51 protein-coding genes (1 of these 51 only partly in view) are annotated in these 57671 nt (G+C 43.9%); 31 read left to right on the forward strand and 20 right to left on the reverse strand.

What is annotated here, in order from left to right; all coding sequences use genetic code 11:
• Nucleotides 1-367 precede the first annotated feature (367 nt).
• The 4 genes from M9194_RS09595 to M9194_RS09610 all read left to right on the forward strand — a co-directional run bounded on the left by M9194_RS09595 (nt 368) and on the right by M9194_RS09610 (nt 4221).
• Nucleotides 368-2341, forward strand: coding sequence for a replication initiator protein RctB domain-containing protein (locus tag M9194_RS09595; protein WP_250612413.1), 1974 nt, complete (start codon nt 368-370; stop codon nt 2339-2341).
• A gap of 553 nt (nt 2342-2894) precedes the next feature.
• Nucleotides 2895-3098 (forward strand): PA3496 family putative envelope integrity protein, encoded by a 204-nt coding sequence (locus M9194_RS09600; RefSeq protein WP_250612414.1) that lies wholly within the window; start codon nt 2895-2897, stop codon nt 3096-3098.
• Nucleotides 3099-3224: 126 nt separating this feature from the next.
• Nucleotides 3225-3431, forward strand: a complete 207-nt coding sequence (locus tag M9194_RS09605; RefSeq protein WP_250612415.1) for a DUF3283 family protein — start codon at nt 3225-3227, stop codon at nt 3429-3431.
• 73 nt (nt 3432-3504) lie between these two features.
• Complete coding sequence (locus M9194_RS09610; RefSeq protein ID WP_250612416.1) at nt 3505-4221, forward strand: YebC/PmpR family DNA-binding transcriptional regulator; 717 nt, start codon at nt 3505-3507, stop codon at nt 4219-4221.
• A 93-nt stretch (nt 4222-4314) separates the two neighbouring features.
• Here M9194_RS09610 and malT read toward each other — a convergent pair whose 3' ends face one another.
• Nucleotides 4315-7023, reverse strand: a complete 2709-nt coding sequence (gene malT / locus M9194_RS09615) for an HTH-type transcriptional regulator MalT (protein WP_250612417.1) — start codon at nt 7021-7023, stop codon at nt 4315-4317.
• Nucleotides 7024-7405: 382 nt separating this feature from the next.
• On the opposite strand from malT, the gene M9194_RS09620 reads away from it, so the two are divergent.
• From M9194_RS09620 to M9194_RS09640, 5 genes are all read left to right on the forward strand, one after another.
• Nucleotides 7406-9859: a glycogen/starch/alpha-glucan phosphorylase gene (locus tag M9194_RS09620; RefSeq protein WP_250612418.1), complete on the forward strand. Its 2454-nt coding sequence runs from the start codon at nt 7406-7408 to the stop codon at nt 9857-9859.
• 83 nt (nt 9860-9942) lie between these two features.
• Nucleotides 9943-12123 (forward strand): 4-alpha-glucanotransferase, encoded by a 2181-nt coding sequence (gene malQ, locus M9194_RS09625; RefSeq protein WP_250612419.1) that lies wholly within the window; start codon nt 9943-9945, stop codon nt 12121-12123.
• A gap of 138 nt (nt 12124-12261) precedes the next feature.
• Nucleotides 12262-14442 (forward strand): 1,4-alpha-glucan branching protein GlgB, encoded by a 2181-nt coding sequence (gene glgB / locus M9194_RS09630; RefSeq protein WP_250612420.1) that lies wholly within the window; start codon nt 12262-12264, stop codon nt 14440-14442.
• A gap of 163 nt (nt 14443-14605) precedes the next feature.
• Nucleotides 14606-14983, forward strand: a complete 378-nt coding sequence (locus M9194_RS09635; RefSeq protein ID WP_250612421.1) for an MAPEG family protein — start codon at nt 14606-14608, stop codon at nt 14981-14983.
• 13 nt (nt 14984-14996) lie between these two features.
• On the forward strand, nt 14997-15521 hold the full coding sequence (locus tag M9194_RS09640) for a DNA mismatch repair protein (RefSeq protein ID WP_250612422.1): 525 nt from the start codon (nt 14997-14999) through the stop codon (nt 15519-15521).
• Here the strand turns inward: M9194_RS09640 and M9194_RS09645 are convergent.
• Nucleotides 15492-16394, reverse strand: a complete 903-nt coding sequence (locus M9194_RS09645; protein ID WP_250612423.1) for a LysR family transcriptional regulator — start codon at nt 16392-16394, stop codon at nt 15492-15494. The two genes, M9194_RS09640 and M9194_RS09645, sit on opposite strands and share 30 nt — an antisense overlap.
• 157 nt (nt 16395-16551) lie before the next feature.
• Between M9194_RS09645 and M9194_RS09650 the strand changes: the two genes are divergently transcribed.
• The gene (locus M9194_RS09650; RefSeq protein ID WP_431769400.1) at nt 16552-17055 is read left to right on the forward strand and encodes a lactoylglutathione lyase family protein; all 504 of its coding nucleotides are present in this window, start codon (nt 16552-16554) and stop codon (nt 17053-17055) included.
• Between the two features lie 53 nt (nt 17056-17108).
• On the opposite strand, the gene M9194_RS09655 is transcribed toward M9194_RS09650, so the two are convergent.
• Nucleotides 17109-18062: an AEC family transporter gene (locus M9194_RS09655; RefSeq protein WP_250612425.1), complete on the reverse strand. Its 954-nt coding sequence runs from the start codon at nt 18060-18062 to the stop codon at nt 17109-17111.
• A gap of 314 nt (nt 18063-18376) precedes the next feature.
• Between M9194_RS09655 and M9194_RS09660 the strand changes: the two genes are divergently transcribed.
• Nucleotides 18377-19765: an SLC13 family permease gene (locus tag M9194_RS09660; RefSeq protein ID WP_250612426.1), complete on the forward strand. Its 1389-nt coding sequence runs from the start codon at nt 18377-18379 to the stop codon at nt 19763-19765.
• A 66-nt stretch (nt 19766-19831) separates the two neighbouring features.
• Here the strand turns inward: M9194_RS09660 and M9194_RS09665 are convergent, their stop codons facing one another.
• The 3 genes from M9194_RS09665 to M9194_RS09675 all read right to left on the reverse strand — a co-directional run bounded on the left by M9194_RS09665 (nt 19832) and on the right by M9194_RS09675 (nt 23426).
• Complete coding sequence (locus M9194_RS09665; RefSeq protein WP_250612427.1) at nt 19832-20473, reverse strand: DUF2057 family protein; 642 nt, start codon at nt 20471-20473, stop codon at nt 19832-19834.
• A 127-nt stretch (nt 20474-20600) separates the two neighbouring features.
• Nucleotides 20601-21488: an AEC family transporter gene (locus tag M9194_RS09670; RefSeq protein ID WP_250612428.1), complete on the reverse strand. Its 888-nt coding sequence runs from the start codon at nt 21486-21488 to the stop codon at nt 20601-20603.
• A gap of 396 nt (nt 21489-21884) precedes the next feature.
• Nucleotides 21885-23426, reverse strand: a complete 1542-nt coding sequence (locus M9194_RS09675) for a methyl-accepting chemotaxis protein (RefSeq protein WP_250612429.1) — start codon at nt 23424-23426, stop codon at nt 21885-21887.
• Between the two features lie 160 nt (nt 23427-23586).
• Between M9194_RS09675 and M9194_RS09680 the strand changes: the two genes are divergently transcribed.
• Both M9194_RS09680 and M9194_RS09685 read left to right on the forward strand, forming a co-directional pair.
• A complete protein-coding gene (locus tag M9194_RS09680) occupies nt 23587-24462 on the forward strand; it encodes an ABC transporter ATP-binding protein (protein WP_250612430.1) in 876 nt (291 codons plus the stop codon).
• On the forward strand, nt 24459-25283 hold the full coding sequence (locus M9194_RS09685; protein WP_250612431.1) for a hypothetical protein: 825 nt from the start codon (nt 24459-24461) through the stop codon (nt 25281-25283). Before M9194_RS09680 ends, M9194_RS09685 begins: the two co-directional genes overlap by 4 nt.
• Before the next feature lie 83 nt (nt 25284-25366).
• Here M9194_RS09685 and M9194_RS09690 read toward each other — a convergent pair whose 3' ends face one another.
• Nucleotides 25367-26542, reverse strand: coding sequence for an amino acid permease (locus tag M9194_RS09690; RefSeq protein ID WP_250612432.1), 1176 nt, complete (start codon nt 26540-26542; stop codon nt 25367-25369).
• 299 nt (nt 26543-26841) lie between these two features.
• Between M9194_RS09690 and pdxH the strand changes: the two genes are divergently transcribed.
• Nucleotides 26842-27477 (forward strand): pyridoxamine 5'-phosphate oxidase, encoded by a 636-nt coding sequence (gene pdxH, locus M9194_RS09695; RefSeq protein WP_250612513.1) that lies wholly within the window; start codon nt 26842-26844, stop codon nt 27475-27477.
• A gap of 64 nt (nt 27478-27541) precedes the next feature.
• Here pdxH and M9194_RS09700 read toward each other — a convergent pair whose 3' ends face one another.
• A complete protein-coding gene (locus tag M9194_RS09700; protein ID WP_250612433.1) occupies nt 27542-29365 on the reverse strand; it encodes an SUMF1/EgtB/PvdO family nonheme iron enzyme in 1824 nt (607 codons plus the stop codon).
• Nucleotides 29366-29548: 183 nt separating this feature from the next.
• Nucleotides 29549-30652 carry a PEGA domain-containing protein gene (locus tag M9194_RS09705; protein WP_250612434.1) on the reverse strand — a complete coding sequence of 368 codons (1104 nt, stop codon included), beginning with the start codon at nt 30650-30652 and terminating at the stop codon, nt 29549-29551.
• 454 nt (nt 30653-31106) lie between these two features.
• Here M9194_RS09705 and M9194_RS09710 point away from each other — a divergent pair, with 454 nt between their 5' ends.
• The 5 genes from M9194_RS09710 to M9194_RS09730 all read left to right on the forward strand — a co-directional run bounded on the left by M9194_RS09710 (nt 31107) and on the right by M9194_RS09730 (nt 37052).
• Nucleotides 31107-31916 (forward strand): helix-turn-helix domain-containing protein, encoded by an 810-nt coding sequence (locus tag M9194_RS09710; RefSeq protein WP_250612435.1) that lies wholly within the window; start codon nt 31107-31109, stop codon nt 31914-31916.
• A gap of 207 nt (nt 31917-32123) precedes the next feature.
• A complete protein-coding gene (putA, locus tag M9194_RS09715) occupies nt 32124-35240 on the forward strand; it encodes a bifunctional proline dehydrogenase/L-glutamate gamma-semialdehyde dehydrogenase PutA (protein WP_250612436.1) in 3117 nt (1038 codons plus the stop codon).
• Between the two features lie 24 nt (nt 35241-35264).
• Nucleotides 35265-35954, forward strand: a complete 690-nt coding sequence (locus M9194_RS09720) for a 1-pyrroline-5-carboxylate dehydrogenase (protein ID WP_250612437.1) — start codon at nt 35265-35267, stop codon at nt 35952-35954.
• 287 nt (nt 35955-36241) lie between these two features.
• Nucleotides 36242-36469: a hypothetical protein gene (locus tag M9194_RS09725; RefSeq protein WP_250612438.1), complete on the forward strand. Its 228-nt coding sequence runs from the start codon at nt 36242-36244 to the stop codon at nt 36467-36469.
• Between the two features lie 106 nt (nt 36470-36575).
• Nucleotides 36576-37052, forward strand: coding sequence for an Lrp/AsnC family transcriptional regulator (locus M9194_RS09730; protein ID WP_250612439.1), 477 nt, complete (start codon nt 36576-36578; stop codon nt 37050-37052).
• 57 nt (nt 37053-37109) lie between these two features.
• Here the strand turns inward: M9194_RS09730 and M9194_RS09735 are convergent, their stop codons facing one another.
• Nucleotides 37110-37817, reverse strand: a complete 708-nt coding sequence (locus M9194_RS09735; protein WP_250612440.1) for a DUF445 domain-containing protein — start codon at nt 37815-37817, stop codon at nt 37110-37112.
• A gap of 250 nt (nt 37818-38067) precedes the next feature.
• Here M9194_RS09735 and M9194_RS09740 point away from each other — a divergent pair, with 250 nt between their 5' ends.
• A complete protein-coding gene (locus M9194_RS09740; protein WP_250612441.1) occupies nt 38068-38439 on the forward strand; it encodes a polysaccharide biosynthesis C-terminal domain-containing protein in 372 nt (123 codons plus the stop codon).
• 28 nt (nt 38440-38467) lie between these two features.
• Nucleotides 38468-38761, forward strand: coding sequence for a putative quinol monooxygenase (locus M9194_RS09745; RefSeq protein ID WP_250612442.1), 294 nt, complete (start codon nt 38468-38470; stop codon nt 38759-38761).
• 68 nt (nt 38762-38829) lie between these two features.
• Here the strand turns inward: M9194_RS09745 and M9194_RS09750 are convergent, their stop codons facing one another.
• Together M9194_RS09750 and M9194_RS09755 are read right to left on the reverse strand one after the other, a co-directional pair.
• On the reverse strand, nt 38830-40044 hold the full coding sequence (locus M9194_RS09750; protein ID WP_250612443.1) for an ATP-grasp domain-containing protein: 1215 nt from the start codon (nt 40042-40044) through the stop codon (nt 38830-38832).
• A 99-nt stretch (nt 40045-40143) separates the two neighbouring features.
• Complete coding sequence (locus M9194_RS09755; RefSeq protein WP_250612444.1) at nt 40144-41997, reverse strand: ABC transporter ATP-binding protein; 1854 nt, start codon at nt 41995-41997, stop codon at nt 40144-40146.
• Between the two features lie 275 nt (nt 41998-42272).
• Here M9194_RS09755 and ctlX point away from each other — a divergent pair, with 275 nt between their 5' ends.
• From ctlX to M9194_RS09770, 3 genes are all read left to right on the forward strand, one after another.
• Nucleotides 42273-43244 (forward strand): citrulline utilization hydrolase CtlX, encoded by a 972-nt coding sequence (gene ctlX / locus M9194_RS09760; RefSeq protein WP_250612445.1) that lies wholly within the window; start codon nt 42273-42275, stop codon nt 43242-43244.
• Between the two features lie 159 nt (nt 43245-43403).
• A complete protein-coding gene (locus tag M9194_RS09765; RefSeq protein ID WP_250612446.1) occupies nt 43404-44441 on the forward strand; it encodes an agmatine deiminase family protein in 1038 nt (345 codons plus the stop codon).
• A gap of 56 nt (nt 44442-44497) precedes the next feature.
• Nucleotides 44498-44767 (forward strand): hypothetical protein, encoded by a 270-nt coding sequence (locus M9194_RS09770; protein WP_250612447.1) that lies wholly within the window; start codon nt 44498-44500, stop codon nt 44765-44767.
• A gap of 95 nt (nt 44768-44862) precedes the next feature.
• On the opposite strand, the gene M9194_RS09775 is transcribed toward M9194_RS09770, so the two are convergent.
• The 6 genes from M9194_RS09775 to M9194_RS09800 form a co-directional block, all read right to left on the reverse strand.
• Entirely contained in the window at nt 44863-45513 is a 651-nt protein-coding gene (locus M9194_RS09775; RefSeq protein ID WP_250612448.1) for a DUF2491 family protein, read from the reverse strand.
• Nucleotides 45514-45611: 98 nt separating this feature from the next.
• Entirely contained in the window at nt 45612-46295 is a 684-nt protein-coding gene (locus M9194_RS09780; RefSeq protein WP_250612449.1) for a PspA/IM30 family protein, read from the reverse strand.
• 14 nt (nt 46296-46309) lie between these two features.
• Nucleotides 46310-46708 carry a DUF2170 family protein gene (locus tag M9194_RS09785; protein WP_250612450.1) on the reverse strand — a complete coding sequence of 133 codons (399 nt, stop codon included), beginning with the start codon at nt 46706-46708 and terminating at the stop codon, nt 46310-46312.
• Between the two features lie 14 nt (nt 46709-46722).
• Entirely contained in the window at nt 46723-47892 is a 1170-nt protein-coding gene (locus M9194_RS09790) for a glutathionylspermidine synthase family protein (protein ID WP_250612451.1), read from the reverse strand.
• A gap of 7 nt (nt 47893-47899) precedes the next feature.
• Nucleotides 47900-48835, reverse strand: coding sequence for a DUF1190 domain-containing protein (locus M9194_RS09795; protein WP_250612452.1), 936 nt, complete (start codon nt 48833-48835; stop codon nt 47900-47902).
• An 11-nt stretch (nt 48836-48846) separates the two neighbouring features.
• On the reverse strand, nt 48847-49257 hold the full coding sequence (locus M9194_RS09800) for a DUF350 domain-containing protein (RefSeq protein WP_250612453.1): 411 nt from the start codon (nt 49255-49257) through the stop codon (nt 48847-48849).
• A 365-nt stretch (nt 49258-49622) separates the two neighbouring features.
• On the opposite strand from M9194_RS09800, the gene M9194_RS09805 reads away from it, so the two are divergent.
• Both M9194_RS09805 and M9194_RS09810 read left to right on the forward strand, forming a co-directional pair.
• Nucleotides 49623-49931 carry a putative quinol monooxygenase gene (locus M9194_RS09805; RefSeq protein ID WP_250612454.1) on the forward strand — a complete coding sequence of 103 codons (309 nt, stop codon included), beginning with the start codon at nt 49623-49625 and terminating at the stop codon, nt 49929-49931.
• A 24-nt stretch (nt 49932-49955) separates the two neighbouring features.
• Nucleotides 49956-50363, forward strand: a complete 408-nt coding sequence (locus tag M9194_RS09810; protein WP_250612455.1) for a GFA family protein — start codon at nt 49956-49958, stop codon at nt 50361-50363.
• Between the two features lie 30 nt (nt 50364-50393).
• Here M9194_RS09810 and M9194_RS09815 read toward each other — a convergent pair whose 3' ends face one another.
• Nucleotides 50394-50786 carry a GFA family protein gene (locus tag M9194_RS09815; protein WP_250612514.1) on the reverse strand — a complete coding sequence of 131 codons (393 nt, stop codon included), beginning with the start codon at nt 50784-50786 and terminating at the stop codon, nt 50394-50396.
• A gap of 498 nt (nt 50787-51284) precedes the next feature.
• On the opposite strand from M9194_RS09815, the gene M9194_RS09820 reads away from it, so the two are divergent.
• Genes M9194_RS09820 through M9194_RS09830 form a run of 3 tightly spaced genes read left to right on the forward strand, consistent with a single transcriptional unit; the run spans nt 51285 to nt 55081 of the window.
• Complete coding sequence (locus M9194_RS09820) at nt 51285-51830, forward strand: hypothetical protein (protein ID WP_250612456.1); 546 nt, start codon at nt 51285-51287, stop codon at nt 51828-51830.
• 47 nt (nt 51831-51877) lie between these two features.
• Nucleotides 51878-52594, forward strand: a complete 717-nt coding sequence (locus M9194_RS09825) for a fimbrial biogenesis chaperone (protein ID WP_250612457.1) — start codon at nt 51878-51880, stop codon at nt 52592-52594.
• Nucleotides 52595-52624: 30 nt separating this feature from the next.
• On the forward strand, nt 52625-55081 hold the full coding sequence (locus tag M9194_RS09830) for a TcfC E-set like domain-containing protein (RefSeq protein WP_250612458.1): 2457 nt from the start codon (nt 52625-52627) through the stop codon (nt 55079-55081).
• Between the two features lie 10 nt (nt 55082-55091).
• On the opposite strand, the gene M9194_RS09835 is transcribed toward M9194_RS09830, so the two are convergent.
• Entirely contained in the window at nt 55092-55910 is an 819-nt protein-coding gene (locus M9194_RS09835) for a sulfite exporter TauE/SafE family protein (RefSeq protein WP_250612459.1), read from the reverse strand.
• Between the two features lie 183 nt (nt 55911-56093).
• Here M9194_RS09835 and M9194_RS09840 point away from each other — a divergent pair, with 183 nt between their 5' ends.
• Both M9194_RS09840 and M9194_RS09845 read left to right on the forward strand, forming a co-directional pair.
• Entirely contained in the window at nt 56094-56873 is a 780-nt protein-coding gene (locus M9194_RS09840; protein ID WP_348772046.1) for an AraC family transcriptional regulator, read from the forward strand.
• Nucleotides 56874-57112: 239 nt separating this feature from the next.
• Nucleotides 57113-57671, forward strand: partial view of an FAD-dependent oxidoreductase gene (locus M9194_RS09845; RefSeq protein ID WP_250612461.1) — the 5' portion only. It continues 494 nt past the right edge of the window; the window shows 559 of its 1053 coding nt (coding positions 1-559); its start codon is at nt 57113-57115; the stop codon falls past the right edge of the window.

Here is a 57671-nt window from a genome sequence, read left to right on the forward strand (position 1 = left end):
TGCCATCTGTGGATAACCTGTGCTAACTCCATGATCATACTTCAGTGTTTAGTTGATCATTATTCCGTTTTACTAATGATCATGCTTTAATTAATTGGTGATCATCATTGCAGATTTAGATGATCATACTTCCCTTTGCTATATGATCATAGTTCCTATTGATGCCTAAATATAATCAATATAATTCAATGAGTTATACTTGTGCTTTCACTTAGATCATAGATCATATAATCAATATAGATCAGAATTATCAGATAGATCAGATTATTAAAAGCAAAAAAAAATACCTTTATTTATTCTCTTTTTTCTATTATTCTTTTTCCGGAAAGATGGCATATTTACGGAGAGGTCCATACGGAATTCGTCAATGGGACAAGAAAACAAGATTCTAATTAAAGCACCAAGAAGCCACAAAGATGGACACCTATTCGAAGTATCAAGTAATATCGTCGATTGGATAGAGCAATATCAACACTTTAAAGGTGTCACCAAAAGCATCGTTGAATTACTAAATTTGATTTCTCTACATAGCTTAAGAAGTCAAGATGGCTTAGTTTCCACAACAGAGTTGATTGCTGCGACAGAAGGGCAAGTCACTCGTGCCGCTATTCAGCAAAGATTGAGAGCAGCAGTGAATATTGGTCTCTTTACTCAAGTTCCAGTGCGTTTTGAACAAGGACTGGCGGGTAAGACGATGTTGCATAAGTTCGTTAACCCGAATCAGCTCATTTCGGTATTAGGTGCGACGAGCTTAGTGACAGAATCAGTCAAGATCACGCAGAAGAAAAAGCGTTCTAAAGCGCTTGCACAAACGAAAGTCAATAAGCGTCTGCTAAATGAGCATGGACTCAATATTCCTCCAACAATGAGAGACGAGGCCGATCAATTTGTGGTTTCCCCTACTAACTGGGCAGGGATCATTGATCAAGCATTAGCACCACCGAGAACAAGAAAAAGTTACCAGAAATCAATGGTTTCCATTTCTGGCACCAAAGCAGTGATTGAAACGCGATCCTCAAAGAACATTATGACGGTCGATGATCTAATGACGCTATTTGCCTTGTTCACCTTAACCGTTCAGTATCACGATCATCATCAAGATCACTACCACATGGATTCTGTTCAAGCGCCGAATAAAACCCCTTTGTACATTACAGATATCCTATCTTTACGTGGTAAAAAGGACAGTGGGCCTGCACGTGACTCGATTCGAGACAGTATTGATCGGATAGAGTTTACAGATTTTCAATTGCATGAACTGACTGGCCGCTGGTTAAGTGAGAACATGCCAGAAGGGTTCAAAAGTGATCGTTTTCGCTTTTTAGCAAGGACAATCACTGCATCGGAAGAGGCACCTACCGAGGGAGCTGATGGTGAAATTAGAATTAAACCAAACTTATATATTTTGGTTTGGGAACCGTCATTTTATGAAGAGCTTTTAACCAGAGACTATTTTTTCTTATTTCCACCTGAAATTCTTCGTCAGCATACATTGGTATTCCAATTGTATTCGTACTTTCGCAGCAGAATGTCGCGTCGCCATACGGATTCGATGTTGCTCAGTGAATTAAACCAAAAACTTGCTCGAAATATTGAGTGGCGCCGCTTTTCTATGGACTTGATTCGGGAGCTTAAAAAACTATCGACACAAGATAAATCCACCGATGACTTGTTTATCGTCAACTTGTGGGGATATCACCTCACTCTTTCTCGACTCGATAAGAAAGGTAAAGTGTCGGATTATCAAGTGGATATAAAATGTGACGTGGAAGAGGTGCTGCGTTACTCCAGGGCCAAGACCACCAATGCCGGCAAACGTAATATGGCCCCTACGTTACCTAACCCATTGAGAAATGAAATGGTTTCCAAGCAGAAGCTGGATGAGTTATCCACGATTATTGATGGCGAATTCGAGCCGATTCAGCGTAAAAAACCTTCACCGAAGGGAAAACTTGGGCGCAGGGTTAAACTGAGAAAACATTTAGTTGAGATCAACGCAGATGAGATCACGATTACCTTGTCCAAATACACCTCGTCAGAGGCTCTAGAACGCAGTGTAAGCGCTTTGGCGGCAATTTCCGGACATCCGTATAACTCAATTAAGACCGAGTGTGACGAGCTCATAGAGAAGCTCGAATATTTGAAGGTTGGCGATGATGTGATTTCTTACCAAAGCTTAAGCCAGTTGGTCGAGTTGTATAACGGGCAGAATGACGATAAGCATCTGTCTATTGAACGTTTGATTTCAGGTTTGGCCGTTCGCCGAAAAGTATGTAAATGCATTTATGAGGGTCGTATCGATGAATCTGTACATAAGGTTCTTGAAGATATGGCGATATGATCATCTACAACTGATTTTGTCACAGGACGTCTTGGTAGTGAAAAACTATAGCTAGGAGAAATACCTACAATACTTTGACATTTAAATGACAGAACACGTAAACGTTTGCCTTAGGATCCTATCCCGAATAGACAACCTTTTGCCTTTTCTATTGATTTTAGAATAATGGCTAATTTTATTGATTCGAATTCTGATGCGAGCTCGTGTGGGCTCGCTTTTTTTATCTCCAAATTAGCAAAATTCGATATTTCCCCTTATTACTCAACCTCAGTTAACTTTATTTCGGATGACCATCATGATCAGAGTTCCAGAAGCATGATCATGGGAAAGTGTACTCGTCAGTGGGCTGCATTGGTGAGGTGGGAGAGGCATTAAAATTTACTTATCCCTTAAATATATGTCGGTTTCGGAAATTATGTAAAGTGGCAAAACGTAAAATGTAAGTTTGATTTCATAAGCGAAAACTAGTTCACAGAATGGGACTATACTGCTTAACAAAGAAATTAAGCTTTGCTACAGATTATTTGTCCCTACGTGGTTTTCGGAGGTAATAATGTCTATTAATTCTATCGACCATGATGAAATGACGAATATTGCAAATAAATGGGACCTTACGGAAGAGGAACAAGAAGCGGCCCAACAATCAGCAGAAAACGTTAAGTCAGCGGAAGCTCGTCGTCGTATAGAAGCGATGAAAGAGATCCGAGAAAGTGGACTAACGATTGAAGAAGCCAGAGAGTTAGGGTTGTTTCACTAAAAGTCGCAATATTTTTTTTGATTGGGTGGCCGTTGCCACCCTTTTTAATTTGGGTATAAAGTACTGTCGTTTCCTTTCTCGTATGATATATTTCTGAGCCAGTATTTTCAGCGTTGAGCATGTGCTATGTCGATCAATCTTTCATTATTGCCGAAACAAGAGAAAAACAGAGTTGAGCTTGATAAACAGGCGGCCTATTTGATCTGGCAAATCAAACGAGGTGAATCGACACATGACGCGATTTCGGACACGCTCAATAAGATTGTTGATGAACAAGAAAAGCAGTGGTTCCAAACTAGCGTTGATAAGTACAAGAAGGAAATGGGCGTTTAACTACCGTAATCGGAGTTCATCATTCGCTCATCTCATTTCCTTAACGTTAAATTGAACAAGAGAGAACACCCAAATGGGAAGAAGTTTTGAAGTGCGCAAAGCCTCTATGGCGAAAACCCAAGGCGCTAAAATTAAAGTCTATTCCAAATATGGCAAAGAAATCTATGTTTGTGCTAAGAATGGTGGTTCTGACCCAGACACCAACCTGTCTTTAAAACATCTCATCGCAAAAGCGAAGAAAGATCAGGTTCCAGGCCATGTCATCGATAAAGCTTTAGACAAAGCCAGTGGGGGAGGGGGCGAAGATTATCAGCCTGCTCGCTATGAAGGGTTTTCTCCTGGTGGTGCAAGTGTCATCGTCGATTGCCTTACTGACAACGGCAATCGTACTTTCCAAGACGTTCGCCAATGCTTTGTGAAAACGGGTGCGAAAATCGGTAGCCCAGGCACGACGGCGCACATGTTTGATCACAATGCGGTGTTTCAGTTTAAAGGTAATGACGAAGAAGCGGTCTTAGAAGCATTGATGATGGCTGACGTCGATGTTACCGATATCGAGCTAGAAGATGGAGTAATCACTGTATTTGCCCCACATACCGAGTTTTTCAAAGCGAAAACGGCGTTAAACAACGATTTCCCAGAGTTAGTGTTGGACGTTGAAGAAATCACGTTTGTTCCTCAAACACATACTCAGATTCAAGGCGAAGATGCTGAGAAGTTCCAAAAGTTTCTTGATATGTTAGACGAGTGTGATGATGTTCAGCAGGTCTATCATAACGCTGAGATCTAGTTGGAAATCACTAGCCGAGCGACATGCTCGGCTAGGGTTAATTTACATTGTAAATAACGATGTGTTTGCACGCATAATGGCGAGCTCTCTTCCTTAATAGCCAATCAGCTGAACAAAACTCTCCGCGGTTTTTATGGCTTCTTTACGATTAGCAATATTTAGCTTTTGATAGACATTACGAATGTGTGTTTTGATGGTCGTGCCAGCAACACCAAGTTCACCAGCGATCTGTTCATTGCTAAAGCCTGAATAAATAAGTCCAAGTACTTGCCACTCCCTTTGTGTAAGGGGGCTCGTTCTCACCAGTTCGGGCGTATCGGTGTGCTTGATTAGTTTTTCTACAAACTCTTGGCTGAAATGTACATTGTTACTTCGATTCAATAAGGCAATCTCTTTGAGTAACAGTTTGATTTTATGCTGCTCAAGCTCTCCTATTGAATCACTCTCTAACAGCTCATTGAGTACGGGTTGAAGATGAGTGCCATCCATTAAAAAATAACCCAATATCCCTGTTTGGTTGGACATTTTAAGCGCTTCTAGTAACTGAGCTTTCGCGGCAGCACGATTGCTTTGAGCATCTGAGATTAAGGCAGACATGAGCAAGTTTTTATTGCTATCGGTGACTAGGTATTTTTCGCCTGACTGGTCTTGCATCCAATTTAGCCACTTCTGCGCTTGCTCGACTTGGCCGAGACTCACATGGGCTCTTACGATGTTTCGCCATTGCAACTGCAAAAAGTGGTTACTTGCCTTTTCGGGGCGTGTGGCGCTCTCAAGCCACCGTTGTATTGAGTGGGTGTCATCAGTATGCTGCCAATAAAGAAGTAGTGACATCGAGGCGTTGGCCGTCCAGTCCACATGGTAGCTTGATTCATTGAGCAATGTTTCAATCCTGGCGATAAATCCTTTTGCTCTATCTAATTCTCCGCGCCGCAAAGCGATGCGAGCGAGTAAAGAATAACAGTGCAGGTGTTTGCTTTCCAATTGATGACCCAGTGCGGCAATGCCTTTTATGGCACAACTTTCGGCCTCTTCCAGACGATTCCAGCTCCATAATATTTGCGCCCTAAGACGAAGTAAGAATTCGTGCAAAGGGATTTGGTGTAACTGGTGATCGTCTATCAGCTTGAATCCACTGTCTTGGATATCATACGATGCTTGGGCATAGCCTTGAGCAAACAGAATTTCGCTTTGCTGGATAATCGCCCATAGGGCGTGATGATACACTTGATACTGACGAGCGAGTTTTTCGGTTTGCTGCATCATCGGCAGCGCACGGTCAAGGTTGCCTAGCACATGATGAACCTCAGCAATGACCGAAGTTGCGACAATTCTACTGTGAAAGCTGGTTTGATCGACTTGGCTGAGTGCAAGCTCCGCAAGCTGCAATGCTTTTTCAGGGTCATTTTGGTTGATCGCGACTTGAGCTTTCAACGCGTTAAATTCACCTTGCAGCATGGTGGATAAATCGATATTAAGCCGAGACATGGCAAGGTCGGTAGTATGAAGCAGGGCACCCACTTCTTCATATTTATGCTGACTTTGTGCCAGCCAGGCTCGCAATAAACAAAGCTGCGGATGTTTATACAAATGATCATCGTCTAAATGCTCGATGGCCATCTCAACATTCGACAGCTCCCCATTGTTAAACAGATCCCAGCCATATTGATGCAATACTTGTGCGATGAGTTCACTATCATTCGCTTGCCTGGCATGTTTTAAGGCCTCAATGGGTGTATGTTGCTTTAACCATGCTTGACACGCCTTTTTGTGCAGAATGGCCTCGTTGAGCGGCATTAGCGTTCTGCGCTGGTGAGAAAGAAATTCCACAAATAGGTTATGGAACTTATACCAATGACGATCTCCTTCTAGTCGTTGGATAAACATTCCGGAACGATGCAAAAGTTCGATACGGCTCAACGCATCATCGTGGCCAGTTAAGGCTTGAGCTAGCTCGTCGTTAAAGTGATCGAGTACCGCGCATTGCATCAGGAACATTTTCGTTTCTTCATCGAGTAGGCAAAAGGCTTCTTCTGCCAAATAGTCCCATAGGTGTTCATGATTGAAACTACTGATGGAGTCCGTCGCTTGCTTCAGGCTTCGGTTGTCATGATGAAACTGCAGAGCGACGAGTTGTAATGCGCAGGGCCATCCTTCCACGTAGCTATTGAGACTTTCCGCGTCATGTTGTTCCACGTGAGTCTTGTTCTTTTGACTAAAGAATTTCACCGTTTCTTTCGTATCAAAAGCAAGCTGTTCAGTGTCGATTTCTATCACTTGGTCGCGAACGCGTAAGTTTGCGATGCCCAGAGCAGGGATCGTACGACTGGTGATGACCAGGGTAATATTGCTAGGCAAGTGTTTTAAAAAAAAGCGCAGGGACTCAGTGATTTCATCGTTATCTATCCAGTGAAAGTCGTCGATAGCGATATAGCACTCCTCACGAAAATTGACCAAGCTCGCGAGCACGTCAGCGAAGAGAGAGTGTAACGATGAAAACTGGCGCTTCTCGGCAACTGAAAGCGCTTTGCGGCAGCTGTTGCGTGTGGCGTTGTTTAGTGCGCGCAGAAAGTAGCTAATAAAGTGGTGGGGCGTGTTGTCGTTTTCATCAATACTATACCAACCTATGTTGAGCTTATCTGCTAGCCACATAGAGGCGGCCGTTGTTTTGCCGTAGCCTGCTGGGGCCACAAACAGAACAAGCTTGGCAAACTTGGCGTGTTGTAAGCAACCGAGAACTCTTAAGCGTACGATAGCGTGATGGGAAACATTGGGGCGAGTCAGCTTAGATGGAATCCACATGGTATAGAGCTATCCCTGTCAATTAATTGGTCAGCCTGCGAATCAGTAAGCGATGAGGCGCAGTGCATCGAGGAGTTTACATTCTAATGCTCCTACGCCTTTTGAATGTGATAAATATCTCATTAATTAACAGATTCCCAAAAAGGTAGCACTAGTATTGGGCAGTTATCTTTCTAAGTGTATGTAAAGATACAGCTTTATGTTGCGGGTGAATAATATTATCGCTGAGTGAGTCAAACCACGGTATGCGAACGCTAGATTACATTCTACGCCCTTAAGTTCAGCCTTACTCCTACCCCGCAAGGAGGATGAAACACTTGCTAGGACGCGTCACGATGGACAACCGTGTAAAAGTGTACGCCAAAGAACAAGGGAAGGGGGGATGAAACCTGTGAATAAATCAACATTTGATAAGGGCGCTTTTCAAGATAGTGTAAAAAAACACTTGTACGTAACCTATGCCACGACCGTTGAAAAAGCAGACACGCATTCATGGTTTCTCGCGATGGGAACCGCACTTGCTGAGTTAACCACGTGTGACTTACTGTGCACTGAGCAAGACGAAAGAATTAAAAGCGCGAAGAGCGTTAATTACCTCTCTCTTGAATATCTAATTGGTCGCCTTACTGGTAATAACCTTATTAGTAAGGGGATTTATCAACAAGTGTCTGAGGCAATGGATGAATTGGGTCAGAGCTTAACGGATTTGTTGGAAGAAGAGCGCGATCCTTCCTTGGGCAATGGGGGGTTAGGTCGATTAGCGGCTTGTTTTATGGATTCTCTCGCTGCGCAAGAATTTCCCAGTGTGGGTTATGGCTTGCATTATGAATATGGATTATTTAAGCAATCGTTCGAGCAGGGACATCAAGTGGAAACGCCTGATGCCTGGCGAGGTGTTGAAGGTTACCCATGGGAAATTGCCCGTCCTGACTTGGCTCAGGAAATCGGTTTCTACGGCCATGTTGAAACCTACCAAGAGGGTGGACGAGATAGGCGTCGTTGGGCTCCGGGGATGACAGTCAAAGCCATGCCCTGGGACATGCCGGTTGTTGGCTATCAAAGTAATACGGTTTATCCGTTAAGGTTGTGGGAATGCCAAGCCATTGCGCCATTTTCACTGGAAAGTTTTAATAACGGCAATTATTTTGAAGCGCAGCACTCGCTTATCGATGCCGGTAACATTACCAAGGTATTGTATCCCAACGACAACCATGAAAAAGGTAAAACACTGCGCTTGATGCAGCAGTATTTCCATAGCGCTGCCTCTATTCGCGACATTCTACGTCGTCATGAAGAAGCTGGTCATACGCTCGCGTCCTTACCAAAATACGAGACGATTCAGCTCAATGATACGCACCCCACCATCTCAATTCCCGAGCTGATGCGCATTCTTATTGATGAAAAGGAAATGGAGTGGGAGGAAGCGTGGGCGATTTGTTCCAAGACCTTTGCCTACACCAATCACACCCTATTGCCAGAAGCCTTGGAAACCTGGGATGAATCCTTGATTCAACGCCTGCTTCCGCGTCATATGGAAATCATCTATCAAATTAACTATTTATTTTTGAAGGAAGTGAAAGAAAAATGGCCGGGAGACGTCGAGAAACAACGTAAGCTCTCTATTATTCAAGAAGGGTTCCATCGAATGGTTCGAATGGCCAATCTATGTGTGGTGGGCTCTTATGCGGTAAATGGTGTGGCAGCGCTGCACTCGCAATTGGTGAAGCGTGATCTGTTTCCTGAGTTCGATGAGCTTTACCCCGGTAAGTTGCAAAACGTGACGAACGGCATCACCCCAAGGCGTTGGCTAATGTTTTGCAACCCAGAGCTGTCTGACTTGATATCGGAGAAGATTGGCTGTCAATGGCCGACGCATCTCGATCAGTTGGAGGAGGTGGCCGCTTACGCGGAAGACAAAGACTTCCAGGCGGCATTTATGCAAGTCAAACACAATAATAAACAGCGTCTAGCAAACTGGGTAGCAGAAAATCTGGACCTCGAGCTAGATGTTCACGCCATTTTTGATGTTCAAATCAAGCGGCTGCATGAATACAAAAGACAGCACCTGAATGTTTTACATATTTTGTCTATGTATCATCGCCTAGTCCATGATCCTGATTTTGAGATGGAGCCAAGAGTGGTGTTTTTCGCCGCTAAGGCTGCGCCGGGCTATTATCTTGCTAAAGAAATTATCTACGCGATCAACAAAATTGCTGACAAGGTCAATCACGATCCTAGAATCGGTAACAAGTTGAAAGTCGTGTTTATTCCCGACTACCGAGTCAGTGTGGCAGAAATTATCATTCCTGCTGCTGACGTATCTGAGCAAATCTCAACCGCAGGTAAGGAAGCGTCAGGTACGGGGAATATGAAAATGGCGCTTAATGGAGCGTTAACCATTGGCACTATGGATGGCGCTAACGTGGAAATCAGGCAAGAAGTTGGCGACGACAACATTTATATCTTTGGTTTAGATGTGGATGAAGTGGAATCGTTGAAAGGTTCAGGATACAACCCGTTTGATTATTATCATTCAGATCCTTTGCTTAAAGCCTCGCTTGATCTGTTATTGAGTGACGAGTTCACACCCGGAGAGCCGGGTAAACTCAGCGCAATATTTGATAGCTTGTTGGATGGCGGCGATCCTTACCTATGTCTGGCGGACTTTGAATCTTATGTTAAGGCTCACGAAGCGATTGATCAGCAATACAAGGATAAATCAGGCTGGGCGAAAAAAGCGATTTTGAATACGGCTTTGGTGGGTAAGTTTAGCTCTGACCGCAGTATTCTCGATTATGTGAACAACATCTGGAAATTAGAGCAGGTAAAACGATGAGTGACGATCCTATTTTCTATCGAAGATCGACCGCGTCGAAACTGCATTCAATATTATTTCACGAAATTTAGCCGGAGAGTTCAATGATCAATGAGAATTACGTAAAAGAGGTGGCGAATATAGCCGGTATCTCCCAGCACTATATCAGTGCTTGGGGAGAAGATACGTCGGTTAAGGACTCCACGATTATCAAACTATTATCTGCAATGGGGTACGATTCTGAAAGTGAAGAAGCGCTCTCCAAGTCGGTCGACAAAAAGCACAAAAGCGAAGTGCTCGAGCCTGTGCTGGTGCTGCAACAAGGGCAACCGGTAGAGATTGCGCTCCAGTTGGGCGTGAGTGCCAGAGAAAGTGACTTTAGTTGGCGGCTTCACACTGAGCAAGGGGACGTGTTAGAAGGCTATTTACAATCGCAAATTGTTCGAGACGACAGAGCCAATGGTGGGCCCTTGGTGTTTTCTATTTCCACGTCTTTACCTTATGGCTATCACCAGCTCGAAGTATTGAGAAAAAGGCGAAAATCCCCTTACAAAATGGCGATCATTTGCACGCCAGATGCGTGTTTTAAGCAGGAAGCTTTGCTCAATGGCCAGAAACTATGGGGGCCAAGTATTCAGCTGTATACCCTAAGGACTCAACACAATTGGGGTATTGGCGATTTTGGCGATTTAAAACAACTCGTGTCAGAAATCGCTTCTCGTGGTGGAAACTTTGTTGGCTTGAACCCGATTCATGCGCTTTTCCCTGCCAATCCAGAAGCGGCGAGTCCCTATAGCCCATCTTCACGTCAGTGGCTGAATATTATGTATATCGATGTCAGCTCAGTGCCCGAGTTTTCATTGAGTAAGCAGGCTCAGCAAATGGTAGGCAGCTTGCCATTCCAGCAGCGCTTGCAAAAGGCTAGGGAAAGCCACTGGGTCAACTACTCAGAAGTGTCTGCTTTGAAAATGAGTGTGCTGCCTCTTTTATATCAGGAGTTTAAACAGCGTCACTTGGTTGAAAACTCACAAAGGGCTCAATCGTACCTAAATTTTGTCGAACAAGGTGGTGAGAGCTTACTTATACAAGCTGCGTTTGATGCACTGCATGCTCAATTGAGTGAAGATCTTTCCAATGTTTGGGGCTGGCCTGCGTTTCCTGAACAATATCGACGATTTGATACACGTGCGGTACGTAAGTTTATTGAGCAGCATGAAGAAGAAGTCAATTTGTATATGTATCTGCAGTGGGTGGCAGACTGTCAGGTCAATGAAGTTCAGGTACTGGCCAAACAAAAAGAAATGGCGATAGGTTTGTATCGAGATCTTGCGGTCGGTGTATCGGACTCTGGCTCTGAAGCGTGGGCTGACGAAGGAAACCTAGTGATGGAGGCCAGCACAGGTGCGCCTCCTGATATCCTTGGGCCGCTCGGACAAAACTGGGGACTACCACCGTTAAATCCTCAATCGCTACATGCATCGGCGTATGACGCATACATTAAATTGTTGCGCGCCAACATGCGTCACTGCGGTGCGCTACGTATTGACCATGTGCTAGGCCTAATGCGCCTGTGGTGGGTGCCTAAAGAAGACAGTGCAGCCGAAGGGGCCTATGTGAATTACCCTGTAAAGGACATGTTATCCATCTTGGCTCTAGAATCCCATCGCTCGCAATGCAGTATTATCGGTGAGGACTTAGGGACGGTTCCTGATGAAATTGTTGATGAATTGAGCCAAGCCGGTATTCACTCCTATAAGGTGTTTTTCTTTGAGCGTTCAAGCACCGATGGTGGCTATATTTCTCCCAAACATTATAAATCGCAGTCAATGGCCACAATCTGTACCCATGATATGCCAACACTCCGAGGGTTCTGGCATTGCGATGATCTTAAGATGGGTAAAGAGCTTGGCCTGTATCCAGATGAACTGCAACTGAAACGTCTTTTTGACGATAGGTTGGCTTGCAAACAAGCGATTCTAGACTCTGTCGCTTGGCATGGTTATTTGCCTGAGCATGTTGGAAAAGATGCCACTCAGGTGGCAATGGACAGCAGCTTAAGTGAGGCTCTACAAGTGCATGTAGCCGCGGGGGCTTCCGCTCTACTAAGTGTGCAACTGGAAGATTGGCTGGAGATGGACAAACCCGTCAATATTCCAGGCACGGTTGACGAGTACCCGAATTGGCGACGCAAATTAACCGTCAATTTAGATGAATTATTTACTCGTGATAGTGTGAATCGGTTGACCGAAAAGTTAACTCAAGTCCGTCGTAATGCTGGCAACTAGCTGGCTGGTGCCTAGGTGTTTATATGTTCTGACCTGCATGTCTGCAGGTCTTTTTCTTACTCCTTATGTTGCATAGTAAGTGAATTACAGGTAATAGAGTAGGATAATTATTGAGAGTTTGGTTAGGGAGAAATAAGGTTGAAAACGATAGTGAAAGACAAAAAATCGCAGGTGTATAACCAACTTTCACAGGCTGCATATTCTGACCCATTTGGATTCTTGGGTCCCTACATCCAAGATGAGCATACGGCTTTGCGTGTTTGGATGCCGGGCGCGAACTCAGTGAGTTTGTTGATTGAAGGTCAGCCAGCGATTCCAATGACACGAGAAGGAGAGTCAGGTTTTGTTTTAAAGGGCAACCAAGATCTTCGGTTTTGTCATTATAGGCTGATGGTAGAGTGGCCTAGTGGCGAACAAGTGATTGATGATCCTTACCAATACCATTCCATTTATGCTGAGTATGAAGATCTTCACACACCCATCCAGATGTACCGACAAATGGGTGCGCAATTTGTGACGTTAGAGCGAGATGGCAAGCGTGTCTCAGGCACCCGTTTTTTGGTTTATGCTCCAAATGCGACGGCATGCAGCTTAGTGGGAGAGTTTAACCAGTGGGATGGCAGACGCCAGCCAATGCAGCGGCTAGATTACGGCATCTGGGGTTTGTTTGTACCAAACTTACCTGAAGGCTCAAAATACAAGTTTGAAATGAAAGGGCCAAATGGTGAGGGTTTACCACACAAAGCTGATCCTTGGGGCTTTTTTGCTGAGCAACATCCTTCTTTTGCTTCAGTGACTTATGATCACTCTCGATATCAATGGCAAGACGGCAAGTGGCAATCTCGACCAGTAACCGAAAAGCGCAAAGAAGCTTTGTCTTTTTATGAACTTCATGCAGGATCTTGGCGTCGGGATGAACACGGACAGTTTTTAAATTATAGGGATCTTGCCGATCAGCTGGTGCCATATCTGTGCGATCTCGGATACAGTCATGTGGAGCTGATGCCGGTGTCCGAATACCCATTTTATGGATCGTGGGGCTATCAGCCCGTTGGATTATTTGCGCCCACCAGCCGCTTTGGCGCGCCAGATGACTTTAAATATTTCGTCGATACTTGCCATCAGGCTGGGATAGGGGTGGTATTGGACTGGGTACCTGCACATTTTCCTTCCGACGATCATGGGTTAGCTAACTTTGATGGTACGCCTCTTTATCATGATCCGGATCCTCGAAGAGGGTGGCATCAAGATTGGAACTCGTTCATCTACGATCTTGGTAAAGAGCATGTTCGACGCTTTTTGATCTCTAACGCGTTGTATTGGTTCGATCAATTTCACATTGATGGGATTCGTGTCGATGCGGTGGCGTCGATGCTGTATCTTGATTATTCACGTAGCCATGATCAATGGTTACCTAATGTGGATGGCGGCAATGAAAATTATGATGCGATTTCCACGCTCAAATGGATGAACGAGGAAGTGTATCGGCATTTTCCTAATGCGATGACCATTGCAGAGGAATCGACGGCATTCCCAGGGGTCTCGCAACCGACATTTTTAGGTGGGCTAGGCTTTGGCTTCAAATGGAATATGGGCTGGATGCACGACAGCCTTTCCTACATCAAAGAAGATCCGGTTCACCGAAAATACCATCACAACACGATTACCTTTCCGTTAATTTATGCCCATAGTGAAAATTACGTATTGTCTCTTTCCCATGATGAAGTGGTTTACGGTAAGCGCTCCATACACAACAAAATGCCGGGAGATGAGTGGCAACAAACCGCTAACTTGAGAGCTTACATGGGGTATATGTACGGCCAACCTGGCAAAAAGCTCAACTTTATGGGAACGGAGTTTGGCCAAACGGGTGAGTGGGATCATGATAGCCAGCTTCAATGGTTTTTACTTGATTTTGAACGACATCAAGGTATTCAATCGCTGACGCGAGACCTCAACCATTTGTATCGTCGCGAGCCTGCTTTGTTCGATTTGGACAGTGAGCCTAGCGGCTTTGAATGGCGCCTGCAAGATGCCGCTGATGCGAGTGTGTTGGCTCATGAGCGGATAAGTGCTAGCGGTGAGCGCATATTGGTGATTACTAATTTCACGCCAGTCCCCCATGAGCGCTTTCGTTTAGGTGTGCCACATAGTGGGAGCTACCAACTGCTACTCTGTACCGACGATGAAAAATATCATGGCAGTCATTATGACGTTGTGTCGGTCGCTCAGTCTGAAGCGATGGAAAGTGAAGGTTTAGCGCAGTCTTTGCAGATTAAACTACCGCCACTTTCGACGCTATTTTATAAGCTGAGTTAATGCTGATTAATGCTCAGTAAAGCAAAGTCCGATTTACAGTGTGAATCGGACTTTTTACATTGATATACCCAAGCTATCTCAAGCTTTGAATATCTTGTTCTTGTCCCCAGCGTGATTGAGTCTCTACACTAATTAGATAGCTTTAGTTTTTGGGTAAAATCACATGGTTACTGCTCTTTATGCGTCAGTGTTGGCGGGATTAATGCTTTGGTTATCGCTAAAAGTCATTAATCTAAGAAAATCGGCCAAGGTGCCTTATTCTGATGGGGGTGTTGATGAGCTCACGATTGCCAGAAGCGCGCAAAGTAATGCCGCAGATTATATCCCCATTACGCTTATTCTACTTGGCTTAGCCGAGCATAACGGTGCTGGTGCGTTGCTTATTCACCTGTTTGGGACCGTGTTTTTCTTTGGCCGATGGATCCATGCTAACGCGATACTTAATGAAGATTTTAAAGGACGTGTCCGTGGGATGAAAATAACCTTTGTCTGTATTATTGGCCTTATCATCCTCAACTTGATTTACGTACCTTTGCTCTAAGTCGCGGTGTTCGATGATGGTACGTCTTCCCCAGCCTTGGTTGCTCGTTCTGATTGGCTTGATACTGAATGTGTTGGCTATCGTGATGTCTAGCATAGTGCTGGATAAATTAAGTGAGGATATTGAAAAGCTTAACGAATCAAAGCAACAAAACCAGTATTCTATTCAGCTTGCCTGGAACAGTGTGGAAACCTTGGAAAGGAAAAGAGAAGCCGTGCTTTTGCATATCCAGGCGGTATATACAGAAAAGGTCTCGCAAATGCTGCAAGAAGCTGTACAAAATCAGCTTCGTCACTGGGTAGGTCAGCCTGTCCCTGACATTAGCCATGACAACCTCGGGCAAATTATGAGGTTAATCAACCAAGCTCAGCAAGGTCTAAGGGATAGAATTGATGACTACTATCTGGAAAACTTATCCATTTCTGAGCGTGTGCTGAAACTGAACGAGAAAATTGCTTGGTATAAAAACATTGGCTTGTTCTTACAGGTCTTTGGTTTAGCTTTGATATTAGCCCGAGATCTCGCTCGAAAGCACTGAATCAAGTATGGATAAAATACAATCGTAACGTTTAGGCAATGCTCTATGACGCTGCTGAATAAGGTACAGCGGCTCCTTTACGCGCTTTGGGGCTTTGGCTAAATGTAACTTTGCTTGACCTGGAAACGCTTCTATCGCGCTAATGGGTAGCACGGTAAATCCTAGCCCTTTTGATACTGGCAGTAAGATCTGATGGAGCTGATTGATGTAACCTGCGTTAGGGATATCCTCTACATTGATATTGCTAAGCTCTTCATTTCCACACATGCCGAAATAGAGCGAGAGGTAATGCTTTCCATCTGGGTGATCGATAAGGCCAATTTGAGACAACAGCTGCGCTGACAATTGTTTATTTTGATAGGCTTTAGGCAGAACTAAGCACAGTTCTTCATAACCTAAAAGGTGATGTTGATACAAATTCTTATTGGGAATATGAGTGACAATCCCTATGTCGATTTGGCCTGAATGTACGTCTGCCAATATTTGATGATTTGGCGCGGCCTCAAGGTAAACGTTGAGTTCAGTGTGAACTTTTTGTAGCTCTATCAGTTGTGGGTACAATTTCAACGTTAGGGCTCCTGAGCAAGAAAGAAGACATGAGCCAGAATACGGGTCGTCAAAGTTTAGCTGGTCTAGTAAATGCGCTTGGGCTTTTTCTTGATCCAATACGTATTGATAGATAATTCTGCCTTGTTCGGTTAACTCGAACCCTTTCTTCTGTCTCTTCATTAACACATGACCACACGCTTGCTCTAGCTTTTTGATGTGTTGACTCACGCCTGGTTGAGTCATGTACAGTTTTTCTGCCGTCTGCGTGAAATGACCAATTTCTACTAGGGTTTTAAATGTATTGAGCCATATTGGATTGAACATGAAACGCTCTATATATAACAAAAAATTATCATAATAAGAAAATATGATAATTTCTAAACTATGTCCACTCTACGTATAGTCACCTTAACCAATGAGCTAACGGCTTAACGGCACGGCTCAAACTGATGAATGAAAGAGGTGAACAATGTCTAATCCAATCCCACAACCCTATCCGAGAACGTTTTCTCATATTGGTATTTCAGTCCCTGATTTAGAAGCGGCGGTAAAGTTTTATACTCAAGTATTAGGCTGGTACTTAATTATGGAGCCTACTGAAGTTATTGAAGATGATTCGGCGATAGGTGAAATGTGCACAGACGTTTTTGGTGCTGGCTGGGAGCGTTTTCGTATCGCACATTTATCCACTGGGGACCGCATTGGCGTCGAGTTGTTTGAGTTTAAAAATCAACAAAACCCAGATGATAACTTCGAATACTGGAAAACGGGCATTTTCCACTTTTGTGTGCAAGACCCAAATGTGGAAGAGCTGGCTGAAAAAATCGTTGCGGCAGGGGGTAAGAAACGCATGAAAGCGCCGCGTTATTATTACCCGGGTGAAAAGCCTTATCGTATGATTTACATGGAAGACCCATTTGGCAATATTCTTGAGCTATACAGCCACAGCTATGAGCTGCACTATGCGGCAGGAGCCTATAAGTAAGCTCCTGGGGAGCATCCTAACGGTCGAGATATGGGGATAACCGATGTTATCCCTTAAATGACTTTCATGCTCGACAAAATAAAAATGCCAACCGTCGTGGTAATTAAAGACATAAAGGTCGTCAGTGCAATGATATTGGCCGCCAACTTCGCATTGCCACCCATAGAGCGTGCCATCACATAGCTTGCCGCCGCCGCTGGGCCTGAACTCATTAGATAAATGATCCCTAGCTCTAACCCTCTAAACCCAAGAATATATCCTCCTGCGGTCAACAGAAGTGGGCACACCACGAGCCGGAAAAAAGTGGCATACCAGGCGGGCATGATTTCGTGTTTCAAGGAACGTAAATCTAACGATCCGCCCGTGCAAAGTAGTGCCAAGGGCAGGGTCATATTGGCAAAATAATGGCCCGCTTTCACCGCAACTTCTGGTATTGGGATAGCAAACGCGTATACCACTAAGCCAAGTAAAATGGCTTGAATCAGCGGATTTTTAGTCAGTGTTTTGAAGATCACTGATATGGCTTGATTTCCTGATTGGTTGCTGGCTGGAGACAAAGCGATGACAGCAAGAACATTGTAGAGCAGTGTGGTACTGGCGACGTAGATAGCGGCAATCGCGATACTGGAATGGCCAAAGGTATTAATGACGTACGCTAACCCGATAATCCCCGTATTGGCGCGATAGGCCCCTTGAATAAGGACACCTTGATCTTTCTGGTTTGGGTATATCTTTTTTGTAATGAGGGTCATGAACACAAAAAAGAGAATATTGGCGACCAAACCATAGGCTATCAGCGTGCCGCTACCCGAGAAATCGAGCTTGGAGGTGATAATGCTCAAAAAAAGCATGATGGGTAGGGTGATTTGAAAAACCAGTTTTGAGCCTACATCAATGAAGTTTTCATTGACCAAGCCAATTTTTTTTAGGTAAATCCCCAAAAACAACATCAAGCAAATTGGGCCTGTAATGGAGATGGAAAAAGACAGTTGTTGTAAAACACTCATAGATGCGACCCATTTAGTTTAGCTGTGTAGCCGAAGACCTTGCCAGAAGCCTGCATATTACTGGATTTCTCAATGCGATACATCCCTGCCTAGCGCTGTCACCCATATCTATCTTCCCCGAAATTCGAATCTTAAAGTCACGCAGCCATAAGGCCAAGAGTCTGTAGATATTGATTTGGCTAACGTTTTTTCTTAGCAAATTATTCTCAATGGCTAATGCGTGTGAACATGGGTGACGGTGCTATTGAAGCCAAGGCTCATTGGGTAAAGCACCGAGTGAGATGTGTGATGTCGTAGAATAAGGAACCGTTTTAATGAAAAGAAATGATGATCTGCCGCTTCCCTCTGATAAGCGAGAGCGCTTATTCAATCGAAAAAGTCTAATTGTTATCGCAGATATTCTACTATTTTTGTTGCTTTACAATATGCTGCCATTTGAACCTAAGGTTGTACTAGGTTTGAGCATGTTGATATTTATCGCCATATTGTGGTTAACCGAAGCCTTACACGTAACGATTACGGCGATTTTAGTCCCGATCATGGCGGTAATGTTTGGTGTTTTCGACACCCAAACAGCGCTTAACAACTTTGCCAATTCTATTATTTTTCTCTTTCTAGGTGGGTTTGCCTTGGCTGCAGCGATGCACAAGCAAGGGTTAGATAAGGTGATTGCGGAAAAAGTCTTGGTCATGGCAAAGGGCAGGATGAGCATCGCTGTCTTCATGCTATTTGGGGTTACGGCGGCCTTGTCGATGTGGATCAGTAATACTGCCACTACGGCTATGATGTTGCCGTTAGTTCTGGGAGTGCTCAGTAAAGTGAATGCCGAAAGTGGGCACAAAACGTATGTTTTCGTTTTACTCGGGACGGCATACAGTGCCAGTATCGGTGGAATTGCCACGGTTGTTGGTAGCCCACCCAATGCTATAGCGGCGGCTGAAGTTGGGCTGAGCTTCACCGATTGGATGAAATTTGGCTTACCCACTTCAATCGTGTTATTGCCCGTCGCAATCGCGGTTCTTTATCTGGTAATCAAGCCGGATCTAAAGGGGCAGTTTGAGCTTAGCCATGAGCCAATCGCGTGGGATAAGAATAAGTTGCTCACTTTGGCTATATTCGCTTTGACCGTGCTTATGTGGATATTCAGCAAACCGATCAATAGTATGATTGGAGGCTACGCAAAATTCGATACCATCATAGCATTAGGGGCGATCATCTTAGTCAGCTTCACAAGGGTGGTGCATTGGAAGGACATCGAGAAAACCGCTGATTGGGGAGTACTGATACTGTTTGGCGGCGGTATTTGTTTAAGTAACGTACTGAAGGCCACGGGAGCCAGCGTATTCTTAGCCCATCAATTGAGTAGCTTGATTGCGAACTTAGGGATGGTTGTAATAATTCTGGTTGTTGCCATATTTGTTGTGTTCTTAACCGAATTTGCCAGTAATACCGCCAGCGCAGCGTTACTTATTCCTATTTTTGCTACGATTGCTGAAGCGTTCGGTATCTCACCTGTCATTATCTCGGTTTTGATTGGTGTCGCTGCATCGTGTGCATTCATGCTTCCAGTGGCAACGCCGCCCAACGCCATCGTATTTGGTACCGGCCATATCAAGCAAATTGAAATGATGAAGGTGGGGCTGGTGCTGAATATTGCTTGTGTGATTGTATTGACCACTATCGCAATGCTGCTTTGGGTCTAGATACTAAAAGAGCGAGACAGTTGGTCTCGCTCTTTTGTGTACAGCTTACTTCAATATGCTTAGCGATTAATGTTGCTCTACATAGTGTTTGAATCGCGCTTTAGTTGCGGCATCAGCTTTGGCGTACCAGAAGTGCAGCATCTCTTCAGCTGTATTTTTACCTTGCATCTGTTTGAGGTCGCCTTGTTTTAATGCCCTTTGTGTTAACGTCAACGGCGTTACAATGGCAGCTACTCCACCCTTAGTGTTGTAGTTTTGTGCTTCTTGTGGGTAGTTTCGACCAATTTGCATGCCTTTTTTAATTAAACGGTCTTGTTGGATATCCAGTTTATGACCTGATTGGTCAACAAGGCTCCATTCCAAGCTATTGATGTTTTTCTGCGCTTTGCTCAGCGAGTTGAATTTAGAAAACTCAAAATTTAGCTTGGTATCTTTCGCATTAAATTTAGCAATGATCGCTTGGCTCTCTACCGTTACTCTATCTTTACCCTTGGCAAAGTAGGGCGCATACTTAAACACGATTTGGTTTTCACCATTTGGAAGGGTAAGAGTCTTATTGGCAGAAAACATGCCTCCTTCTAATTCCGGTGAGGCGCTGTTTACGGCTAACATTTCAACGGTATCTGGAACAGTGATGGTGACTTTTGCCATCGCAACGGTGCTAAAGACCATGGCTAACAAAAACGATAATGGCTTAATGAGTTTCATTGTTTATTTCCTGGTTATATCCCTAGTCAAGCAGAAGACTGCCTAGCAAATGATAAGAATGCAATCAATTTTGCCAACAAGATACTATCTTTAATCGAATCTTTACAGAGCCAAGATTGAAACCTCACTATACCCAATAGGTTAATGCGATTGGAATAACAGCGATGGTCATCACTGTAGACACCAAAATGACACTCGCAACACTCGAGGCATCTTCTTTTCGATAGATGGAGACCCACAAATAAGCACTCGCCGCCACAGGCATTAAGCCTTCTAAAATAAACACGCCACGGGCGACACCTTCGAAGCCAAAAATTGGTAGTGATATCCATGTGATAAATACGGCGGCAATCAAGTGATAGAGTGCCAAATTGGTTCCTAGCACCATATTGCCAAGCTTCATTGTTGAGATGCTATACCCCAATGTCAGCAACATAAGTGGTATAGCTAAACCACTCAATATATCCAGACCAGATGCAATGGGTTTTGGGAAGTGCGTTTTTGTTAATAGCATAACTATGGAGATGACAACGGAATAAATAACAGGGCTGGTCAAAAGCTGTTTTAAACTGAAGGTTCCAGAGCTAATCCAGCGTCCTATAGTGAAGTTGAAAACCGTGACTGCGACAACGAATGCAAGGCCATAAATGAGCCCTTGTGGGCCATAAACTAGCGCGCATACTGGCAAACCAATATTTCCGACATTGCTTAAACTAAGCGGAGACAGGTAGGTTCGAAAAGACAACTTGGTGGATTTCAATAAAAGTGCAGTCAATATGATAAAAATAAAAATCACCCAGACTCCAGACAATAGCATTTTAAAAAATATATCTAAGTCAACTTTTTGACCCACTAGATGAGCAAGTATAAGAGAGGGATAGCCAACGTTTGCTAGCAAACTGGTGACGAATTTTACATCAAAAGGTTTGTTGAATTTACCAAGCAGGAAGCCAACTAATATACATAACAAAACGGGAAAGATAATGTTTATAACGTGATGGAATATTTGCTCCATATGACACCTTAGCTAGCTGGGGGAGTTGATGATTTGTACCGAAATATAATAAGTGGGCACTAATTTAGGCTAAGGTGAATTGCGTTCTATATCCAGCGGTTTTTCATTACATATATTTTAGAATTACTTACAAATAGTCAATGGGTGAGATAAATATAAAAACGCACGTAAAAGGTCACTCGCATGAAACTTAACTTAATTATTTAAAATATAATAGCTTTTATTGCTGTGATGAAATGGTCTTTCGACGTCAAATTTTTACTCAGGATATTTTTTGTTAGAACTAATACCTAATAAGGCGCATGGCATTAAACCCAAATCTGCTCTGAATCTCAGCCAATAACGACAAAACCCCATATACGGGGTTTTGTCGTTATTGGCTGGTAAATGGAAATCTTAAGTGCGGAATTTGGACATGTGCTCGGCAATACTCTTACTTAGCTCTAGCACTTTTTGTGAATTGTTGCTGTTTTCAACAGCGCCCGCGGATACTTCGTTTGACGCATCGGAGGCTTCCACAATGGCTTGGCTAATTTCTTCTACCGCCATTCTTTGCTCTTCGGTTGCATGAGAAATTTGTCCACTACGTTCGGAAATATGGTTAATAAGTTCTTGGACCTCTTTTACTGAGTGTTGTGAATCTGCTACTTTTTCAGCGGTGTTTTCTAGCATGGTGGCGATTCGTGTTAGCTCGTCTTCAACGGACTTGGTCGCTTGATCCAGAGCTTGAATATTTTTCTGGATTTGCTCGGTTGATTCACTAGTCTTGACGGCTAGGTTTCGCACTTCATCTGCTACCACTGCGAAGCCGCGCCCTTGTTCTCCAGCACGTGCCGCTTCGATGGCAGCATTGAGGGCAAGTAGGTTGGTTTGTTCTGAAATATCATTAATCACATTTAAGACGGTAGTGATTTTTTGCCCTTCTTCAATCAGTTTATGCATCTCGGCATTAACGTGATTCATTTCTTCACGCATGTTGAAGATTTCTTGTGATGAGGACTCGATTGTCGAATTGACACCATTGGTTAGCGTTGCCGCTTCGCTGGCTTGAGAAGCCGTATCTGATGCTGTATCGGCGACCACCACAACGGATTGGTTCAACTCTGTTGCAGCGGCGGCTACGGTAGAGAGCTGATGTTTTTGGTTATCAAGCTTATCTGCATTATCTCTAGCGGTTGCGCCATTTTGACTCGCTTTGTCCTCAAGTGTGTGTGAGGCGCCGGTAACATCAACCACGATGGCTCGCAAAGACTCGGTGAACTTATTAATACTTTTGGTGATGGCATCAAATTCTTTGTATTTCGCTTGTTGAATTTTGTTGGATAAGTCGCCTTCGCCAGAAGATAGGGCCTCAATACGTTCGGTGAGCTGTTGTAAGGGTTTGAGCACGGTAAAGGTTAAAACAGTAATGATAACGACGCTAATGATGACCACCAGTACCACCAACTCGATAATATTGAGCCTTAATGAGCTGGCTAGCTTGGCATCTAACACATTGGTGTTGTAATACACAACAACGCTACCCACGTCGTTTTTCTCTTCGTATTCGACGAATATCAGCTTGTCTGTCACGGACTTGTTTTCATCAAGAGAAGACGTATCTGTAATGTCGATGATTTTGGCCTCTTCGCCATCTTCACCATTTTGCTGGCCAAGAAATAGTACTTGGCTACCTTGATTATCGAGCACTTGAACGGCCGAGATGTCCGGGGTATTGAGCTCAGCCGAAATGGTGGAACGAGCGGTGTCTAAATCAAAATCCCACATGAGCCTAGGTAGGCTCATACTCAAGCGCTGCGTCGAGTTACTCACAGTTTGATTGAGCTCTGTTTGTAGGTTGTCCTTAAAGCTCTGATATTTGATAAAGGCCGAAATAAGCAATACCACTGCCACGGCAGCGATTACTTGGACCAGGAAAATAACCTTTAAGCTCTTCAAACCAGACTCCTTGTCGTTCAAAATAGGCCTATAGATAAAATAGCTTTAGGTTGTACTTTATTCAAATTCCCCTCGGTTTTAAGGGGGAATTCATTGCACTTGTTCAGTGCGAGAGAAAGTCAGTCTATGGGGTTAATTTCATATAGTTAAGGGAAGCAGAATGAGCGTTTTGGTTGAGGCCTCCGGCGTATCAAAGCAGTACAAACATTCATCTAATCATGAAGAGTGGGCGATAAAAAATGTTAACTTTCAGCTTCATGCTGGCCAGGTTATGGGACTGTTGGGCCACAATGGTGCGGGTAAATCGACGCTCATTCACAGCCTTCTTGGCGCGCAGTATTACCAAGGTGATATCAAGATAATGGGGATGGAGCCACTGTCAAAACGGGCAGAGGTAATGAAGTCGTTAGCCTACATTTCTGATGGTAGCCACTTGCCTAACTGGATGACCGTACAGCAGATATTAAAGTATACGTCTGGCGTTAATCCCAGTTTTAAGATTGGGAATGCTAAGCGCCTTTTAGCGGATACCAAAGTAACATTGAAAAGCAAGGTGGGTGCGTTATCTAAAGGAATGAAGGTACAACTGCATTTAGCCATCATTCTTTCCACCGATGTTCGTATACTTGTGCTGGATGAGCCAACATTAGGTCTAGATCTTATGTATCGAGATGTCTTCTATCGGCAACTGCTTCATTGGTTCCAGCAGTCTGAAAAAGCGTTGATCATCGCCAGCCATGAAGTGGATGAAATCGAATCACTATTAACGGACGTATTGATTTTAAAAAATGGTCAAGTTGTGCTTAGCGAGCCTATGTCGGATTTAAAGCACAAATATGCGGTCATCGATGTGGCTAACGAGTACTCTGCGCAGATAGAGCAAGCGCTCAACCCCATCTATTCGAGGCCGCATCTAGCTCACACTGAATGGGTCATCGAGTCAAACAAGCTCGCTCACTTTGAGCCTATCTTGGCGAAGCGGGATGCGGTTTTGTCCGATATCTTTCTCGCTTTCCAACAAGGAGTAACACAATGAAAACCACGCTGCATATGTTGGAGAAAGAGTGGTTAGAAGATAGGATGGTCGTTATTGCGCCATTAGTTTTGTTTGTCTGCGCTGCGCTCATTGCGGTGGCAATGTTATCTAACTCCGATCACTTCTCGTATCAATTTAGCTATACCAGTAATGGGTCTATGGCCACTTTTCCTGGCTTTGAATTGAGTTTAACCAATATGTTAATTGCTATTGCTGGTGTCGTTTCGATTGCTATGTCGAGCACTTACTTTCCAAAAACCTTACTAAGAGAAAGGCAAGAAGGAAGTTGGATGTTTTGGCGCAGCATGCCAGTGACTGACTTGCATCGGCATTTAATCAAACTGCTTTTTGGGTTGTTGGTGATTCCATTCATGTGTTCTTTGTTTGTGCTCGCGGCGGAAGTGCTTTTTTGGTTAGTTAAAGTGTTTTCTAATCAAGGTTATGGTATCTTGTTGGGGCCGCTGTCATTTTCGCACATTGTGCTTGGTTGGTTTGAATTTCTGGCCAGAATGATATTGGTTGCCATTGCTTTACTACCAATGGCGGCAATATCGCTTGCGGTATCACAAAAGACTCGCTCTCCTATTATCACGATGTTTGTCGGGATTTATGTGGTCAAACTCATGCCGATCATTTTGTTTGGTTATTATGGAGTAAGCCAATTTGTCAGCACAGTCATTGACCTTTCTTCCGAAGCTTTGTTGGATGCAAACCCGTTAAGCGGTTTTTTGCACGCTAACTTGATGTACTTGGTTTTGTATTTTGCTCTGGGCGCAATAGGGTTGGTTGCCAGTTTACGTTACAGTAAAACCATACAGTAACCGTATGTACTGGTACTAAAAGGGAGAGATTCATAGAACCTCTCCCTTTGAATATGGCTAGTTGAGAAATTTTCAGAGCACGATTACTTCATAAACCAGGATATAAAGACTACCACACCAAAGGTAAAAGTAACGAAAAGTGCCACTTTGCCGCCACCAGCTGTATAGCTGCCTTCTAACTGCACTCGCTCTTGGATCGAGACAAAATCGGGTTGGCGTAGCTTGACTACCATTGCAAGTGGGCCCCACACGGCTAAGAAAACCAAGACCATTCCCGCGTAACTCAGCATACCAACAAATTGGTGCGCGAACAGTTTGGTTAGCACAAGGGGCAAGATAAAGGTCAGTGCATACGATAGTAAGGTGTTGCTAGACACCGCATCTTTATTTTGGTCATACAGCGCCATAGAAACGCCCAAAAATGAGGTAACTAAAGCTAGCGCTGAGAATATAGAGCTGACTTCCTTAATAAACGGCTTGTTTTCGCTGAATGAAGAAATTAGCTCTGAAATGGAGTGAAACTGGCTAACAGCATGAACACCTAAGTTACCAATGATGGCAAATAGCCAAGCGAGGTAGCATACCAAAGGAATTAACCCACCTAGCAGAACCATATTACGAATTTGCTTGGGTGTTGCGCCCTCGTTGTATTTGACCAGAGAAGGGATTACGACCATTGAACCGAAACTGGTGAAGATTACCGCACTATATTTGACGACATCATGAAAAGAGTAGTGGCTTGCTTGGTCGATATAATTTAGGTGGATATCACTCGACAGATAGCCGATCACAATAAACAGCATGAGCACCATAACAATGAACAGCGCACGATTTAGCTTGTCGATGTGTTTTGTGCCAGAAGCCACGACGGCGCCCATTACTAGGCAAAATGCTGTGTAGCTTATGGTGGGTGAAGCGTTTAAGCCAAGTCCCGACAATATTTTGTTAGATAGGTCTCCAACCCCCAAAAGATAAGCAATCATGAGACAAATGAGCAGTAAATAGAAAAGCGCGTTAATAAAATGCTTAAACTTTGAACCAAGGGTGAGATAAGCAATGGTGCTCATTCCACAATGCCCTTTAGTTTTGGTACACGCTTCTGCAAGTAGCAAAGCAGAGTAAGTGGTGCCTGAAAAAATAAACAGCATCAACAGTGCACTGGCATAAAAGCCAAATTGGGATAACACCATAGGAATGGCCAACATTCCCGCGCCTAGGGCAGTTCCTGCAAGTATCAGGGAGCTGCCAAACAGTCTCATATTCAAAGTTAACTCCGTATTTTCGGTATACTGGTCGGTTTCGTCAAAAGTGAGCTTTTTAACAAAAAGTCATCTCGAGTACAATGAATTCTGCATCTTGAAGTAATTTGGGTATTCCAGCCACCCTTTTCCTTAATCTCGGGTTTTAGCATTGGTCGAAATTCTGCACCTTGAACAGGCTAGGGTATACAATAAGGAGAGAACTTGCTTGCAGATACGAACATCAATTCGAAGGTGGGTATTTCTTGAGTTCTGTCTCAGTTGGTAGCAGAATGAGGAAAAAATTTTCAGGAGTGACGATGGAGCTTTCCGATATTCGCCGCGAGTATACCCGAGGCGGCCTGCGCAGAAAGGATTTACAGACCGACCCCATTGACCAGTTCGATGTTTGGATGCAGCAAGCTATTGCAGCAAAGCTTATCGATCCGACAGCGATGACCGTGGCGACGGTCGACTCAACTGGGCAGCCTTTTCAACGTATTGTGCTACTAAAAGACGTCAGTAAAGATGGCTTTGTCTTCTACACAAATTTAGGAAGTCGTAAGGCAAAGCACATTGAGGAAAATAGTAAAGTGAGTATTCACTTTCCTTGGAATCCAATAGAAAGGCAGGTTCATATTACCGGTACGGCTGAGAAGCTGACAGCAATGGAAAATATGAAGTACTTTGCGTCTCGACCCAAAGAAAGCCAGATCGCTGCTATCGCCAGTAAGCAAAGTAGTCGCATTTCAGCTCGAGGTATACTGGAAGGTAAGTTTCTAGAGCTGAAGAAAAAATTTGAAAAAGGTGAGGTGCCGATACCCAGCTTTTGGGGGGGCTATCGAGTACGTCACGACAGCGTCGAATTTTGGCAGGGCGGAGAAAATCGATTGCATGACAGATTTTTATACATCAAAGAAGGTGAAAACTGGGAGATAGAGCGCCTAGCACCGTAGGAATCAATACAACAATGCCGCTATGTGATGTAGCGGCATTGTTGTATCTGCAAAAATAACAGGACTAATTAATTTCTCGAACCACTCGAAAGCCAACATAGTTTGCGGCGGCTGACGGTGCAATAAACAGCCTTTGATAAGCTTCTGCCATAGCTGGAGAGAAATTCCACGCGCCGCCTTTGGCTAAGCCTCGGTTATCGGTCGTCCACTGCCAAACGTTGCCAACCATGTCATATAGCCCAAGTGGGTTTGAAGCAAATGCACTAACGGGGGAGGTGCTTTTATTCGACCAAGGTGTGCCGCCCCAGCCCGTATTGGCTTTTCCTGGCTCGAACTTGTTGCCCCACCAATAATTGTCATGGCTACCTGCCAGAGCGGCTATTTCCCACTCATCTTCCGAAGGTAGACGGTATTTAAAGCCCGTTTCATTACTTAGCCACCGAGCATACGCATTGGCGTCATTACGACTGACACAAACTACAGGGGAGTTAGGGTACTGTTTAAAACCAGGGTCTCGCCAATAGCTTTTCGCAATCGGGGTAATTTCCGCGCCTTCAACGGTGGTACAGGTATTTTTAAGCTCTGCGTCAGTTTGGTAATTGGTCTTGTTAATGAAGTTTTCAAATTGCGTGACCGTAACAGGCGTCGCACCAATTGCGTAAGCATGATCAAGGTTGACTTGTTTCGATGCATTTTCTCCAACCAGATATTCACCTGATAAAATGGTCACGACATCTGGGGCTTTCGTTTTCCCTTTAAGCGCATCGGCGAACTCATTTCCAGCAACGAGCCTGTTTTCTTTTTCTCTTAATACCGCGCGGAGGTTATGATCTGAGTGTATTTTAAGCTCCCTATGGAATGAGCGGAAGCCGTCTTTTTGTACGGTGATCATATGTTCGCCAACTGGCACCATGATTTCCACAGGTGTGCTACCGTAAGAGACGCCATCGACAAAGACTTGGTCGTTATATTGATTCGAGCGAATGGATAGGCTCACCCAAGCCACTTCTTGTTGATTACCAGGCTTATTTGCATAGGTTCCCGGTGCAAAACAGTATTTTGACTCTAAGCCCAATAACTTACATGAGGTGCTCTCCGCAGGTCTGGCGTCCAATTCAACTTGCATTACTGCTTTGAAGCGCATGCCATCATAAAAACCAGAGCTGAGAGTTTTATGGCGTAGTACATGGATATTGAGAGATACGTTGTTGATGTTTCGCTTCACTAAGTTTGCTTCGGCGGCTTGTGAGACTAGGTTTTTTTGAAATTGTTTCACCGCTTTTTGTAAGGCGAGCTCTTCTGTTTGGTTTGTACACTGGGCAATCGTCATGTTTGATTGACAAACATTGGTAAAGCTAACTTTTTCCTGGCGCGTTTGACTGAGCTCGGCTTTCAACCTTTGTACGCGCGCGCGTTTTTTGTCTTCAAGCAAACTTGTAATACTGTCTTCAATTTTTCTTACATTCGCCTGAGCTTGGTCATAGGTAAACTTGACCTCTTGTGCTTTTTGTTCTGCTTCCAATCGAGCTTTTTGATTTTGTTTAACACTGGACCAGGCTGCCTGGTAGGCGTTTTGGGTTTGGCTAATGTCTATATCAGGATCGTTTATCATCCTTGAATAGTCTTGCTCAAGGCTCTGCTTGGCTTTGGCAAGATCAGAGTCGTACTCCTGCGCTTCACGCGAGAGTTTATCTAGCTGCTCTTGCTGCAAGTCTAATTGTTGTTTTTGTTTGTCTCTAGCATCTTGCGCTTTTTCTAGAGCAGTATTCTTACTAAATAGTGCATCATCGATAGCGATAACTGAGGAGGGCGTTCCTTCTGCCATTGCTGACGATGCTATCCAGCAAGGTGTTAGAGCCAAAATTAAAGCTGTTAAACCTTGTCGCATTGTCTTTCTACTTCAGTCAGTAATAAATAATCTCAAGTGAAAACACCACTTTATCTTATTAAATCTTATGATATAAATAGACAAAATGGTGTTTAAACTGCATCTTTGTGAATCTCTACAAAAAAATAGACCTTGCCTCACTACATTTGATTGGTTTTTCACCAGCCAATTCTGCGTATTGCATCAACTTTGTTTACTTGGCCTAAGCTTAACCCAGACGGTGTCGCGGCCACGGATATTGATGGTTTGGTTATAAGTTTCGTAACCATCTTTAGAGACTGTGACTTGATGGCGTCCAGTTGGTAATACAAGCTCTACGGGCGTACTGCCGTAGTCGATACCGTTGATGGTGACTGAGTCGTTGTACTGATCGGAGCGCACCGTTACGTTCGCCCAACTTTTATTTTTATCGCCAGCTTTTTTCGCCGCTTCACCTTTTAAGCAATATCGACTAGATACATTGAGTAGTTTACAAGCCGCGACCGCTTCGGGTTTGGCTTGTAGCTGGGCTTGCATTTGTGTGAAGTACTCATTGTTACCTTCAAACCCAGCTCGGAGGATTTGGCTTTCCTGCACATGAATATTGAGTTGGACACCTTTCACATTTTGCTTCGCAATGACCGATTCGGTTAAGTTGTCCATGAGCTCGGAGCGAAAGGATTTGACCGCTTTTTGTTTCGCCAAATGCTTACCCTGGCTAGAACACTCCGCTAAGGTCATAGTGGTTGAGCAGGTGGTTTTATAACTGGTTTCTAGAACCGAACTTTCTCTAAGTTCAGAAGCGAGCCTTTTTACTCGGGCTTCAACGCGTTCTTCTTCTAAGTTGGAAAACTCGGTATTGAGACGTGCTTGTTTTTGCTTGATTTGCGAAAGCTTCATCTCATTTTCTGTGATCGCTTGATCATTTTCTAACTTGGAGTTTTGGTTGGCTTTGACTGCAGACCATGCTTGTTGGTATTTCTTTTGAAAAGACACGAGATCAGTATCGGGGTCTTCCAACAGGCGACTGTATTGCTTATCCAAGGCTGATTTGGCTCTATTACGTTTCGCATTCAGCTCGTCACCATTTCGCTTCAGCTTGGCCTGTTCATTTTTAAGTTGCTGAAGTTCACTGGATTCTTTGTCAAACTCTGATGCTATCGTGTCTATCTCAGCTTGTTTATTGCTGAGTTTCTTGTCGATTTCAGTAACAGGATCAACCTGGTTTACTTCTTCTGCGTATACTGATGTCGAGAGCCATATAGGGCTGAGCGCAAGTAACAGCGCTGGGATGCGACGTATTATCATAGGTCCCTGCATACAAATTAACGTGTTAACCCACATATAGAAAATATGACCCCTTCGTTACCAACCAACATCAACCTAGAAGAAATATTTTCCTGTCCATTGTGTTCTAAAACTTACTAGCACTAATTCACTAAGTAAATGACTTGTAAAATTTTAGAGTCGTGCATTATCTATTTTGAGCAGATTGTTAAATTATGCAAGTCGATAATTTTAATCTGGTTGCAATATCAGCATTCGAATACACATTGACCGTAATTAATGTGCACTTGATCATTGTTCCGCAGGTTGAAATGAGCCTGAAGTAGGAGGGGTTCATCGAGTCATATGTGTTGGTATGTGTATGCGCGTTTTGCGATATTTTGGACTATTGATGAGTTACTGTATGATGCCTAGGGCATTCTTTTTCTGGCATAGATTAATGGGGCTGGAATCCATGATGATAGGTGTAATGTAAATGTCTGTAGATAAACCATTAGTTTCATATTCAGCTGATGTGAATTTTCGCCCAGCCGAATTGGTGACTCTGCCTTCTTACATGGATTGCCATGAACACGAGTATACTCAAGTCGTTATTGGTCTGAATGGTCAGGCAGAATTTGAAGTGGAAGGGGCAGGTAGCATGATTGGCCCCGGGCAAGGATGTATCGTTTCCAGTGGCCTTGATCATGCTTTCGGTAGCCTTTCTCAGCGTTCCGATATATTAGTGGTTAATCTCACTAAGCCCAGCGCAGATGACCCCATCAGTTTAAGTAAATTCCACGAACTTTCAGGCTCAGATGTGTATTTCAATCTGGACCCAAGGATTGGTCAACTGATTCAAGGGTTAGTTAAAGAGTTAGAGTCTTGCCCTGAGGATCTCTACCTGAGCCGTGCGTGTTGTAACACAGTCATTGCACTATTGCTTAGCCAGCCCTCTCGATTCGCCCTCCCAGCGAAAGAGTCTCGATTAGATCTTAATATCATCGACAATTACATCGATCAGCACCTTGGCAACAAGATTAGCGTCGCGCAGTTAGCAGGTTGCGTGTATTTAGCTGGTAGCCAGTTCCATCATCTGTTCAAAGAAAAGTTGGGCATCACTCCTCATCAATATGTGTTAGCCAAGCGTGTTGAAAAAGCGAAACAACTCATGAAAGACAGTCCATTATCGCTTGGGCAGATTGCCGAGCTTACCGGGTTTTCAGGTCAATCGGCGTTCAGCCATAGCTTTGCCAACTTGACTGGTATGTCTCCATCTCAATATCGTAAAACACACACAGTGTGAGCAAACTCTATACTTTATAGCTAGGCTGCAGCAAAACGCGCGTTCTGTATTTATTTGCTTCAATGTGACCTTGCCGTCATCTTGTTACTGACCGGAGTTTTTGACAAATTCTACGGAGAAAATCACAAGTAAAAGCCAGTAGCACGAAATAAACTCCAGCCAATGTGAAAATCCCGAGCATGAACAATCTGATATTGAGGATTACCAATGTTTACTGCAACAGATGTATTAAAGACAGAGTTCGTTGAGCAACCTTTGAGCGAACTATGGAAGAACATTTCGCCATTGTATATGGTGGACGAGTCAACGTGGTTGGAGCAATTGTTACCACTGGCAAAGCCTAGTGATATAGAAAAATCGCAAATTGAACGCAAAACCACGCAGTTGATTGAGACAGTGCGCGCAGATAATAAAGCGATTCAAATGATCGATGCGTTGCTGCTGGAGTACAGCCTAGATACCCAAGAAGGTATCTTGTTGATGTGTCTTGCTGAAGCGCTCATGCGCGTACCGGATACCGCGACCGCCGATGCTCTGATTAAAGACAAACTCAGTGTGGCTGATTGGAAGTCTCACCTGAAAAGTTCTGATTCTGTGTTCGTCAATGCTTCGACCTGGGGGTTGATGCTAACGGGTAAAGTCATTGGTTTATCGGGTGAAACTAAGAGCCCGACTCAAGCAGTGAATCGCTTAGTCAATAAACTGTCTGAGCCTGTTGTGCGTAAAGTGATGCATCAGGCGATGAAAGTCATGGGGCACCAGTTTGTTTTGGGCCGAACCATTGAAGAAGCGCAGAAAAATGGCCGGTCCATGCGAGACAAAGGTTTTACCTATTCTTACGATATGTTGGGTGAAGCCGCGCTCACCAGCGCAGACGCCAATAAGTATTTCAAAGACTACCTTGTTGCGATAGAAGCGGTGGGCCGTGAGAAATATGCGCAAGATAAGAGCCCTGCCCCTTCTGTATCAATCAAATTGTCGGCGCTGCATCCAAGATATGAAGTCGCTAATCAAGAGCGTGTACTGACGGAGTTGTATGATACGGTCATGCAATTACTGCAACGTGCGAAAGAGCTAGACGTTGCTATCACGATTGATGCTGAAGAAGCCGATCGACTTGAATTGTCGCTGAAGCTTTTCGAAAAAATTTACCGTAGCGATAACGTTAAAGGCTGGGGTAAATTTGGTCTTGTTGTACAAGCATACTCCAAGCGAGCGCTGCCTGTATTGGTATGGTTAAATGGCCTGGCGAAAGAGCAAGGTGATCTCATTCCACTTCGCTTAGTGAAGGGCGCGTATTGGGATAGCGAGATCAAATGGTCTCAGCAAGCGGGATACGACAACTATCCGGTTTATACACGTAAAGAAGCGACCGATGTTGCCTATTTAGCTTGTGCGCGTTTCTTATTGAGTGATTCGGTTCGAGGTAATATCTTCCCTCAATTTGCCAGTCACAATGCGCATACGGTGACTGCCATTGCCGTCATGGCTCAGCATAAAGATTACGAATTTCAGCGTTTGCATGGTATGGGCGAAGCCCTGTACAACCATGCGATGGATTCTTATCAGCAGTCCGTCCGTATTTATGCACCAGTAGGTAGCCATAAAGACTTATTGCCATATTTGGTTCGTCGATTGCTTGAAAATGGCGCGAACAGCTCATTTGTTCACCGCCTCGTTGATGCGAGCTGCCCAATCAGCACTTTGACTCGTCATCCCGTCGATATGCTGCTGGAGTTTGATACCTTACATAACGCCAGTATTCCGCTTCCACCACAGGTTTTTCCAGATCGAAAAAATTCATTGGGCGTCAATATTGATATCGACAGCGAAGCCGAGCCATTTGAGCAGCAAGTTGAATCTTTCTTGAACAAGCAATGGAAAGCGGCACCTATCATCAATGGTCACTCGTGTTACGAAAGCATGATCAAGGATGGTTCATCAATAGAATCCGTGACCGCACCTTATGACCGCCGAATTGAAGTTGGAAGCGTGGCATTTGCAAGCCTTGATCATGTTTCCCAAGCCATGAAGGAAGCCGCGGATGCGTATCCAAGTTGGAGTAAGCAAAACCTAGCTTATCGCACTGACTTGGTGAACAAGCTTGCCGATTTGCTCGAAGACAATCTCGCCGAGTTTGTTGCTATTTGCCATCAAGAGGCAGGTAAAACAATTCATGACAGTATTGACGAAGTCAGGGAAGCGGTGGATTTTTGTCGATATTACGCCAATACAGCTCTGGCGTTGGGGCCAACAGAAATTGTTGGTTTTGACGGTGTGGAATGCCAATCTGAGCGAGTCGGTCGAGGCGTCTTTGTTTGTATTAGCCCTTGGAACTTCCCACTGGCGATTTTCTTAGGTCAAGTGGTCGCTGCATTGGTATCGGGTAACACAGTAGTGGCAAAACCGGCTGAGCAGACGAGTTTGATTGCGATGAAAGCGGCAGAGTTAATGCAACAAGCTGGTTTCCCTGAAGGTGTTATGCAGCTGCTTCCTGGTCGAGGCAAAGATATCGGTGAAGCGCTGACATCCAATGAAAATGTGGCAGGTGTCGCCTTTACTGGGTCTACCTTAACCGCTCAGCGCATCAACCAAGCATTGGCAGCTCGTGAAAGCGCTCCCGTGCCGTTAATCGCAGAAACGGGCGGACAAAATGCCATGATAGTGGATAGTACCGCACTACCTGAGCAAGTCGTACGAGACGTTCTGCGATCAGCCTTTGCGTCTGCAGGCCAAAGATGTTCAGCATTGCGTGTTCTTTTTGTCCAAGAAGACATCGCCGACAGAATAGTCAGTCTAATTAAAGGAGCTATGAGCGAGCTTAAAGTAGGCAAACCGTATTTGCATAGCACGGACCTAGGACCTGTCATTGATAGCAACGCGAAGAGCAAGTTGCTCAAGCATATTGATGAAATGACTCGCAACCAGAAATTGGTCGCACAATTGGATTTGCACGCCGATTGCCAACATGGGGATTTTGTACCACCAACGGCATTTGAAATCGACGATATCTCACGTCTGACAGAAGAGCATTTTGGACCGATTTTGCATATTGTTCGCTATAAGGCAAAACAACTGGCAGACATTGTTGAGAAGATAAACCAAACAGGTTATGGCTTGACCATGGGCATACATAGTCGTAATGAGACCACTTATCGCTGGATTGAGAAAAACGCAAGAGTGGGTAACTGTTATATCAACCGTGACCAAGTTGGTGCAGTCGTCGGGGTGCAGCCTTTTGGTGGCCAGGGTCTGTCTGGAACAGGGCCAAAAGCAGGCGGTCCGCACTATCTTTATCGTTTTACTCAAGTTCAGTTTTCTTAGCAGCGTAAGTAAGGAGAAACTACCATGACACATCAAGTAACCTGCTTTTCAGATGCTTACGCAGCCTGGGAACATTGGGATAGCACGTCATTTGATTATAAAAGTGAGCGCTTACTATCCATTATTGGCAACATGGACAAAGATATGAGTCATTTGTCTATGGTGGTGAGTTATCATTTAGCTCACGCTAAATCTCTGTTGTCGAATGTAAAGAGTCTTGTTGGCCCAACGGGAGAGACTAATGAGCTTTATACCAGTGGCCGAGGAGTAGCGCTGATCATTCAGGACGATAAAACCACGCAAGCGCAGCAAGCGGTATTGGCGTTGGTATCGGCTGCAACAATTGCTGGAAATAGTGTGATTGTTTGTAGTGATGACACAGAATTCACCAAGCAGTTGAGTCAGGCATTCGTTTCGCTGCCGACGGGTCTTGTTCAGTGCGTTTCATTTGACGCTTACCATCAACTTCTCGAATCCGATGTGAGAAGTGTTGGCTATGTCGGTAACACAGCGGTCGAGCAGTCGATTAATCGTCAGTTGGCAAATCGAAATGGTTGTATAGTGGGTTTAGTATCGAGCGTTGACTCTAACAGAGCGCTTGCTTTGGATACTCATCTGTGCCTACGCTTCATCACTGAGAAAACGAGAACGATAAACGTCACTGCCGTTGGCGGAAATGCAACCTTGTTGGAGTTAGGAAGTGAGAGTCACTAGTTTCTTATTATGCAATGAAACCATGTGCTCATTGGCTATTTGAGCTAGCTAGCAATTATGAAAAAATTAATTGTCGATTCATAATTGAGACTAGCTTGAGATCCATGCGATAAGCTCTGTATAATACAGAGCTTTTTTATTGAGCGACTCGTATCAATTATAGGCTAACTTTGTGTAAATTTTGATGTTGATCACAAAATTATGATAAAGTTTGCGCTATATGTTTCATTCTGCTCATATTGAGCTATGTATCAGTTAAACGACCGTTTTTTTGGAGGACAAAAAAAATGCCAAAAGCTTACTGCCATTGCTGTCGCAGGGAGACCCCTCATAAAGTAGTAATGAAACGCAGTCAGCCTGTAGATGGCTCGGTCTTTCAAACAGTACATAATTTAGTGACCGTTATTTTTCAAGGTGGTCACTACGTTAAAATGGAAAAACAAAGTTACTGTCGAGTGTGTAACAGCCGTACTGAGCTAACTGATGCAGACTTCTCTAACGCGAAAGTGAGTTAACCACTCAAATTAGGTTAAAAGCTATTCGCTTCCCACCTACTGATTTGATTCAGAAGCCAACCTTTGGCTATTATTTCTATCATTAAACTGAATGAGTTAGCTGTTTATGGCCTTAGATAGAATCGATCGCGAAATATTACGAGCTCTTCAGCTCAAAGGGCGATTGTCAGTCGTTGAACTTGCCAAGCAGGTCAACTTAACCAATTCACCATGTTCAGATCGAGTAAAGCGTTTAGAGAAAGAAGGGTATATCAAAGGTTATCATGCCGAGCTTGATCCGGAGAAACTTGGCTTAGATGTTCAGGTTTTTATTCACATTCGCCTCGATCAATCCAGCTTTTCTATTTTTGAAAAATTTGCGGCGGCCGTAGCTTTAATGCCTGAAATAGAAGAATGTTATTCGCTTTCGGGGGACTTCGATACCATGATAAAAATCAGGGTCAAGGACATGAAAGCTTATCGAGCATTTATGTCAGGCAAGTTAGGTACGTTGCCTGGTGTCATCCAGACTCGAAGTGAAGTGGTTATTGAAGAGCACAAACAAAGTTTCGGCGTCAATCCAGATCAATTGGCAAACCTCTAGTTGTGTATGCTGAGTCAAAAGGAAAGCCTTAGCCGCTTTCCTTTTTTGAGTTAAAGTTTACGTGGCAACCAAAGCTGAAATGATGCCGATGAGGCCTCCAAATACGCCTCCCCAAACGACCAGCCAACCCAAGTGATTCTTGATCATTTTTTGTACCATTTCTTTGACCATTTTGGGCGTCAGTTCGTTCAAGCGTTGATCAATGATGTTTTCAATGTTGGTGGTAATTTCTCCCATCATTGCAGGCGTTTCGAACTGTTGTTTAATGGCATCTTTTACTGAGTCACTTTGACTGATTTCAATCACGGATTGTTGCATCTTCTCAACGAATGGCTGCTTGAGTGGTTCTAGCGCTTCTTGTCCACCCACCATTGCCAGCATGCCACCAAATTGCGAGTTGGCAATCACATCGACAAGTGAGTCAAACGCTGGGTTAAAATCGACTTTTTCGATAATAGGCTCTAGGTTAATAGCTTTGCCTCCAGCCATCTCCTTGGATAGAAAGCGATCAATGTTCTCTGATGTAAAAAATTGCTCCATCATCAACGCTTTTATTGCGGCCTTAAATTCGTTAAACCTCGCAGGTATGACACCCGAGCCATACAGTCCTGGTACTTTTTCAAACAGCATATGGATGGCAAGCCAATTGGTTATCGCACCTGAAAAAGCAAACAGACCCGCATATAGGACTAAGTGATTGTTAATTAGATAGCCTACGACTAATAACACCAAGGTAGTGACGTTGGTGATCAAACTTTTATTCATATCGTTGTTGAGGTTTGTTCAAAGTGGCTTGATTTTATGAAATTTCGGCTACTTTTAAAACATAAATCAAGTACTCAAGAAGAGCATCTACATTGGATAGAGTGGGTTTACTTACTGAATTTCTCTCGACACCTCCTTTATTTTAATACGATGTCACTGTATGAGCAGAGTTGTAGTCTAACGTCTACAACTTGGCGGACTAGTGTGATACATTCCACGGGCTTTAGTACATAACTTGTTGGAATATAAAATGATAAATATTAAAGAATTTACGTCAATTGGTAGCGACGAAAGAGGAGATACCAAGAGCTTTTCTGTGAAAGATTACGGTCAATTTGTCTACCTCACTCGTAAAGCAGGCTGTTTAAGTGGTAACACATATCACCAAGGCTTGAATAAAGGGACGAACTTAAAGACATTTGTGCTGGTACAGGGTGAAATTACCATCAACTACCGCAAAGTCGATACCACAGAAGTTCACACACAAGTGGTGCCATCACCTGCGGTTATTGAAGTGTCTCCGAATGTCGTACACAACGTAATGGCAAATACCGATATTGTTATTTTGGAAAACAACTCTATCGATGATATCAAAGCGGACGTTATTCGCGAGCAAGTCTAAGCGTATCTACACTATTGACGAGTGACCTATGATTACTGTTATTGCTAAATTTCATATTAAACCTGAACATCTTGACGATCTCTATCATGAGTTTGTTGAACTGACTCGTTACAGCCGCAGCGTTGCTGGCTGTCATCGATATGACTTTTATCAAGAAGCGAATGCCCCTGAGACTTTCGTTTTGATTGAAGAGTGGGAAAGCGAGCAGATCGTTTACCAACACGTTGAGTCTGATGTTGTCCAAAAGGTCAGAGAAAAAATAACGCTTGCATCAGCAGCTGAGCCTGAAGTTACGATACTTAACCCAGTGGTTATTGCATAACATTTCGGGTATGAGCCGGTGTTAGTCCCACCAGCGGCGCTGGTGGGCAAATCGTTAGCTTTCTTAAATCAAAAGACGGTGGGCTGATATTCTCTAAGATGTTCAAAATCTTCTTGAATCGATTCTAAATGATGGCTTTGTGATGTTAAAACGCCTACACGATCGATGATAGATTGGCTATGATGGGTTAATTGCCCTGCTTCAACTTCCCACTGAATATCGTAATCACTGTTAAAATCCGGTAGTGAGAGCTTGCGGATTCTCCCTTCAGATTTAGCTAAGTAAGACCATATAAAATATTCACCTGTTACTTTTTGTTGAACAGACTTGGTGTGGCTTTGGCTTAGTACTGCTGCGCTGAGATCAGCGATATTAATGCCGTATGTTACTTCATACATTTTAACCACCATGGCTGCTGGTATTCTCGCTCCCACTTCTAAAAACACACATTCCCCATCTTGAATGAATAACTCTAAATGATAAATACCATCGTGATACCCTAAGGCTTTAAGGCAGTGGTTGGTAAAGTCAAAAATTTTGGACTGAATGTCTTTATCAAAGACGGGAAAGCTGGATAAATGCTTACCAGATTTAAAGTCTAGGTTTGGATACAAGTATTCAGAGCATGCCCTGAATATTGGCTTGGTATTGTAAATCACAAAGTCAGCGTGATACATGGTACCTGAAATAAACGCTTCAGCGAGAAATTGCCCTTCGTCGGTAGCATACTTGGCATGGTAGCGGTTGAGTTCTTCTTGAGAGTGGATTATTTCTACTGCAAAACTGCCCGCTGCATCAACTGGCTTTACGATGAAACTCTCACCCAGATATCCCGCTAAGTCATCATAATGATGAGAAAGCGTAAGTGATTTAGCGGTATTGATACCATGCTCCTCTGCAGTGGCTTTCATTAATGCTTTATCGGTAAAGCACCTAGCGTCACATGGCTTCATACCATGGATATCAAAATGCTCTCTAAGCTCGGCAGCAACAACGGTATTCGCTTCACTAGTGTTGATAATATGTATTTGGTGAGAGGCATATTGTTTAATGCAGTTTTGCAGCAACGGCAAGGTGGCTTGTATATCCAAACTAATAATCGGGCCACAGTAGGTGCCAGAATGGCTGATGATTATTTGTGTGAAATATTGCTGTATTTGCTGGGTTAAGTTTGGCGTTTCTTTTTCATCGGTCACTAAGATCAGATCATATTGATTTGCCAAGTTTGTTAATGAGTAGGATTGTAGGCCCACAGACGAGAGGAAGATGAGAATGTCTTTCATGGTTAGGTGCTCTGGGTGAGGGGAGGAGATTGGTTATATTGTTTAAGATAGTAATTAGCAGCCCATAAGTTAAATGGGCTGCCAATAACCAATCAATAGCTATTCATTCATAGCAAAAGACTGAATATCATCAGCAATAAATCCGCCCGTTTGATGCGCCCAAAGTTGCGCGTATATTCCGTTGTTTTCAATCAACTGTTTATGTGTGCCTTCTTCGACAATTTGGCCCTTGTCGAGCACGATAAGCCTGTCCATGGCAGCGATGGTTGATAAGCGGTGAGCGATGGCGATAACGGTTTTACCTTCCATGAGCTCATTGAGACTTTCTTGTATTGCGGCTTCAACTTCTGAGTCCAGTGCAGAAGTAGCCTCATCAAGAACCAGCAATGGGGCATCTTTAAGAAGCACTCTGGAAATGGCGATGCGTTGTCTTTGTCCACCAGAGAGCTTCACGCCCCTTTCACCCACTTGCGCATCATAGCCGACGTTACCAAACGGGTCGGTCAGCGATTGGATGAAGTCGTGCGCGTGTGCTTGAGTGGTTGCCCTGATAAGATCTTGCTCACTTGCATCTGGATTTCCATACAGAATGTTGTCCCTGATGGAGCGATGCAAAAGGGAAGTGTCTTGGGTGACCATGCCAATTTGAGCGCGTAGGGAGTCTTGGGTGACATCGGATATCACTTGATCATCGATCCGTATTTCTCCCCCTTCAACATCGTGAAAACGCAGCAGTAAATTCACTAATGTGGATTTTCCTGCCCCGGATCTTCCGACTAAACCGACTTTCTCTCCAGGTTGAATATTCAAATTGAGATGATCGATCACTCCTTTATTTTCGCCATAGTGAAAACTGACGTCATCAAAGGTAATCCCACCTTTATTCACCGATAAAGGTTTGGCATTGGGTTTGTCTTGGATATCGATGGGCTTAGACATGGTTTTCATTCCATCCATTACCGTACCCATATTCTCAAACAGGGCACTGACTTCCCACATGATCCACATCGACATACCATTGATACGTAACGCTAAGCTTATGGCGATAGCAATGGCACCAACCGAAATGGCACTGTTTGCCCACAAATAAATCGACAACGCCGCAATAGAAAAGACCAATATATAGTTGGTGATTTCCACAGCCACATCAAAGCCTGTTACGAGGCGCATCTGACGATAGACTGTCCCTAAAAAGCCTTTCATGCCTTTTTTGGCATAAATGGTTTCTCTATCACTGTGTGAGAACAATTTGACAGTTGCGATATTGGTATAACTATCAACGATACGGCCCGTCATGGTTGAACGAGCATCAGCTTGATCCGCAGCCACACGTTTTAATTTGGGGACAAAAAACAGCTGAATTCCTATGTAGCAGCACAGCCAAACCAGCATAGGGATCATTAGCTTCCAATCCGCTTGGGCAAGCAATACCACAATGGAGGTAAAATAGACCATTACGTAGACAAACACATCCATGGTTTTCATGACGGTTTCTCTAACGGCCAATGACGTTTGCATAACTTTAGTGGCGACTCGGCCAGCAAAGTCATCTTGGTAAAAATTTAAACTTTGCTTGAGAAGATAGCGGTGTGCCAGCCAACGAATCGACATCGGATAGTTGCCGAGTAGCGTTTGGTGAATGACAAGGGAGTACGCAATAATTAGTATTGGCATGACAACTAACAACAAAACGCTGTAGCCAATTAACATGCTGCTGTTATCGTGTAGAAAAGTCTCCGGGTTGCTTCTTGATAGCCAATCTACCAGCTTACCCATCGCGCCAAACAGTGACACTTCTACAATAGCGACAATGGTCGACATAATAGACATGAGAATCAGAGGTCGCTCAAATCCTCGCGTATAATAACGGCAAAATGCGAAGACCCCCATTGGCGGCTGGGAGGGTTCTTCATCGGGGAAAGGTTTCGTGAATCCTTCAAACTTCTTGAACATAAATATCCTAGAATGACTTGGTTGGGACAGTGAGAGCGTGAAATGGTTATGTTATACCCAAAGCTTAATAAATGTCACTGCTGTATTTATAGCGTCAACCAGTGCAAGTGGATTTATTGAGTTTTTTATATACAACCAGTAATGATTACTGGATTTTGTAAAATACGCAGTAATTGTGTTGATGTCGACGGGAAAAGAGTGTTGATTTCAGTAAAAATTACGTTAACAAGGTGTTTACAATCAAACCATACGATTTGTTATAGTGAGTAGCTGACATGCTCAAAGATTCAACGTTTTCACCAAACCAAAGTCCAGGTCTGCAAAATGCAAACTGTGTGGTCATGGTGCCACCAAAAGAGTTCAAGTTTAATGCTGAAACTGCAGGCGATAATGAATTTCAACAGCAACTGAATTTATCTAATGAACAAGTGCTAGAAAAAACCATGGCAGAGTTTGCCAACATGGTTGCTCAGTTGCGCGCTGAAGGCGTGCAAGTGGTGGAGTTCGATTACCCTCTGTCAGATGTCGAAACTCCCGATGCCGTGTTCCCAAACAATTGGTTTAGTACTACGCATGATGGCGCGTTTTATACGTTTCCTATGGCGTGCAAAAATCGCCAAGTGGAAGTTCGTCCTGACGCACTCATCGAAGCGCTAAAGCAGGCCGGTCGTGAAGTTAACAAACAGGTAGCATTGGAACAGTTCGCGGATAAAAACACCTTTTTAGAAAGTACCGGTGTGATGGTGATTGATCATGTCAATCGCACGATTTATGCTGCGCTTTCACAACGTTGCGACAAGCAGGTGCTAAATTACTACGCACAGCGGATTGGCTATGATCGCGTTGTGTCTTTTTCTACTGCTTTGCCTGGCAGCAACGCGCCGATTTATCATACCAATGTCATGATGGCCATTGGTGAGAGCTTCTGCGTGATTTGTGATGATGTGATATTGCCCGAAGAAAGAAAATTTGTCCTTAAGTCTCTTTCTAAAGACAAGCAAATTATTTCAATATCGGTTGAACAGATGAATCAATTTTGTGGCAATTTACTGCAACTGGAAACGGCTTCGGGGCAAAAAGTGATTGCTATGTCGCAGTCAGCTTACGATGCGTTCACTCCAGCTCAGCGTAGCCAACTTGCCAGTCACGGAAAGTTGTTGCCTTTTGATGTTTCAACCATTGAGCAAATAGGTGGTGGTAGTGTGAGGTGTATGTTGGGAGAGGTATTCTTACCAACAAAAGCTTAGACTAATGTCCATGGACAGATTCATTTAGCTGTTAAATGTTATCCCTATTTCAAACCAGAGCTCGCTATTGCCGCTCTGGTTTTTCTTTTTGAGCCTCGATCACCGATGGATGGATTTCGATTTGTTATAAAAGTAGTCTAACTACAGGGAAGTGTAATAATGAAAAAATACTTAATGTTGACGGCTATGGCACTAACACTTGCGTTTTCTAAATCCAGTATGGCTGAGCTTATCGTGCTCGCTTCTCCACCTGATTCAAGCGGATATTATCACCAGCACGTTGATGATATCGTCGATTTCCAAATTAATTACGCTAAGCACATCCTAGACAACGATGATGATGTGCTGATTTTAACGGCTAACGAATTTTATAAAACCTATGTAAAAGCGCTGGGTAAGGATCACGTGTTAGTGTTCCCAATGGACGATATATGGATGCGCGATTTTACCTTGACTAACCCTGGTGGTACGCCGATTGCGTTTCGTTATACGGCTGAGGGCCAAGCTGGCAATCCGCACCCACAAGAGGTTGCCGATGAGGTGCAGGATACGTTTTTTCAGTTAGTCGAAGACGCGGACTTGCATTACAAAGAAACCGATCTGCTTAATGATGGAGGTAACGTCGTTGATGACTACGCTGGTAACGTCATTATGAGCACCAAGTTCTTGCGCGATAATCACCTCAACGAAGATCAGGCTCGAACTAAGCTGAAAGCACTAATGGGAGCCAAGCATATCGCGTTCATTGAAGCTGATGAGTTAGGCGGCTTAGAGCACGCCGATGGCGTAGCAAGTTTTGTCGACGAGAACACAGTCGTGGTCAATGACTATCCAACCGATCAGGCTTATACGAAAGAGCTTAAGGATGAGTTAAAACGTCAATTGCCTGGTGTACACGTTGTTGCGATTGCTGCTCCTTACGATGCAAACTCGACAGTTGATCCTAAATTTCCATCTGCTTGTGGCTTGTATACGAACATGTTGGTGACTCCAGATAGCATTTACTTCCCTCAATTTGGCATTCCTGAAGACAAAATTGCGATTAAGCAGTTGCAAGCTGTCACGGATAAGAAAATCGTACCCGTTTCTTCCCAAAGTATATGTGGAATGGGAGGCGGCGTGCGTTGTATGTCTTTGCAACTCAGAGGGGAGAACGCGCAGAGGTTAATGCATTATGTGCGATCTGAAAATCATTAAACGTATGCGTCGCATCGAACTTTTAGGTTAAACGGATAGTAACTAGGAGTGGCGTCATGGAAAAACAGAGAATAGCAATTGACGGGTATGAGCTGTATGAGCCTGTTAACGTGACCTGTGGATTTGTGTTTTTGTTTACAGTGATAATTTACGTCTTAGCGCTGTTCGGTATCGAGTATGAACCTCTAACCACATTTATGGGATACCTAGCTTTGTGCGTGGTGATGGTTATCGCCGGTCCCCGGTTAAGGATTTGGGTAAGAAGTGATGATACCCATGTTAAGCAAATCGAAGCTAAGCAAATCGAAAATGATGATGTGAAGTAAAGGTTAGGGAGTGTGTATAAACTTCAAAAGCCCGCTCCTTTCCTTCAACCTTATTGAGGTGACTCCAGGAGCCGGGCTTTTCTTAGTTTATTTCCTTAGTTCGGCGTAATATCCACTTTGTTGACTTGAAAACCGGTAGAGCGCACAAGCTCATGTTCAAATTGATTGGTTGCTTTGTTTAATTTTTCTTCTGCGCTAACGAGTAATAGCTCTTGGTCATTGTCGGATAAAGGCCGGGTATAAGACATACAGAATTGATCTGTTTCGCTGGTTGTGCCATCTTCGTGATAGGTCTTCTCTGTAAACAGTAACGGCTTTTCATCTGGCCAACATTGCTCAAAATCATTGCCGTCGAGTTGATATTTCCTGTCTTTTGATACTACAGACTCTAATGTTTCTTTCCAGTGAGGGGTGGATTTGCAGTCGAACATATACCACATGCTGATCTCTTGGATGCCAGCTTCATCATCGCCATACATTTGAACTTGCAAGTAGCCATCATCGTCTGTGTAGTAGCGAAGAAGCTTATATTGATCGTCAATATTCACTTCACCCACCGCTTGAATGATTTGTGTACTGGCGGCACCTTCTATGGTTAACTCCGCTTCACGCGTTCTTAACAGTAACGGATTGATGGTAAATGAACCGCCAAGTTTTAAACCCAATATCTCAGGTGCCTTGATGCTGTTAGCATCTACAGTTTGCTTATCTTCTCGGCCGAAGAGTTTAGAAAAAAAAGAACTCATATCTACTCCAATAAAAAGACGAGCAACCTCTCAGCGGGCTTTCTAACACCGTTTACTGGAGGTGGCTCGTCATTGTTACTCATTTATAAAGTCAGCTATTAGCGCTTACTTTGATTGAGGATTCGCTCAAGCTCACTTTCTGAGGAAGAAGGACTATTTGCCGCCGCTAGCTTGGCATCGAGGCTAGACATTGAATCCTGATCTTGGGCGAGCTCTGCGGCGGCCTCTAATTCCGCGGCTTTACGCTTTTGATTGGCTTTAATTCGTTCTAATGAATCCAAAGCCGTTTTGGTTTTAGAGTTACTGCCTGACACAGCTGATAGCGTCGTTTTTTGCGCGCGCTGCATGGATTCCGTGGCTTTCACTAAATCCAGCTCTTGATCTAAGTGTTTGATGCGTGATTTGCACTCAGTGACTTTGCTGCGCATAGTCGTTTCTGCTTCTAAAAACGTAGACTGGCGAGTCTTTTCAACCTCTAGCTGGTCTCTAAGGTTCATGACTTCCTGAGCACATTCCAAAGCCAGCTCTTTATTGCCCGCTTCGCTTTGTTTTATGGCTTGTTGCTCATATTTGTCAATATTCGACTCTATAGCGGCGACATCATTATCGGCAAGTTTACGCTGGGCGATAATACTGGTGAGCTCTCTATCGGTTTTGTCTAGTTCGCTTTTTGCCTCGCGGATCTGCTGGCGCAGTTCGGTGATGCTATTTTGATCAGCTATCTCTTCTGCTTTGTCGTTAAACAGTCCTAAACCAATTTTAAATAATCGACCTAATGCCATGGTTAATCCTTATATTAATGTGATGATACGTTTAAGAAATCGTGGGAAAAATGAAGTATGGTTTGAACATTTTGGAACAGCACTTCAACTTCGAGGGCGATATTTTCATAGATGGATTTTGATGAAAGAGCACCGAAAGCACAGTAGTACGGCTGCTGATCTACAACAGTTTTTGCCACGCCAGATAACGGTAACGCTTTTTGCTCGTACATAATGGCATTATCGAATTCAGCTTGGTCGATGACCGTGCTTACAGGAAACAGTAACGTCTCAATTAAGATTTGCGAGTCGGATTTGACCATGATGGCAGTGAGGCCGTCTGCGTTGGTGATGGAAAGAGATTCACCATGGGTTTCTACACTCCAATCGTGTTCACACTGATTCAGAAATGCATTTATTTCAGTTAATGACATAGTGTTAACTTCCTTTAGTTGAGAATAATATGTGGTATAAACCGCGCGACATCGTCGGTTATTCGGTTGTCAGATTCCCTAAAGCTGACGCCTGTCGCCGTTTGACCAATCATCCAGCTGCCGACGACGCTGTAGCCACTTTGAAATTTGGCAAGCGGAGCAAACTGTTGAACAATATGGCCTTCTTCACCATAAAATCCTGTGGTGGATTCTATGTGCTCATCGTTAATGGAAATGGAGATATTCGCGCCTTCCCGGCTGTAAATTGGTTTGATGACTTTGCGGCTTAGTTGGCGCGACTTAGGGTCATCGGCAAAATAACACTCAAGTAAGTTGTCATGATGCGGATAAAGTTCCCATAAAATTGGCAGCAAAGCTTTCGAAGATAGCAGCACTTTCCACAGTGGCTCAATGAATCGACAACCGCTGTCAGCAATGTAGTCTGCGTATTCGTCGAACAAGGCAAATTCATACGGGTAAAGTGAAAATAGGTTACTTATCGGCTTTTTATTGTGGTCGGCAAATCTGTAGTCCATCGTCAAATGCACTTGACGAATGTCTGTAATTACTGGTTCCCATCCGGCTTCCTCCGCACAAGCGGCGAGATAAGTAACGGTTCTTAGATCTTCAGCTGAATCCTCGTAACACGCAAAGTGCAAGATATGGTTATCCGGCTGCTTGGTTGTTTTTAAAAAATTAAATTGCACGATCAACTGCTCGTCGTGCGAATTAAATTGATCGACATCTCGGGGGAGGGCATTGGCCGAAACGTTACATTTCAGCCAATCCCACGCCGCGACGGATGCTTCAAATATTGAGGTCGGCGTTTGTGCGTTGTATTCAAGCATTTTCGGCTGATCGATACCGTTCCAAGCGAAATCAAACCTACCGTATAGATAGGTTTGATCTTCTTGCCATGACCTGCGTAGTAAATCGTGATGCTTGTTTGGTAGGCCAAATTTGTCCAATAAGTCATGTTCAAATACATGTTTCACGGCGTTAATGCACATCTGATGCAAATTCTCTGTGACGGCATCGATTTGGTCTACTTGCGCCATCGTCAGCTGAAAATATTTGTCCTCAACCCAGTATGGGTGCTTAGCTGACACCTCATAAAAATCGAATCCAAACTGACACATTCGATCTTGCCAGTTTTCTCTAGGCAGGATACTGCGTTGCAACATGGTTTACCTATCCCCCAAAAAATCCGCCTCGCGCACTACCGGTACTGCCAAATCCACCATAACTTCTTGTCGCAACGGGTTTGGTTGCGTGATAGCTCGAATGAGAGGATGATTGGTAGCTGGAGTTGGAGTTGGAGTTCGAATAGGTGGATCTAGATGAATGGTAGTGTGAATCTCCGCCAGAGGAGCCAGTACGTGCGGTTCCTGAACTGATGTAATAGTTGTTGGAGTCGTCATGACTATCACTGTACGAGCTGTTGGACGGCTGGTAACTAACCTGGTCGGTGTGTTTTATTTTGGCTAGGCCATCCAAAAAAAGGCCAGTATTGGATGTGACGTTTTTCGATACATCATGACAAGATTCGTTTGGCCCCGTTTCAACCAATTGGCCGATTTTCGAGGTACAAAATGGCTGTCGGTCTTTTCTGTGAAAGTCGACGGCATGCCCATCAATATTGGTACTTCTTTGGAAGATATCTCCATTGGCAAAAAATGCTTTGCGATAGAAGTGTGAACGAGGGTTTGAAGTGGTAAAGAAAGGTTGAATATGCGCAGAGCTGCCCATGTGGTCAACCACGAATCCAGCCATCTTGGGTTGCCAATAACCTTTACGCTCCACACACACATCTGGGCCGAAATCAGTACGGCACTCTTTTTCGAGTAAATATCTTAGCGCGGTTCTTTTTGCTTCTTTCTCTGCTGTATCAAATGCCGCGTCACATTGTGCTTTGGTGTATTTAGACTGGCACTTGGTGTGACTGGTATAAACATGAGCATTTTCTTGCGAGCAGCCCTGTAGTAATGACACAGCGGAAATACCGCCAATATAGAAAAGAATGGATGTCCTATCGCCAATTCGATGCTTAGCTAAGTTGACAGCCCCTATTTTTTTTCGGCGACCGGATAACAGAGTACTTCGTGTAACGCGATGCTTATTTTTCATGCCGAAGTTCCTTAGTACGTCATACATCCAGCGTTGAGTAAACCAACGGCAATATAAAAAGCAGCGGCGATGATAGCGGCTTGCACTTCATCGTTTTCGATACGTTCAACAAACTTGGGCATAAAGACAAATCGAACGATCACTATTGCCAGAATTTGGGCAATCAAGGCAACTAAGCTCCAAATCGCAAAATCATAAAAATTGACGGCGTTTTGTAGAACACCATTAATCGCGAGAGCATAGCCAATGACCGAACCTGAAAGTGCGACAGAGGCGGCGGTATTTTTATGCTCTTTGATCAACGTCCATTCTTTATACGGTGTGACAAGGGTGCATATATAAATGAAAGCAATAACAAATACTAAAGAGGCGGCAAAGTGGGCAGAAAAATTTCCTAGTACGTGTAAGTCAATATACTTCATTGACTAGAACTCCTGTATGACATGGATGAGAGAAGGTGAGAGTGCTTATGCAACGGCGCTGAATTATAAGCAGGGTGGATTAGATTGCAAGGTATTTATTATTGTTTTTCAATGCCTTGATATGTTTTAACGTGTTATTAAGCCTCTCTGGTTTCAAACGAAATACATTAGAGGTAGCTAACGTTATTCAGCGTCTAACTTTCAGGTGTGATAGCGATAAACTCAATGTGCATACGCTCGAAAGGTGTTGGTCACCAAACCCTTGCCATTCAAGTACAGAGGTTTAATTAACAAGAGGTTATTGTAATTTTGACGGCTATCTATTAGGTTTGCTCAACACTCAACTTAAAGAGGTGATAGTCCTGATGTTAACCGTAATGATTCACGCCAAAATAAAACCGCAATTGCTTGATGAATTCATCGAGTTGGCTTCTTTGCTAACGAAAGAGACCCGCGGCGTAAGAGAGGGGTGCTTGGCCTATGCGTTCAACCAGCGCAGTGACGAGCCTTGCGAATTTGTGGTGTACGAGCAATGGGAAAGCCAACAAGCGTTAGATGCGCATATTGAGCAGATCATTTTGCTATTAGGTCCACCAAAAGAAGGCGAGTTGTTACCGGAAAAGCTAATGAATTGCTTTGAAAGTGTTACCCCAGTTTTCTACAACCAGATATGATCAGGGTTTTAGGGAAATAGACGTATGAGTTATCCAATAGAAGGTTCATGTCAGTGTGGTAATGTGAGTTACCAGCTGCTTCGAGAGCCGAAAATGGTGGTGGCCTGCCACTGTAAAGAATGTCAGAAATTGTCCACGAGCGCATTCAGTATCACCGCTGTGGTTGATGTTAACGATGTTGAGTTTAGCGGAAACATGTCGGACTGGAGCCGAGTGGCTGATAGTGGAAACACCAACAGCGCCAAATTCTGTCCAACTTGCGGCAATCGAATCTATCATTTTGACCCTGACCAACCAGGGATGATTAAGCTCAAGCCAGCTAATCTGTCTGATACCAGTATCATTCACCCAACCGCGCACGTTTGGGTGAGTGAAAAGCAAGATTGGTTTACCATCCCTGAAGGTGTGCAGGCGTTTGATAAACAGCCTTAACATATTGATGTAACATGGGTATATAGTGTGTCACCTATCTGCCGGATGATTGACTCCGTCATTGGTGACCACATTTTCGATGTCAAATGGATTGACGTCTTCTAGACAACCTACATTGTAACCGTATTCACTGGGAACAGAGCGGCGCTGGTGATGTGTGTAGATGCCACACTTGGAGCAAAAATAGTGCTTCGCGGTGTTGGTATTAAACTGATATAGGGTTAGAAATTGCTCACCTTGAACTATTTTTATTCCATCTAACTTTACTGATGCGACAATCGCTCCTTTTCTGCGACAAATTGAACAGTCACACCTCCTAGGTTTTTCTATGCCATTTGGTAGTGAAAGCTCTAACACAACTGAACCACAATGGCATTTGGCTCTATGAATTGGCTTAATTTCCGTACGTCCGACTGTTTTTATCATGACTGTCCCCCTAACCGTTCTCTGCTAACCAGTGGTAAGTAAAATTGAGTGGGCTCACCTTAACCCGGAGCCATCTAAAATGAAATGCTTTTCATAATGCAGGTCTTTAGAACCAATCTTTTATACCCAAACTACTTCAAGATGCAGGATTCAGAGCGATGTGAGTGGCCCGATTTAAGGAAAAGGTCTGCAGGAATGGCCATCCATTTCAAAGGCCTTTGACGCGAAAGTGGGCCACTCACACCGCTCCCAAAGGGCGAGTAGATAAGGCTCCACTGCGTCGTTAGAGATATTCGGCGTAGAATAACTATGCCTCATATCTCTGCCTAGCATTGAAGCCTTATCTATCTCGCTGAAACTCGCATCTTGAAGTAATTTGGGTATACATTAGTAAGATCTATGTTGGGGTTTGATAAATAATTCAACGTGTTATCTACCAATTTCTGTGCTGTGACGATATTATGGACTGACTTATTCGAACAGGGAATTAGTGATATGAAAGTAAAACATGCAACACTCGTTTCAACAATCGCAATACTTGTCGGCGCAGGGACTGCCGGAGTTGCTTTTGCCAAATCTCTTAAGAATCAATCTAGTTCCGATCAAAGTCAATTTACCATTGATCGCCATAACATGATTGATAATCTCAATCTGGTCGACAGCTTTACCATTAGTGCGAGCGACATCCAAGACGCCATCATTAGAAATTCGAACAAGACGGTAACCTTAGGTACATTTTGCTCTTATTCTAATCACAAAAATAAAGAGTTACCTCTAACGGTGTCGAGTCGAGATGGTTCGTATAAGTTGGTGGGTACCGGGAAAGTGTCTGGTCTGAAAGTGAACTACCAAGTCGCTGTGAATAACGTCAACATGCCGTATAACCGGGCTACCATTGTGACGGCTAAGGGTGGTAAAGATCATACAAGCTGCCGAGGATTTGCTGAGCAAATTAAGCTCACCATTCCTGCCACGGACTTGAAAGCAGCCAAAGCTGGGACATACAGAGCCAGATTAAACTTGGCGACCTCATCAACTTAACAGGATAGTTCGCCCTATTTATTGCCAATAATGTAGTAGGTTTATAAATGCAAAAAACAATTGTCGCGGTCATGTTATTGCTATTTGCACCTTTCACCTTTGCGAAGGCCTTGATTGGTGTGAGTGCTCCCGTAGTGGAGTTTAGTCAGGGTCAACGCAATGAATTTGTTACGGTTAAGAACTCGGGAGATACGAAAGCGTACATAGGTATTTTTGTGTACGACTCGGACAAACCGCAAAGTGAGCAGTCACAAAAAGATACGCTTAAGCCATCTTACAAAGTGATTGTGTCGCCGCGAAAAATGATTTTAAAGCCTAACCAAAGTAAAAGGTTGCGAATCACAAACCTAACTAAAAACATTAAGGCAGATAGGGTGATCGATATCGTTATCGATCAAGTGGTTCCGAACAAAAGTAAGTCGTCAGCGGCGGCACAAGGAGGTTTGGGAGTAAGCGTTCAAGGCTCAATCCTACGTGTCGTTAGAGTCTATATCAGGCCAGACGTATTAAAGCCTCATTTAGATTATCAAGTGACGAGTCATAACCACAACAGAGAGGTACTGTTCACCAATAACGGAAACACCAGCATTAGCCTTGTTGGCATACAAGCTTGCACCTCAGATGACCAGTGTAAACCTATTGGACCTGTCACTCTGTTTCCCAACACCAAAGACAGTTTAGTGGCCCCAGAGGACTCAAAGTACATTAAGCTTGAGAAGAAAATCGCCAATAAAGTTGACGATGTGGTCATCGAATTAAGCTAATTATGCTCTGCAACAACTAACTGATTCATCGTGAAAGTGTCAAAAAATAGAAAGCGTTACGCTTTCTATTTCATTTTTGTAGTCTTGCTATCTTGTTTTACCTTTGGGTATAAGGCTTACGCAAATGCCGACATCCCAGAGGGGTTTGAGAACATAAGCGATGACGAAACCACGATTGTTGATGTCTACTTTGGCCAGCAGGATTTGGGCAGTTACTTGGCCAGTTTCAACAGTGAAACGCTTACCTTTCAAGAGCGCAGTGAACTGTTTAATAAGCTGAAAGGGGTGATAAAAAAAGAGTACTTACCCCTTATCAATCGACGGTTATCTGAGACGCTAAATGCAAATACCGCCCTAGCTTGTACCCAAGGTGAACACTGTGGCTATATCATGCCAAAGACCTTATCGGTGATACTCTACCGCGACAGTTATAAGGTCAGCCTTTTTATCAATCCTGAGTTACTCAAGAAAAGTTCTGACACCGCAAACTATCTCGCCGACTCGACAGCGGGGTTGAGCGCCATTAATCAGCTCAACGGCAATATGACGGGAGGAAACAGAGCCAGTACCGATTACATTCTTTCCCATCATGCTCGTGTGGGGTATGGCAACTGGGATATGAACTTGGAGGACAGTTTTTCTGGTACGAGCAACGACACCGAGAGTACTCACTATTATTCAGTGCAAAACTTAAATGCCAGTTATCGAAAGCAACAATATATGACTCAAATGGGGCTCCAAGATACCCAAAGTACGCTCATTATCCCCCAGTACAAGGTGTTAGGTGTCAGTGTCTCCACGAAAACGGATCTGATGAGTGATTACCAGTCTCAGATAGCGACCCCGATTGAAGTGTCTCTTGTCTCTCCAAGTTATATTGAAATCTATAAAGACAACCGTCTTGTCACAACCCAGTATTACACACAAGGCAATCACTACCTCGATACCAGTTTGCTTCCTACCGGGACATACAGCATTACCCTGAAGACCATTTCCATTAACGGGCAGACTTCCAGTCGCACTGCGTATTTTGTGAAAACCGATGCGCTTCCGTTGTATAGTCTACCGAACTTTTATATCAGCTATGGAAAAGTCGCCGATATAGATAACACAGAGACGTTTCCCCATATTCGCAGCGTGGACAGCATTAATGTATCGGCGGAGCAAAGAATTCATGACTTTTTTGGCGTTGCTGAACACGCAGTCTTGCTTGGCAACAATGAGTTTATTGGTGAAATCGAGTTCATTAGTCAGCTACCACAAGTGTCCATTATTGCCTCATCTGCGGCGAGTAACTTTGGTGATTATGGGATCGGTTTGGCGATAAGCGGCTATATCCATGATGTAAGTGTTAGCACCATTTACAGAAGGATATGGGCGAATGAGAACTCCGATAGCCAGCATGTCAACGAATATGTCTCCGATAGCTTGGATTCTAGCAGCCGAATCAGCACCGATTTTAGCTACCAAATATCCGATACCATGTTGGACTTCGGTCTAGGCTATGGGCTGGAGAATCAACAAACTACGCACTTTTATTCATTTAGCGTCGATCATAAATTCCACATCAGTGACCGAACGTTATTAGATGTGGATCTAAGCACAAGCGTTAACCAAGGTGAGAATAACTTGTTTCTTACCTTTACTTTGAATTTTGACAACAGTGATGGTGGATTTGACTATGCCATTACTTCTTATGCCGAACGAGTGGACGATAAAACGGCAAATCAAACCGATAATACTTTAGGTATGGGTATTGAAGCGGGCAAGCACGTTAATATAGGTAACTCGAGTAATTATTCTTTATCAGAGCTGAATGCGAGTTCTAAATCCCACTATCTCTCGCAATTTATTTCATCGGAAACACCGTCGACGAATTTCAATGCTCAAACGACCGTTAATCGACGTGATAATAAGACAAGCACCTTGTATAACCTCAAAGGTTTTACTAGCCATGTTTACACAGCAGAGCATCATGGCGCTTTTTCAGGTCAAGAAAGTGATAGTGGTGTTATGTTGCACGTCTATTCCCCGAAAACGGGCCAATACGACGTGCTTGTCAATGGACGCACAGCAATGACCATCGAGGGCAACAAGAGCTACTTCTTATCTTTACCTAGCTTTCAAACTTACGACATTGCGATTTCGAGTCGAAGCCATGATTTAAGGGTGTTGGATTCAAAACGTATCGTGACTTTGCACGAAGGCAATGTTCAAGATCTCGATTGGGATGCTCAATCGTCCTACCTGCTCATCAGCCAGTTTATCTCGCCATCCGGTACCCCTATCAAAAATGCAGATATTGAAGGGGGTGCGGAATTCGCGCAAACCGATGAAGAGGGCTTTTCACAAGTGGATATGCTAGCAGGGCATTCATTAACCTTGGTTGGCAGCCATGGCCAGCATTGCCAAGTGAATACTGATGCGATCAAGCCAGAAGATGATGTGGCGTACGTTGATTCTCTAGTGTGTTATCCGGTCCAATGAAAGCCATATATTAAAATATTAATGACGACAAAGTCGTGACTAAGGATATCGCCAGAATCGTTAGAAAGATGGAATAGGCGAACGAATCTGACATTGATTGGCGCAGCCAATTTCCCAAACGAGTGGCTGGAAAGCCTGCAACAACAGCGACTAATGCCCCAGGAAGATAGATAAAACCGACGCTGCCAGTGGGCAGGCTTGGTGCACCTAATCCTGCCACGATGTAAGTGACGGCACCAATAAATGCCACAATGGAAGACAGTAAAGACGATTGTGCCGAACAGGTGTCCATTTTATAACCATGATGTTTCAAATAAGGGTTGATATAGGTGGCGCATCCTCCGCCGTTCAAAGAACCAGAAAGACCAGCAAGAACAGAAAAAGGACCAGCCACAAATTTATTTGGCATCCTCGCGTGGCTGGTCATGTGAGCTGCCGTTTTTGTTGACGCCGTTCGAAATGATCGGACTAGAATGACAACAATGACAGCGGCAAGGAAAAGGGTAAGGAATGTCTTATTGAGTTGGCTACCTAATGCGCTGCCAAGTAAAGCGCCGAGGCCGATGCCCGGAGCTAGCAGAGTGCTGATTCTCCAATTTAGGCTGCCATTTCTAATATGGTGGTATGAGGCGCTCAAGCCATTTAAGCAGACAATACTCAAGCTGGTGCCAAAGGCGATGTGAGCCAAAGTGGCTGAAGGAATATGCAGTAAAGGCAATATCCATAACATCATGGGGACAGCGATAAGTGCGCCGCCTAAGCCCAACATGCCAGAGAAAATACCGCAAATGAGCCCAATGATTAAAAACAGAAATAGTATCGTGAACATGGTTATCACAACCTCATAGTATCTAACAAACAACACTATTTTTAACCAGAAAATCACGCGTAAGTTGTAGAATGAGGCGAATTACCGATACTATTAGCTCATGAAGCTTATTATTCGTGGGTCTGTCATATCAAAAAAAGTCAAACCATCGCGACACTGCCTGCTGATAGCGCATGGCGCTGCATTCGTCGCTCATACGTGAAGCATAAATTCAAATGGCATTGCCACCCTGAGTATCAAATTATCCTGATAGAGCGCTGTAATAGCGGACGACTTTACGTGGGAGAGGATACGCTGCCATTATCAGACTCGTGTTTATTCGTGATTCCACCAGGCGTACCTCATTATATGTCCTCTGATGGTGACAAGTTCATTGGCTATGAGCTGGACTTGGATGTGAACTGGCTGCAATCATTTTCTAAGTTTCAATATCCAGCCGCACCGCAATTTATCCACAATATCAAACAGACATACCAAGCGAGCGCTGAACTCAGTGAACGCCTATTGCACGCTTTTCAAGACCTGAATGATCATCCAGATTGGAGCGACCGATTGTTTTTTGTGATTAATCAACTGGCTAGCATGCGCAACCTTTCGGCTGTTGGGCCTGTTGAGGATGTGAGCCGGAGTTTAGATCCAAGGTTGGTTGAGGCCGTTCAATATATGCTGGCCCACTATCGGGAGAAGGTATCAATGGAGGAGATTGCCACTCAAAGCCATGTTAGCGTCTCGACGCTGAAAAGACTGATGAGCAATTATTATGGTAAGTCAGTGACGGAGTTTTTATGGCAGCTACGTATTGGCTATGCATGTGAGCTGCTCGTTTCGACAGTGAAGCCCATTGCGCTGATTGCAGAGCTAAGTGGCTTTGCCAATATGAGTCACTTCAATAGAACGTTTTTGTCTTTGAAAGGTAATACCCCCCGAGAATATAGAAAAATATTCCAAGTGAAACGGCATTAATATGGTTTTGATGCTTTTCATAAAACAAATTTTAAAGAGTAAATATTTCCTTGATAGTTAAAATGTGAATAATTTGTTTTTATTTTTGTGGCTACACATGTGAAAAAAACATCGTATGATTGACGGTGAAATATAAAAAATATCAGCATTAAGCTTTTGTCTAAAAATGCTTTTCCCATTGGATTACCGATGTAATCCATCATGTCTGATGAGTTTTTACCTTGTCATAGGAGCAAGTTATGTCAGTAGCATCGAATCCTTACCAGTGGCTGGTTCTAGGCGCTGGACCTGCTGGGGTCGCGGTGGTTGGAAATCTTTTAGAAAATGGTATTGCTCCTTCCGAAATCATTTGGGTTGATCCTTATTTCCAATCAGGAGATTTTGGTCGGCTTTGGGGGGAAGTCAGTGGTAATACTAAGGTGCGCGACTTTTTAAATTATTTTAATGCGTTAAAAACCTTTCGCAACCTTCTCCAGAAACAGCATTTCCCCGTGTTTGATAAATCTCTAGACTCTATTTGTTTATTGGGAGAGATAGCAGAACCACTGACTTGGTTAACCAATCAGCTTAGATTAAAAGTCAATATACATCAGGGCTGGGTGGAGCAGATAGAAAACAAGGGACACACCAACATTATCGCGATGAAAGATGGCGCAAGCATCGCTGCGAAAAAAATTGTGCTGTGCACTGGTGCGAACCCCAAGTACCTAGACTTTCCTTCTGCGCCACAACGAATCGATTTAGAAACCGCATTGTCACCCGCCAAACTTGCTCAGGCTGTGGATGGTAATGATAGGG

The organism is Vibrio sinus (genome assembly GCF_023634645.1).
Taxonomy (GTDB): Bacteria; Pseudomonadota; Gammaproteobacteria; order Enterobacterales; family Vibrionaceae; genus Vibrio; species Vibrio sinus.

What these genes read in the sequence shown, in the direction of transcription:
- M9194_RS09785 (WP_250612450.1), bottom strand. Translation starts at nt 46,708, where the DNA reads ATGTCATTAACTGAAATAAATGCATTTCTGAATCAGTGTGAACACGAT.
- M9194_RS09690 (WP_250612432.1), bottom strand. Translation starts at nt 26,542, where the DNA reads ATGAGACTGTTTGGCAGCTCCCTGATACTTGCAGGAACTGCCCTAGGC.
- M9194_RS09740 (WP_250612441.1), top strand. Translation starts at nt 38,068, where the DNA reads ATGATAAATATTAAAGAATTTACGTCAATTGGTAGCGACGAAAGAGGA.
- M9194_RS09795 (WP_250612452.1), bottom strand. Translation starts at nt 48,835, where the DNA reads ATGAAAAATAAGCATCGCGTTACACGAAGTACTCTGTTATCCGGTCGC.
- M9194_RS09735 (WP_250612440.1), bottom strand. Translation starts at nt 37,817, where the DNA reads ATGAATAAAAGTTTGATCACCAACGTCACTACCTTGGTGTTATTAGTC.
- M9194_RS09680 (WP_250612430.1), top strand. Translation starts at nt 23,587, where the DNA reads ATGAGCGTTTTGGTTGAGGCCTCCGGCGTATCAAAGCAGTACAAACAT.
- malQ (WP_250612419.1), top strand. Translation starts at nt 9,943, where the DNA reads ATGATCAATGAGAATTACGTAAAAGAGGTGGCGAATATAGCCGGTATC.
- M9194_RS09635 (WP_250612421.1), top strand. Translation starts at nt 14,606, where the DNA reads ATGGTTACTGCTCTTTATGCGTCAGTGTTGGCGGGATTAATGCTTTGG.
- M9194_RS09810 (WP_250612455.1), top strand. Translation starts at nt 49,956, where the DNA reads ATGAGTTATCCAATAGAAGGTTCATGTCAGTGTGGTAATGTGAGTTAC.
- M9194_RS09640 (WP_250612422.1), top strand. Translation starts at nt 14,997, where the DNA reads ATGATGGTACGTCTTCCCCAGCCTTGGTTGCTCGTTCTGATTGGCTTG.
- pdxH (WP_250612513.1), top strand. Translation starts at nt 26,842, where the DNA reads ATGGAGCTTTCCGATATTCGCCGCGAGTATACCCGAGGCGGCCTGCGC.
- M9194_RS09660 (WP_250612426.1), top strand. Translation starts at nt 18,377, where the DNA reads ATGAAAAGAAATGATGATCTGCCGCTTCCCTCTGATAAGCGAGAGCGC.
- M9194_RS09730 (WP_250612439.1), top strand. Translation starts at nt 36,576, where the DNA reads ATGGCCTTAGATAGAATCGATCGCGAAATATTACGAGCTCTTCAGCTC.
- M9194_RS09780 (WP_250612449.1), bottom strand. Translation starts at nt 46,295, where the DNA reads ATGGCATTAGGTCGATTATTTAAAATTGGTTTAGGACTGTTTAACGAC.
- M9194_RS09755 (WP_250612444.1), bottom strand. Translation starts at nt 41,997, where the DNA reads ATGTTCAAGAAGTTTGAAGGATTCACGAAACCTTTCCCCGATGAAGAA.
- M9194_RS09685 (WP_250612431.1), top strand. Translation starts at nt 24,459, where the DNA reads ATGAAAACCACGCTGCATATGTTGGAGAAAGAGTGGTTAGAAGATAGG.
- M9194_RS09705 (WP_250612434.1), bottom strand. Translation starts at nt 30,652, where the DNA reads ATGATAATACGTCGCATCCCAGCGCTGTTACTTGCGCTCAGCCCTATA.
- M9194_RS09790 (WP_250612451.1), bottom strand. Translation starts at nt 47,892, where the DNA reads ATGTTGCAACGCAGTATCCTGCCTAGAGAAAACTGGCAAGATCGAATG.
- M9194_RS09620 (WP_250612418.1), top strand. Translation starts at nt 7,406, where the DNA reads ATGAAACCTGTGAATAAATCAACATTTGATAAGGGCGCTTTTCAAGAT.
- M9194_RS09645 (WP_250612423.1), bottom strand. Translation starts at nt 16,394, where the DNA reads ATGTTCAATCCAATATGGCTCAATACATTTAAAACCCTAGTAGAAATT.
- M9194_RS09825 (WP_250612457.1), top strand. Translation starts at nt 51,878, where the DNA reads ATGCAAAAAACAATTGTCGCGGTCATGTTATTGCTATTTGCACCTTTC.
- M9194_RS09770 (WP_250612447.1), top strand. Translation starts at nt 44,498, where the DNA reads ATGGAAAAACAGAGAATAGCAATTGACGGGTATGAGCTGTATGAGCCT.
- M9194_RS09605 (WP_250612415.1), top strand. Translation starts at nt 3,225, where the DNA reads ATGTCGATCAATCTTTCATTATTGCCGAAACAAGAGAAAAACAGAGTT.
- M9194_RS09610 (WP_250612416.1), top strand. Translation starts at nt 3,505, where the DNA reads ATGGGAAGAAGTTTTGAAGTGCGCAAAGCCTCTATGGCGAAAACCCAA.
- M9194_RS09665 (WP_250612427.1), bottom strand. Translation starts at nt 20,473, where the DNA reads ATGAAACTCATTAAGCCATTATCGTTTTTGTTAGCCATGGTCTTTAGC.
- M9194_RS09700 (WP_250612433.1), bottom strand. Translation starts at nt 29,365, where the DNA reads ATGCGACAAGGTTTAACAGCTTTAATTTTGGCTCTAACACCTTGCTGG.
- M9194_RS09670 (WP_250612428.1), bottom strand. Translation starts at nt 21,488, where the DNA reads ATGGAGCAAATATTCCATCACGTTATAAACATTATCTTTCCCGTTTTG.
- putA (WP_250612436.1), top strand. Translation starts at nt 32,124, where the DNA reads ATGTTTACTGCAACAGATGTATTAAAGACAGAGTTCGTTGAGCAACCT.
- ctlX (WP_250612445.1), top strand. Translation starts at nt 42,273, where the DNA reads ATGCTCAAAGATTCAACGTTTTCACCAAACCAAAGTCCAGGTCTGCAA.
- M9194_RS09710 (WP_250612435.1), top strand. Translation starts at nt 31,107, where the DNA reads ATGTCTGTAGATAAACCATTAGTTTCATATTCAGCTGATGTGAATTTT.
- M9194_RS09725 (WP_250612438.1), top strand. Translation starts at nt 36,242, where the DNA reads ATGCCAAAAGCTTACTGCCATTGCTGTCGCAGGGAGACCCCTCATAAA.
- M9194_RS09835 (WP_250612459.1), bottom strand. Translation starts at nt 55,910, where the DNA reads ATGTTCACGATACTATTTCTGTTTTTAATCATTGGGCTCATTTGCGGT.
- M9194_RS09765 (WP_250612446.1), top strand. Translation starts at nt 43,404, where the DNA reads ATGAAAAAATACTTAATGTTGACGGCTATGGCACTAACACTTGCGTTT.
- M9194_RS09820 (WP_250612456.1), top strand. Translation starts at nt 51,285, where the DNA reads ATGAAAGTAAAACATGCAACACTCGTTTCAACAATCGCAATACTTGTC.
- M9194_RS09775 (WP_250612448.1), bottom strand. Translation starts at nt 45,513, where the DNA reads ATGAGTTCTTTTTTTTCTAAACTCTTCGGCCGAGAAGATAAGCAAACT.
- M9194_RS09750 (WP_250612443.1), bottom strand. Translation starts at nt 40,044, where the DNA reads ATGAAAGACATTCTCATCTTCCTCTCGTCTGTGGGCCTACAATCCTAC.
- malT (WP_250612417.1), bottom strand. Translation starts at nt 7,023, where the DNA reads ATGTGGATTCCATCTAAGCTGACTCGCCCCAATGTTTCCCATCACGCT.
- M9194_RS09655 (WP_250612425.1), bottom strand. Translation starts at nt 18,062, where the DNA reads ATGAGTGTTTTACAACAACTGTCTTTTTCCATCTCCATTACAGGCCCA.
- M9194_RS09800 (WP_250612453.1), bottom strand. Translation starts at nt 49,257, where the DNA reads ATGAAGTATATTGACTTACACGTACTAGGAAATTTTTCTGCCCACTTT.
- M9194_RS09745 (WP_250612442.1), top strand. Translation starts at nt 38,468, where the DNA reads ATGATTACTGTTATTGCTAAATTTCATATTAAACCTGAACATCTTGAC.
- M9194_RS09595 (WP_250612413.1), top strand. Translation starts at nt 368, where the DNA reads ATGGGACAAGAAAACAAGATTCTAATTAAAGCACCAAGAAGCCACAAA.
- M9194_RS09600 (WP_250612414.1), top strand. Translation starts at nt 2,895, where the DNA reads ATGTCTATTAATTCTATCGACCATGATGAAATGACGAATATTGCAAAT.
- M9194_RS09805 (WP_250612454.1), top strand. Translation starts at nt 49,623, where the DNA reads ATGTTAACCGTAATGATTCACGCCAAAATAAAACCGCAATTGCTTGAT.
- M9194_RS09720 (WP_250612437.1), top strand. Translation starts at nt 35,265, where the DNA reads ATGACACATCAAGTAACCTGCTTTTCAGATGCTTACGCAGCCTGGGAA.